Here is a 57,671-nt window from a genome sequence, read left to right as displayed (position 1 = left end):
GACCAGTATTTGGTGTGAAAGGGGGGGCTGCTGGTGGCGGCCAGGCCGAAGTATTACCAATGGAAACCTTAAATCTTCACTTAACTGGTGATATTCATGCCATCACAGCTGCTCACGATTTAGCCTCTGCTGCAATCGATTCACGGTTGTATCATGAAGAGCGTTTAGGTGATGAATTTACAGCCAAAACAGGCTTAGCCCGACTTAATTTTGATAAAGAACGTATTATTTGGAAACGTGTGATTGATCATAATGATCGTGCTTTGCGTCATGTTACCGTTGGTGTTGGTGGCGGCGTTAATGGCATTGAACGCCGCGATGGTTTTGAAATTACCGCTGCATCCGAACTTATGGCAATTTTAGCATTAGCCAACGATTTACAAGATATGCGTAAACGTATTGGTAATATTATTCTTGCTTATAACACGGATGGTAATGTCATCACCGCTGAAGATTTAGAAGTTGCAGGAGCGATGACGGTTTTATTAAAAGAAGCGATTAACCCAAATCTAATGCAAACCATTGAAAATACACCAGTATTGATCCATGCGGGTCCATTTGCTAATATCGCTCATGGTAATTCTTCGGTGTTAGCCGATCGAATTGCATTACCATTAGCCGATTATGTGATTACTGAAGCCGGTTTTGGTTCTGATATGGGGATGGAGAAATTTTTTAACATCAAATATCGCCAATCGGGTATAGCGCCATCTTGTGTAGTTTTAGTGGCGACAGTAAGAAGTTTAAAATCTAACAGTGGTAAATTCAATATAAAACCAGGACAACCGATTCCCAAAGAGATTACTGAATCAAATGTTGAGCTGTTAGAAATTGGTGCTGCAAATTTAGCATGGCATATTCAAAATGCAAAAAGTTATGGTATGCCGGTCATTGTGGCAATTAATCGCTTCCCACATGATAGTGAAGAAGAGTTAGCTTTTTTACAGCAGTATGCGCTGGCACATGGCGCATTTGCTTGTGAATTGAGTGAAGTTTTCATCAAAGGTGGGAAAGGTGCTGAAAAACTGGCACAACATGTGGTTAAAGCATGTGAAATGGAAAGTAAGGTAATATTACCTTATCAGGATGATGATAAGTTAATTGTAAAAATAGAAAAATTATCGCAAAAATATGGTGCTAGTAAAGTTAATTTGGCTGAGCAGGCATTAAAAGATATACAGAATATTGAAAATTTACACTTAGATCATTTACCATTGTGCGTGGCGAAAACGCCAATGTCGATCAGTGCTGATCCGGCATTAAAAAATGTACCGACTAATTTTGAAATTGATATTAGTCATTTGGCCATTTCTGCTGGAGCCGGTTTTATTCGGGTTTATGCTGGTAATATCATGACGATGCCTGGATTAGGAACCAATCCAGCTTACCGCCAAATTGATATTGATGAAAATGGTAATATAGTTGGTTTAAGTTAATGACAACCGTTTTAACCGCTTACATTGATGAACACAATTGTATTGGTTGTGGTAAATGCGTACGTGTTTGCCCAACTGACGCAATTGTTGGCGCTAGACACTTGCTACATACCGTTATTCCGCAATATTGTACGTCGTGTGAGGAATGTATTAATGCTTGCCCCACTAATTGCATAAACTTACAGACACCTCAGATAGCAATGTCGAAGTATGCTGAAAATCAGTTAAAAATGAAGAAACAACGCCGATTAATGACTAAATCGTCAATCTTAGCAAGTTCTGCAACTTCTTCGGTAAGTAGTATACCCGTCGCACGTAAGCAATTGGTTGCAGATGCCATTGCGCGTGTTAAAGCGCGGCGAAGTCAGTCCTAATTCAAGTAGTTTATAAAAAAAGACCTGCCTAATGGCAGGTCTTTTCGTATACAGAATTAAAATAACTTATTATTTAATCCTATTATTTAACTGCGTCTTTAAGACCTTTACCTGCTACGAATGCTGGAACAGTGGTAGCAGCAATTTTGATTTCTTTACCGGTTTTAGGGTTACGACCAGTGCGTGCTTTACGGCTGTTTACTTTAAAAGTACCGAAACCAACTAATTGAACCGAATCACCTTTTTCAAGGCTTTCTGTGATCGCAGTTAAAGTCGCTTCAAGCGCATTTTTAGCTGCAACTTTTGTAATGTTTGCTTTAGCTGCAATAGCGTCGACAAGTTCTGTTTTGTTCATGGACATATCCTTACACAATAATTTATAGTTGAAAAGAGAAGTTAAACACAACATAATGCATAACTTCAAGTAAAGCACATATTGATAATCCTATTCAATTTAGACTATATTTAAATAAGATTAAAGTAGAATTTATCAAAATCGTTGAAAATGATTGCATCTTTACAGTTAATCGCCTAAAAAAACACCGATATTACTTATTTGTTCTTCGCGTAAATCTTCTTTCAATCCTTTTATTAACGTTATATTTTTATTAATTTCGCTTTTTTTTATGATTCGAAAGATTTCCCATTGGATATCTAATTCATCTAGGATGGCCGGCAATGTTTTTATTTCATCCATAGATAATTGTTTATCGATTTTAATCATTTCTAATTCTGCAATCGTTTTAAGTGATAATTGGCTAACTGATACCGCACATTCTGCAAAATCACTACTTAAATAAGCATGAATTAATTCGCTTAATGCTTGGCATGCATCAATAGCTGGATAAATACTATAAATATTTTCATCTTCAATCGTTGGAATAATATGTTCTAATTTTTCTAATTGATTATCGAAATTAATTTTAGCATTTTTAACTATTAGTGATTCCCAAACTAAATCGAGTATATTTTTGTAGATTTTATGATCGCCACTGCCCGTTTGTTGACAATAAAAAGCAAAATTAGGATACATTCTTTCGCACAGACATACCATAAATAAGGAAAGTTGTGGTTGTGATAATTTTTCTAAACGTAAGTGAATAGGATTTTCAATCATGTTATAAACCTTTAAATCAATAGTTATTTGGCAGATTTTTGATGAACGGCATTAATGAGTATTTCAACGCTTTCCGTTGGGGTATCTTGATTAATGCCATGACCAAGATTGAAGATATGACCGTTATACGGCCCATATTCTTTAAGTACCAAATCGACATTTTTCTCAATGGTATGACGATTACCATATAACACGGTTGGATCCAGATTACCTTGTATTGCAATTTTTTCTTTTGGTAGGGTACTTAAATCTACCGTCCAATCCACACCTATCGCATCACAACCGGATTGGCTTATAAGGTCAAACCATAGCCCTCCTCCTTTTGTAAATAAGGTGACAGGGACATAATCAGTCGAGAAGGTATGCTGACGTTGACCACGTTGCAATTGAGAAATGATTTTACTCATATAATGCAGTGAAAATTCACGATAGCTGGAATGACTTAATACTCCACCCCAAGAATCAAAAATCATAATGGACTGGGCTCCGGCCTTAATCTGAGCATTTAGATAAAGGGCTATACTGTCACTGAGTTTATCAAGCAACTGATGTAATGACGATGGATCGCTATATAACATTTTTTTGATTTTGGTAAACGTCTTACTACTCCCTCCTTCAACCATGTAAGTTGCTAAAGTCCAAGGGCTACCAGCAAAGCCAATCAACGGAATTTTACGTTTTAATTCATACTTAGCTTGCCGAATCGCTGCCATAACATAACCTAATTCTATCTCAGGATCTGGAATGGCTAACTGTTTGATGTCATTAGATGTATTAATCGTTGTTTTGAATTTAGGTCCTTCGCCATGTTGAAAATATAATCCCAATCCCATAGCATCAGGAATGGTTAAAATATCAGAAAAGATAATCGCAGCGTCAAGATCATAACGACGTATTGGTTGTAAGGTTGCTTCGCAAGCTAGTTCTGGTGTTTTACATAGGGTCATAAAATCGCCGGCTTGGGCTCGTAATTGTCGATATTCTGGTAGATAACGTCCAGCCTGACGCATCATCCAAAGCGGTGTGTAATCGACAGGTTGACACTGCAAAGCACGAAGGTAGCGATCATTTTGTAATGGCATGATATTTCCTAAAATACCGATAATTAACAATTGAGATTTATTATAGCATTAATCATCGCGGTTGTAGTTGGGATCGTAATTTATCACGATTTATCTTTTAAACGCATAATCAAATGCAAAGGTAAACTTATTTCACAATAAAAATTAAATTTTAACATGCCGATTAAGATTGTTAACGACAATATCTTTTATTATAGTAATCACAATTTTTTTAGCTTGGTTATCATTATGTCTCATTTAAGTTCTGTTATTTTAGCAGCGGGTAAAGGAACCCGTATGTATTCTAACCTACCTAAAGTTTTACATAGAATTGGTCATAAAACCATGTTACAGCATGTTATTGATACGGTGCTCCAGTTAGGTTCAGATCGTCTCTATGTGGTTTATGGTCATGGTAAAACACAATTAGAGCAAGCCCTACAGCATCAACCAGTACAATTAGTTTTACAAGAACAGCAATTAGGCACCGGCCATGCTGTACAGCAAACGATACCTTATATTAACGATGATGAAGACATTCTAATCTTATATGCTGATACACCGCTAATATCGAAACAAACTTTAGAAGCTTTAATTGCTAATAAACCTCAAGATGGTATTTCGTTATTGACCGTTGTATTAGATGACCCAACTGGTTATGGTCGAATCGTTCGCGAAAAGGGTGAGGTTGTTGCCATTGTTGAGCAAAAAGATGCAACAAAACAGCAGCAGTCCATTAATGAAGTGAATACCGGTATTATGTTAGTGCCTGGAAAGCTATTAAAACACTGGCTAGCTAAAATCAATAATCATAATGCACAACAAGAATTTTATCTTACCGATATTATTGGGATGGCTCATCAAGAAGGGCGACCAATTGTTGCAACGCATCCACAATACACATATGAAGTAGCGGGTGTAAATAACCGATTACAACTAGCGGAATTAGAACGAACTTATCAACAGCATAGGGCTAATCAACTGCTGTTAGCCGGTGTAACATTGCTTGATCCTAGTCGTTTTGATTTACGCGGCGAGCTCATTCATGGAAAGGATGTAACGATTGATTGCAATGTAATCATTGAAGGGAAAGTAGAACTGGGTAATCAAGTCTATATTGGCGCTGGATGTATATTAAAAGATTGTGTGATTGGCGATAACAGCATTATTAGTCCGTATACAGTGATTGAGGGCAGTTCACTAGCCAGCCATTGTACTGTTGGTCCTTTTGCAAGATTGCGACCAGGTAGCCAATTAGACAATCAAGCCCACGTCGGTAATTTTGTTGAATTAAAAAAAGCACATTTGGGACAAAATAGTAAGGTCGGTCATTTATCATATTTAGGAGATAGTGAAATAGGTTCAACAGTAAATATTGGTGCCGGAACCATTACCTGTAATTATGATGGTGCTAATAAATTCCAAACCATTATTGGTAATGATGTGTTTGTTGGCTCTGATACTCAACTTATTGCACCCGTTACGGTAGGCAATGGAGCAACGATTGCTGCTGGTACAACGGTGACCAGTAATGTTGGTGAAAATGAATTGGTCGTCAGTCGAGTTAAACAAAAACATATTACTAATTGGAAACGACCAACAAAAAATGCCAAATAGATAAATTTTGAGGAACGGTTATGTGTGGTATTGTCGGTGCGATTGCACAACAAGATGTAGTTAATATTCTATTAGCAGGATTAAAACGGCTAGAGTATCGTGGCTATGATTCAGCAGGTTTAGCGATTATCACCTCTCATGGGTCACAACCATTGTCACTACAAAGATTAAGGCGCGTTGGTAAAGTCAAGGCTTTAGAAGATGCGATAGCACATAATCCGATTGAGGGAAGTATTGGTATTGCCCACACACGTTGGGCTACTCATGGTCAACCAAGTGAATATAACGCCCATCCACATGTTTCAGGTTTTATTAGCATTGTTCATAATGGTATAATTGAAAACTATCAATCTTTGCGAACGCAATTGATTGAAAAGGGATATCAATTTTGTTCAGAAACCGATTCTGAAGTTATCGCTCATCTTATTCATGATATTATTCTGCAAACAAATTGTTCGTTATTTGAGGCAGTAAAAAAAGCATTACCGCAATTGCGTGGTGCCTATGGCATTGTGATTATGGATAGTCGTGCTCCTAATCGGTTAGTGGCAGCACGTTGCGGCAGTCCATTAGTCATTGGTTTAGGTCATGGTGAAAATTTTATCGCGTCTGATCAATTAGCATTATTACCACTTACTCAACAATTTATCTTTCTTGAAGACGGTGATATTGCTGAAATTGGTTGTGATACGATTGATATTGTCGATAAAGCAGGCCAACGGGTGCAGCGTACGGTATTAGAATCGAATATGCAGTATGATGCGGGTGATAAAGGCGGTTATCAACATTATATGGAAAAAGAGATTTTTGAACAGCCAATCGCCATTAAAAATACCTTAACAGGCCGTATTCAAAATGGCTCAATTCATTTTGATGAACTTGGTGAATATGCTGATACGATTTTTAATCAGTTAGAACATATTCAAATTGTTGCTTGTGGTACGGCTTATCATGCAGGACTTGTAGCACGTTACTGGTTTGAATCGTTGGCAAAGATACCTTGTGATGTTGAAATTGCATCGGAATATCGTTATCGAAATCCAGCAAAACGATCTAATAGCCTCTTCATTACGTTATCACAATCGGGTGAAACTGCGGATACTTTAGCGGCACTGCGCTTAGCAAAGCAGATTGGTTATATTAATACATTGGCTATCTGTAACGTTGCAGCATCGACATTAGTAAGAGAGGCTGATTTAGTCTTATTAACTAAAGCCGGAACAGAAATTGGTGTAGCGTCTACAAAAGCATTTACCACCCAATTGACTGTATTATTAATGCTAGTTGCCAAAGTTTGCCAAGTAAAAAAGAGATTAGCGACAATTGAACAATCAATTGTGCAAGCATTACAAATCCTCCCAAATCGAATTGAACAAGTTTTAATGTTCGCTCATCAGATAAAGAAATTAGCTGAACAATTTGCTGATAAACATCATGCGTTATTTTTAGGGCGTGGAGATGAATATCCGATTGCGTTAGAAGGAGCCTTAAAGTTAAAAGAAACCTCCTATATTCATGCTGAAGCGTATGCAGCAGGTGAATTAAAACATGGTCCTCTGGCATTGATTGATAACCAAATGCCAATTATTGTTGTGGCTCCATTTAACGACTTATTAGCGAAACTCAAGTCCAATATCGAAGAAGTTAAAGCCAGAAACGGACAGTTATATATATTTACGACCGATGCTGCTGATTTTGTTAGCGAAGCAAACTTTGAGGTTATGGTATTACCACCGGTTGAAACACTGACAGCGGCAATTTATTATACTGTTCCGATGCAGTTACTGGCTTATAACGTAGCTGTAATTAAAGGTACTGATGTTGATCGACCACGTAATTTGGCTAAATCTGTCACTGTTGAGTAACTTTATTTGCTTAATTTAGGATTTTAAAATCAATAAACTACCTACGAATAAAATGCGAGATGTTGTCGTTTTATATATTATTAGATTAATCGACTAAAGTACTTGCGAATTTTATCAAAATAAATAAAAATACAAAATTATTGCATAATTATTCATATTGGTGGCTGAAATGAAAGAACGAACAACTGAACTTGTCCAGGGGTTGCGGCACTCTGTTCCTTATATTAATGCGCATCAGGGCAAAACGTTCGTGATTTTGCTAACTGGCGCAACATTAAAAAGTCATACTTATGCTAGTATCATTAATGATATTGGATTATTGCACAGTTTGGGCATTAAATTAGTGATTGTTAATGGTGCACGTAATCAAATTGATGAAGCCTTAAAAATTCAAAATATTGTCCCTAGGTATCACAAATATACACGTATTACTGATGCTAAAACCCTTGATATTATTAAACAAGTTACTGGTTTATTGCAGCTGAACATAATTGGTAGTTTATCAATGTGTTTGAATAATACCCCTTTACAAGGGGCGCATATTAACGTTATAAGTGGTAATTTTGTAATTGCTCAACCGTTAGGGGTTGATGATGGTATTGATTATTGTCATACCGGTCGTATTCGGCGAATTAACAGTGACGGTATCAATAACCAATTAAATGCTGGATCAATTGTTTTATTAGGGCCTGTTGGGGTTTCGGTCACTGGTGAGAGTTTTAATTTAGCGTCAGAAGATGTTGCTGCAGAAGTAGCTATTAAGCTTAAAGCCGATAAGCTGATCAGTTTTTGTAGTGAGCAAGGTGTGCTTAATGAATCCGGACAAGTGATTACGGATCTCTACCCTGCGGATGCTGAACGCTATGTAAATGATAAAGAGCAACAAGGAAAACATCTTTCCAGTGATGCTCGCTTCTTACAGGCAGCAGCAAGGGCATGTCGCAATGGTGTGCATCGTAGTCATTTAGTTAGCTATCTGGTTGATGGTTCCATTTTGCAAGAACTTTTTTCACGTGATGGCATTGGTACCCAAGTGGCAATGGAACGTTCTGAAAAGGCGCGCAATGCTAATATTAATGATATCGGTGGGATTTTAGAACTGATTCGTCCTTTAGAAGAGCAAGGGATTTTAGTTCGTCGTTCCCGCGAACAACTTGAAATTGAGATTGACAAGTTTACTATTATTGAACGCGACAATATGACAATCGGTTGTGCTGCACTGTATCCTTATTTTGATGAAGGTATGGCAGAAATGGCTTGTGTAGCGATTCATCCTGAGTATCGTAACTCTGCGCGTGGCGATATGTTATTAGCTATGTTGGTTGAAAAAGCCCAAAAAATGGGATTAAAAAAATTATTTGTATTAACTACGCGTAGTATTCACTGGTTTAGAGAGAAAGGCTTTGTTCCGGCAGAAGTTGATGATTTACCAATAAAAAAGAAACAGTTGTACAATTTTCAACGTAACTCAAAAATCCTTATTTTAGATTTGGATGGGGATGAGTAGCCATCCACCTTTAAGGTGATGGCTAACTAGAGTTATTTGGTTGGGCGCATCGCTGGGAATAAAATGACATCACGAATAGTATGACTATTCGTAAATAACATTACGGTTCGGTCAATACCAATACCTAATCCGGCAGTTGGTGGCAAGCCATGTTCTAATGCGGTCACGTAATCTTCATCGAAGAACATCGCTTCATCATCGCCAGCATCTTTTTGGCGAACTTGTTCAGCAAAACGTTCGGCTTGATCTTCGGCATCGTTGAGTTCTGAAAAACCGTTACCGATTTCACGACCACCGATAAAGAATTCAAATCGATCTGTGACTTCAGAATTTATGTCATTACGACGAGCAAGTGGCGAAACTTCGGCTGGATATTCAGTGATAAATGTTGGCTGAATTAAGTTAGCCTCTGCCACTTCTTCAAAAATTTCTGTTACAACTCGGCCTAATCCCCAACCTTTTTCGACTTCAATACCCACTGCTTTAGCAATCGCACATGCTTTATCAAAATCATCTAAATCAGCGTTATTGGTTTCTGGACGATAATGGCAAATTGCTTCACGCATCGTCATTTTGATAAATGGTTGCCCAAAGTCAAAGGTGTGTTCACCATATTGCACAACAGCAGAACCGGTTACAGCAATGGCTAAGCGACGGAATAGTGATTCAGTGATAGTAATTAAATCTTTATAATCGGCATAAGCCATATAAAGTTCCATCATAGTGAATTCCGGATTATGGCGTGGTGATACCCCTTCATTACGGAAATTACGGTTAATTTCATAAACCCGTTCAAATCCACCAACGACTAAACGCTTTAGATAAAGCTCTGGTGCGATCCGCAGATACATATCTAAATCCAGGGCATTGTGGTGAGTAATGAATGGTTTCGCTGACGCGCCACCAGGAATTACTTGCATCATCGGTGTTTCTACTTCCATAAACTGCATTTCATTCATAAATTGACGAATTTCAGCAACAATTTGTGACCGAGCCCTAAAGGTTTTACGTGATTCTTCATTGGTGATTAAATCTAAATAACGTTGACGATAACGGGTTTCTTGATCGGCTAGCCCGTGGAATTTATCGGGTAGTGGGCGCAATGCTTTAGTTAATAAACGGATTTCTTCACAGTGAATAGATAATTCACCTGTCTTGGTTTTAAACAGGTATCCTTTAGCTGCGATAATATCGCCTAAATCCCATTTTTTAAATTGTTCATTATAAAGCCCTTCTGGTAAATCATCGCGAGTTACATATAACTGGATTTGACCTCCAACATCTTGTAATGAGACAAATGATGCTTTACCCATGATTCGGCGCATCATCATACGCCCGGCAACGGCAACTTGAATTTTATTTTCAATTAGTGCTTCGTTAGTCTTTTCGTCATATTTTTGATGTAGTTCATTTGAAATCGCATCTCGACGAAAATCATTTGGGAATGCGATACCATTTTCACGAATTTGCACTAATTTTTCACGACGAGCGACTAATTCGTTATTGAGATCTTCCATACTAGTATTAACTTGATCTTGTTGCTGTGTTGACATGCTTGTTACCTTATAAACTGTTTATAGTCCCGCTTTTAAGCTTTTTTCAATAAATTGATCTAAATCGCCATCGAGAACGGCCTGAGTGTTACGTGTTTCAACGCCCGTACGCAAATCTTTAATTCGTGAATCATCAAGTACATACGAACGAATTTGGCTACCCCAGCCAATATCAGATTTGTTTTCTTCCATTTGCTGCCTTTCAGCATTTTTCTTTTGCATTTCCAGTTCATACAATTTTGCTTTTAACTGCTTCATTGCTTGATCTTTATTGCTGTGTTGCGAACGGTTATTTTGGCATTGCGTCACAATTCCTGTTGGAATATGCGTAATACGTACCGCAGATTCGGTACGGTTAATATGCTGACCACCTGCTCCCGATGCTCGGTAAACATCGATACGTAAATCGGCAGGATTGATTTCAATATCAATATTATCATCCACTTCTGGGTAAACAAATACCGATGCAAATGAAGTATGCCGACGATTGCCAGAATCAAATGGACTTTTACGTACTAAACGATGGACCCCTGTTTCGGTTCGTAACCAGCCAAATGCATAATCCCCGGCTACGCGGATCGTGGCAGATTTTATCCCGGCAACATCGCCATCTGAAACTTCCATTACTTCAGTAGTAAAGCCTTTTGCCTCAGCCCAACGTAAATACATTCGTAATAGCATTTCAGCCCAATCTTGCGCTTCGGTGCCACCTGAGCCCGATTGAATATCTAAATAACAATCGGCACTGTCATAATCACCAGAGAACATCCGATGAAATTCCAATTTATCTAGTTTGCTTTCTAGTTGTTGCAACTCAGATTGCGTTTCATTGAAGGTATCAAGATCATCGGCTTCAACGGCTAATTCTAATAACCCTTCAACATCATCTAGACCTTGCATTAAGGTATCGATGGTATTAATAATGGTTTCTAATGCGACCCGTTCTTTGCCAAGCGATTGAGCTTTTTCTGGATTAGTCCAAACGTCCGCCTGTTCGAGTTCGCCATTAACTTCTTCAAGACGCTCTTTCTTCGTTTCATAGTCAAAGATACCCCCGTATAGCGGCGGTTCTCTCAATAAGTTCTGCGATTTTATTCCTGACTGGGTTTATTTCAAACATGATTTTTAAGTTAAAATCTGATAATTAAATAATAGCGAAACATTTTAGCGGAATAATGCCTAAATTAGCAATAAAATTAAAACGGTTAAATGAAATTTAATGATATGGATTATAAAACGCTATCTAGAACCAACAAAAGATAAAGATAATAGTCTTCTTATAATGAAAATGGTGGCAAAATGCCACCATTTTTAACCGATTACAAAAAATTAATGGTTATTTCTTATAGGCATCATTATGTACACCTACAGCCGCACGACCCGATGGGTCGTTTAGATTTTTAAATGACTCATCCCATTCAATAGCTTTAGCGGTCGAACAAGCAACAGTTGGACCACCTGGTACACAGTGTGCGGCACTTTCAACTGGGAATAATTCATCGAAAATCTCCCGATACATATACGCTTCTTTGCTAGCTGGCGTATTATATGGGAAACGGAATTTAGCATTTTCTAATTGCTGATCAGTAATCTTAGTTTCGGCAATCTCTTTTAACGTATCAATCCAACTGTAACCAACACCATCTGAGAATTGCTCCTTCTGACGCCAAATAACAGAAGCCGGTAAGTAAGATTCAAATGCTTCACGTACGATATGCTTTTCCATTTTACCATTGCTACCGCACATTTTATCCTGTGGATTGATGCGCATTGCTACATCGAGGAATTTTTTATCTAAGAATGGTACACGTGCTTCCACGCCCCAAGCCGCCATAGCTTTATTTGCCCGAGCACAATCATACATATGTAGCGCAGCTAATTTACGTACGGTTTCTTCATGAAATTCTTTTGCATTTGGCGCTTTATGAAAATACAAATAACCGCCAAATACTTCGTCAGCACCTTCACCAGACAACACCATTTTGATGCCCATTGCTTTGATTTTTCTTGCCATTAAATACATCGGCGTAGAAGCTCGGATCGTTGTGACGTCATAGGTTTCAATGAAATAAATTACGTCGCGTATCGCATCAATACCTTCTTGAATAGTGAAGTTAATTTCATGATGAACCGTACCTAAATGATCAGCAACGGCTTGTGCCGCTTTAAGATCTGGCGCACCTTTCAAACCAACAGCAAAAGAATGTAGTTGCGGCCACCATGCTTCTGTTTTTTCATGATCTTCAACACGACGCGCAGAGAATTTTTTGGTAATCGCCGAAATTACCGAAGAATCTAATCCGCCTGATAATAACACACCATAAGGTACATCAGACATAAGGTGGCTTTTGACAGACTCTTCTAAAGCAATACGTAGTGCATTAATATCCGTTTTATTATCTTTTACATTTTCGTAATCCATCCAATCGCGCTGATAATACGTTTTGATTTCCCCTTCAGTACTTGATAGATAACATCCTGGTGGGAAGGCTTCGATTGTTTTACAAACAGGCACTAACGCTTTCATTTCTGAAGCAACATAAAAAGTACCATTTTCATCATAGCCCATATACATTGGGATAATACCGATATGATCACGACCAATAAAATAACTGTTGTTATTAATATCGTAAAGGATAAAGGCGAACATACCTTGTAATTCATCAAGACCATGGATCCCTTTTTCTTGGTAAAGGGCTAAAATTACTTCACAGTCAGAACCAGTTTGAAACTCGTAACGATCTTTGTACTGATTTCGGAGTTCTTGATGATTATAAATTTCGCCATTAACCGCTAATACTAAGGTTTTGTCTTTATTATAAAGTGGTTGCGCACCTGTATTCACATCGACAATTGATAGACGTTCATGAGCAAGGATAGCTTTATCTGAGGCAAAAATACCAGACCAATCTGGACCACGATGACGCATTAAGCTTGAAAGTTCGAGTGCTTTCGTTCGTAGTGCTTGTGGATCTGATTTTATATCAAGGATACCAAGAATCGAACACATTGAGTTTCTCCATTTAAAATCGCATAAGCGATACTATTTTTATATAAAAAACGATATGAAAAATTAATCTTATTTTAATTAGTCTTACCACTTATCATTTTAATGAGTAAATACCAAAATAAACAGCATACACATTATTTATAAACAATTAAAGTATAAAGTCATGATACTTTTACTTTTGTTACAAAAATTACATACTTACTTATTACAATATTACTTTTTTTCCCATTGACCTTGTTGTTTTATATATTGTCCTACTGGGGCTTTTTCTTGCGCTTTACTACCCGCTCTATTTTCAACTTCATTTAGGGGAACATTCGTTTCGGCAGAAACTTTTTGGTATTCTTGTTTACGAGCTTGATTGATTAACTGCACAATTTCACTGGCGTTAGCTTCATCTCTCACTACGCCTAAGTAGCCATCAGCTTGTTCACCAACTAATCCATTTACTTTAGCTTGACCAAGTGCGTTAATCGCTTGCTCTAAATTTAATGCAAACACCGGAAAAGATAAAGCAGCTGTTAAAAATACGATAGTAAATTTTTTATAGATAGTCATAATAACCTCTTTAATAAATACTTTATATTGAATTAACATTAAAGTGAGCTAAAAATTTTATTTAATTGTTAATGTTCATTACATCTAGGTTTATCAATTTATTTTTTAATCAGTCAATTGATGTTAGTTAGATTATTTTATTCATTAATATAAACCTGATTTATTAATTATATTATCCAATGCTTTATCTACTTTTATGTTAATTTCATGATCGATTTTGAAATTTAAATTAATATTAATCGGTTCACTCGGTGCCTGAACTTTTACTGTTGGTGAGCAGCCGATTAATATGCTACTCATTACTATGACAGCAATCACATTCCGTATCATAAAAGAGCCTCTGGTTATTTTAAACGTGACTCAATTCGTTTTCGAATTGGTTCACTAATTTGGTCTGATAATAATAAACTGGTCATTAGTTTAGCAATATTCTCTTCTAGCGTAATATTAAAATTGACTGCTTTACCATTTTCTACGTCAGAATTACTGCCTTGAATGTTAAGACCTAATTTGGCAATATCATTTGCATAATCCACTTTACTGGTTAACTTAGTATAATGAAAATTTTTAAGAATATCAGTGAGTATTTTCATCTTTGGATTATTTTTTACATAATCTTTTAAAGCTGGATTTTCGAACTGTAAATAACCTTGATTAGTGGAAGTTAATTGGCCATTTTTGATTAAAAGATGAAAAGTGGTTTTCCCTTTGTTTTTAACTTCACTTAATGTGATGGGTAATGTGCCATCTATTGCACCATTACCTACCAGACCTTCAACAGGATATTTAGCTAAAATATCTTTTAATTGTATCTGGGTTAGATTTAGATTAACTTGTTGAGGTAATTTAGCTAAATCCAATTTGCCTTTATCAAAAAATATCTTGCCAGAAAAAATGGTTGCTTGTGCGTTTTTCCATACAACTATGCCTTTTTCAGGCGCCGTTAAAATTGAAGAATAAGCGCCTGCAAATTTTATTTTTTCAAAAATAACTCCAACATTCATTTCTTGAATATTGATACTCGGGGTCGAAATAGATAATTGATTGTTCTTGACCGACAGATTCATGTTACCTGTAACTGATTTAATTTCACTGTTTTTATATATCGCATTTAGTTTATTTATTGCTAGTTGTGCCGTCGCTGACAGTTGATTATTTTTAAATGGAATTGATGATTCAATCTGAAAGCTTAACTTACTGATTAAATTACTAAGAATAACGTCGTCAGAAATATTGACTTTTGCTAGATTAATTGCTGCAGTATCTAAGTTGGTTAAGATGATTCGATTGCCCGTAATTGAACCGGTAAACGGTAAATTTAAATGACCATTTTGTATGCCAAATTGATTGATCGTGGTTGTTAAAATACCATTTTGAATCTCTAAGCGTGAATCCATCTCATTAAAAGCGATTATCGCTGATAGGTTAGCCGAATATTGCGTATTAGTTGATACATTGAGTAGTATTGATTCTAGTTGTTTTTCTAGAGCAACTTTTATATCCAATAATGGTTTATCTTGTTGATAAAATCGTAAAGAATGAATATTTATGGTGTTAGGTAACCAGTGAAGTATTGATGAAACAAGTTGGGTATCAAATGCAAATTGATTAGGATTTTTATCTTCACGTCTAAGTTCTTTTTCTGCCGTATTGGCTATTTTATGCGTTTCATCAGATAGCCAGTGGATATCAATATTTTCTGCTGATAAATTCGACCAAGAAATGTGTAACTCTTTGACGGTTAACGATAACATTGAAGACTGAGATACGGTCAGATCTGTAAAGGATAAACCGTTAAAACCTACACTGATGCCCTGCCAATTAATCGTTAGTTGATATTTTTGCTTAAAAGACAACCAGTACTGCCACCCAAATAAGCTCAACAATATGATGATAAGTAAAAGACTCAGTGAAATCCAATAACGTTTTTTTAAACGAGTCATATCAGCTTTCAAAATTGTAAAGTTTATTGCCGAAAATGACCCGGCAATAAAATTATATTACGCTTGTGCCTGCTCTCGCGCTGCAATATAAGCCAATGCTTTATCAATTCTTGCTAATGTGCGTTTTTTACCTATGGCAAAAACTGTGGCATCAACAGATGGCGATTGACCCAGTCCCGTTACGGCAACACGTAATGGCATGCCAACTTTCCCCATGCCGACACCCAGTTCATCAGCAGTTGTTTGAATAACTTGGTGAATTTTTTGAATTTCCCAATCGAAATCAGCAATTGCTGTGACTTTAGCTTTAATAACTTCTAACGGTTCTTTTGCCACTGGGCGAAGATGCTTTTTCGCTGCATCGGCATCAAAATCCCTAAAATCTTGATAACAATAGTGACATGATTCGGCCATCTCTTTCAGGGTTTTACAGCGTTCACCAAATAATTTAATAATCGTAATGAGATCAGGTCCTTGATTTAAATCATAGCCGTGTTTGTCCATATGCCATACTAAATGTTGTGCAACATAATCAGCATCTAAGTGGTTAATATAATGATGATTTAACCATAATAATTTTTCAGTATTAAAGGCACTTGCTGAACGGCTAACCGCATCAAGCGTGAAATATTCGATCATTTCAGGAATGTTAAAGATTTCTTGATCGCCATGTGACCACCCCAAGCGTACTAAATAATTAAGTAGTGCTTCGGGTAAGTAACCATCATCACGATATTGCATTACGCTCACTGCACCATGACGTTTAGATAATTTTTGCCCATCATCACCTAAAATCATTGAGACGTGCCCATATTGTGGTAATGGGGCACCAAGAGCTTTAAGAATGTTAATTTGACGTGGGGTATTGTTGATATGATCTTCACCCCGAATGACATGAGTGATTTCCATATCCCAATCATCTACGACAACACAAAAATTGTAGGTTGGTGAACCATCAGTGCGACGAATAATTAAATCATCTAATTCTTTATTGGCGATTTCGATTGGACCACGAATGAGATCGTTAAATATTACTACGCCATCAATTGGATTGGCAAAACGTACTACATGGGGTTCATCGCTGGAATGATTTTTCTGGACGCTATCACAACGGCAACGACCATCATAGCGAGCTTTTTCGCCATGAGCCATTTGTTCTTCGCGTAATTTTTCTAAGCGTTCTTTTGAACAATAGCAACGGTATGCACTGCCGTCGACTAACATTTGGTCAATGACTTGATTGTAGCGATCGAAACGTTTTGTTTGATAATAAGGACCTTCATCCCAAGACAGTTGTAACCAATTCATACCTTCCATAATGGCTTCAATAGCTTCAGGCGTAGAGCGTTCCAAATCTGTGTCTTCAATGCGTAATACGAAAGTACCGTTAGCATGACGGGAATAGAGCCAAGAATAAAGTGCCGTGCGCGCACCGCCAACATGTAAATAGCCAGTTGGGCTTGGGGCAAAGCGAGTTTTTACTTTCATGAAATAGTTCCTGCTACTTAATAAAGCGATAATGGGCTATTTTAGCATGCTCAAGTAATTGAGCAATAAAAGACGGTAAAGAAAAATTAGCCGTCTTAAGGAAATGATTTAAGACCTAAATTAGGCTTTGATTGTTTGGAGCTGCGCGTCGCGCTCAAACTTTTTCACTGCATAAGAACAAACGGGTACAACTTTACGTTTTTGTTTACGCATCTCTTCAATCACTAAGTCGAACAGTCGATCCGCAATACCTTGCCCACGATAGTTGACATTAACAAAAGTATGATCGATTGATGCTTTATCATGGCCGATTAATGTATATGTAATTTCGGCAATATCTTCACCACCATCAGGATTAGGGACATAGAAACGATTTTCGCCAGCTAAGAATTGCATAATGCTTTCTCCTTGTTTGATCATAATGGATAACATTATTTAAAAGTGGATTAAAAACCCACTTTTTAAAATAAGGTGAAGAGTCAAGTAGCCATTTATTTACAATGAATACTTAGAATAAACGTTTCGCTGTATTGAATAGATCCATATCAAATGGGCGTTTCATATTGTTAATGGCATCGATAATATCATGATGAACTAATTTACCATGTTGAATACCGATACAACGTCCACCGTGTCCTTGTTGTAATAATTCTACTGCATAAGCCCCCATTCTGGAGCCTAAAATACGGTCATAAGGTACTGGTGAACCGCCACGTTGAACGTGACCTAGTACAGTTGCTCGAGTTTCATGACCGACTGCTGCTTCAATATCTTTAGCTAATTGGTTAACATCCAGCATCAATTCAGTGACTGCTACGATAGCATGTTTTTTACCTTTAGCAAAACCAAGTTTAATCTCTTCAATTAAATCGTCTTTAGTACACGTTACTTCAGGGATAATCATGAACTCACAACCACCCGCAACAGCCGCATTTAAGGTCAAGTCACCACAATCGCGTCCCATAATTTCAATTACAGAAATACGATGATGCGATGAACACGTATCACGCAGGCGATCGATAGCTTCTACTGCAGTCTGTAGAGCAGTGAAATAACCGATAGTATAGTCAGTACCACGAATATCGTTGTCAATGGTGCCTGGTAGTCCGATACAAGGGAAGCCTTCTTCTGTCAAACGCATCGCTCCCATATATGAACCATCACCGCCGATTACAACTAAGGCGTCAATCCCATTTTTCTTAAGATTTTCGATGGCGACTTGACGAGTTTCTTTTTCTTTAAAAGCAGGGAATCGGGCTGATCCTAAGAATGTTCCACCACGATTAATGACATCTGATACGCTATAGCGTTCAAGCCGTTTAATTCTGTTTTCGTATAAACCTAGATAACCGTCCTCAATGCCATACACTTCTAATCCTTCGGATAATGCTGTTCGTACAACCCCACGAATCGCTGCATTCATACCTGGAGCATCACCACCACTTGTTAGTACACCTATTTTTTTTATCATACTTAAGTACCTTTAATGTTTCGATTAGTAAATATTATAGAAGTATAAACACTCACTCACAATAGAAAAAAATGTCAGTTAATTAAATTTTCGAATGTCGCTTTCTCTTTTGATATGACTGAAAGTGGATCTTGATGAACAATGACCTCAGCTGGTGCAAATTTATTTGCAATCATTTTTTCGAGTTTATCGGCAATTGCATGTGCTTTGACTAATGGCATTAAATCATCTAATTCAATATGTAATTGAACAAATGTTATTGGACCTGAGCGACGAGTTTTAATTTCATGTACGCCGTGAATCTCTTTTAAGGACAAGGCTAATTCAACAATGGCTTGATTATCGGCTTGCGGTAGTGCTTTATCAAGTAGATCTTGCAGTGCATGGATGGTAATTTTTATAGCGTGCAAGAAAATATAACAGCCAATGATTAATGCTAAAACGCCATCAGCATAATCAATACCCAACCAAGTTAAGCATAAAGCAAAAATGACAGCAATATTAATGAGTAAATCGGCAGAATAATGGAGCATATCGGCTTTAATCGCATTACTGTTAGTTAGTTTAATGACATAACGTTGATAAATTACCAGCATTAAGGTTAATATGGCAGAAACCGCTGAAATAATAATACCTACCATAGGGGAGTTAACAGTAGCGGGATGGATTAATAAATTAACACTATTTATCAAAAGAAAAATTACTGAGCCTATAATAAAAGCACTTTGTGCCAATGCAGCTAGTGATTCTGCTTTACCATGACCAAAGCAATGATCATGATCAGGTGGTTTCAAAGCGTAACGAATTAAGATAAAATTTAATCCAGATGCCAAAAAATCCATTGTAGAATCAAATAATGAAACTAATAAGCTAAATGAGCCCGTTATCCACCAAGTAGCAGATTTAATTGCAATTAAAAATAGCGCGAAGAATAATGAAAAGGTTGTGGATCGTTTAACAAGTTTATCATAGGTAGAATTCATTAATTTCTCTTTGAATTTTATTTGGCATTTTGAACGCTTTCATATTAGCATAAAACTATGGTTTATTTATAAAAAATCGATCATTTGATTTCTAATCAAGGATTAAATCTATATAATACCGCACATTGTTAATACACTATTAAATATAACTAGCATATTCAATATAAAGGATATTTTTGCAGGAGATAATAATGAATAAAAAATTACTGCTAGTCGATGATGATATTGAAATTGTAACTTTATTAAAGGAATTATTGGAATTAGAAGGATTTATAATTGAAATTGCCCATTCAGGAAAAGAAGCACTAGAAAAATTTAATAATTCGATCGAACTTATTTTACTGGATGTCATGATGCCTGATATCAATGGTTTTAGTGTGTTGACTGAATTAAGAAGAAAACATACTGTTCCCATTATCCTGCTAACGGCAAAAGATAATGAGTTGGATAAAATTATTGGTCTGGAATTAGGGGCTGATGATTACATTATTAAACCATTTAATGATCGGGAATTGATAGCGCGTATTCGTGCTACCTTAAGACGAAAATTATGGGATAGTTCGCTTGCCGAGCTGAGTGATTATAGTCAACTAAATTATGATATTGATGGGCTGGAAATCAATATTCGCCGGCAACTTGTATTTTATCGTAAAAAACAAATTGAATTAACCAGCACTGAATTTCAAATATTACTTAAATTGCTAGAGCAACAAGGTAATATTATTTCACGGGAAGTGCTTAGTAAATCAGTTTTAGGGAAAGAATTTTTACCTTTTGCTCGATCAATTGATGTTCATGTATCGAATTTAAGAAAAAAATTACCTGAACGCAAAGGCGGATTACCTTGGATTAAAACATTACGCTCTAGAGGATATCAGTTTGTGATTAATCCTGAACAAAATGCAAAATATTAATTATTCCCCCGTAGGGAAAAGTGGATTATGTTGATATTTGATAGGCTTACCATAAGAATCTTTGCGATTTTCTTGTTAACTATCGTTTTTTTTCTGGTCCTAATCATTACGATTCCTAGCCTAGATTCACGAAATTTGACTTATTTATCAAGTAAAGAAAAAGCTATGGGAACGGCTTTGGCTGATTCAATTAAAAATGAATTACCCAATGTTCCCAATAATAGTTTTCGCTGGTGGATGCGATTTATTATTATAATGGATAAGTTACATTATCCAGGACAATTTCTTTATATTGTAACGCCGAATGATCAAATTATTACCTCAAATACTAGCAATATTGATATTGTTCGAAATTTTAGTGGACATACTAAACAATTAGAGCGTCCAGCTAAAAAAATATATGATTTACAAGAGATAATCGGTCCTTTTCCATTAAAATATGGTGATAAAATTTATCAGCTATATATAATCCAAACTGCTGTTAATGTTCAGTCACCATGGGTAAATTTTATTTTTGATCATCCCTTTTTATTATTGACTTTAACGATGTTAATTAGTGCACCTTTCTTATTATGGTTATCATGGAGTTTGGCTCGGCCTGCTAGGCAATTAAAAATTGCGGCTGATCAAGTTGCTTGTGGCAATATTCATGAATGGCCAGAGCTTGAAACAATCGGTTCATCTGAATTTAAATCTACCGGTGCAAGTTTTAATCATATGCTGCGTGAGTTAAAGCGAATGCAGGATTTACAACAACGTTTACTATCCGATATATCGCATGAACTGAGAACACCTTTAACTCGTCTAAAACTCGCAGCTTCGTTATCGCGACGTAAATATGGTGAAACGACCGAGATGCAACGCATTGAATTAGAAGCCAATAAACTTGATTTCATGATTGGTGATTTACTTTCTTTGGCTAGACAGCAATATTCTGATAATCAGACCCAAGCTCCGTGCCAGATTAATAAATTATGGCAAACCGTTATAAATAATGCACGTTTTGAATCAGAGCAATTGCATAAGACATTGACGATTTCTCCGCTACCTGTTGATTGGATTTTATGTTATCCCAAATCGTTATGTAGTGCTCTGGAAAACGTCATCCGTAACGCATTTCGTTACTCAAACCAAAATATTGCCGTAAATTTTATTGTTGATAAGCATCAACTACAGATAACAATCGATGATGATGGTTCTGGTGTTGCTGAGCATGAGTTAAAACAGATATTTCGACCTTTTTATCGTACCAGTGAAGCTAGAGATCGTGAGTCGGGTGGTGCCGGTTTAGGGCTAGCGATTGTGGCTAATGCTATTACGCAAAATAAAGGAGAGGTATATGCTGAGAAAAGTCATCTTGGGGGATTACGAATTGTGATAAAATTACCGTTATATAAAAGAAATTGATAGAAGAGAATAATTTTGTTAAATATTGTACTTTTTGAACCAGAAATTCCAGCTAATACTGGGAATATTATTCGGCTTTGTGCTAATACCGGATATCATTTACATATCATTGAACCAATGGGTTTTTTCTGGGATAACAAAAAACTTCGTCGAGCTGGTCTCGATTATCACGAATTTGTTGAAGTAAAACGGTATAAAAATTTTGCGCAATTTCTTTACGACAATCAGTTAGTATTGACGGAAACGTGTCGAATTTTTGCAATGACTACCAAAGGATCCAAGCCTCATAGTGAAGTTAATTATCAGGTGGGAGATTTTTTACTCTTTGGTCCAGAAACGCGTGGTTTACCCGCAACGATTTTAGAACAGTTATCCAGTAATCAACGCATACGAATACCGATGTTAGCTGAAAGCCGCAGTATGAATTTATCGAATTCAGTGGCGGTTGCTATTTATGAATCTTGGCGACAACTTGGTTATCAGGGTGCAAATCTTTAATTGAATAATCATCTATAATGGTATGGTTTGGCCTTGCTGACAAAAACCGCAGTTACATGCGGTTTTTTGCGAAGTTATTAGACATAGCGAATTATTTTACTCGCGAAACGTACTCACCGCTACGGGTATCAACTTTTAATATTTCACCAATTTGTACGAATAATGGTACGCGCACCACAGCACCAGTTGATAATGTTGCAGGTTTACCTCCGGTACCGGCGGTATCGCCTTTTAGACCTGGATCAGTTTCTACCACTTCTAATTCAACAAAATTGGGTGGGGTAACCGCGATAGGTTGACCATTCCATAAAGTCAAAATACACTCAGCTTGTTCGACTAACCATTTTGCATTGTCACCAACGGCTTTTGCATCGGCAGAGAGCTGTTCAAAAGTTTCGTTGTTCATGAAGTGCCAAAATTCACCGTCAGTATAAAGATAAGTTAAATTCATATCCATTACATCAGCGGCTTCAACGGATTCACCAGATTTAAAAGTTTTATCTACGGTTTTGCCGGATAATAATTTTTTTATTTTAACACGATTAAGTGCTTGACCTTTACCGGGTTTATAAAACTCGTTTTCAACGATGACACAGGGTTCACCATCTTGCATTATTTTAAGACCCGCTTTAAACTCACTGGTACTATAAGATGCCATAAAAAGCTCCAAAAAATTCTGAATACTGAACAAAATGAGCCATATTATACAGCAAAATGCAAAGCAAACAATCAGAGATACTTGGATTTCCGATCTCAACAATGTAGTGACGGATTTACCTATTCTTTTTAAATTATTGGATCTGGATGATGCAAAGATCTCTGATGCCATGTTGCAGGCGAAAAAGCAATTTGCTTTACGCGTACCATTAAATTTTATTAGTCGTATCAAAAAAGGCGATCCAAATGATCCGTTATTGCGACAAATATTATGTCATGATAATGAGATGATTATTACTGATGGCTACAGTACTGATCCTTTGGCTGAACAGAATAATGCGATTCCTGGTTTATTGCATAAATATCATAATCGTGCTCTACTCATGTTAAAGACGAATTGTGCGATTAATTGTCGTTACTGTTTTCGACGACATTTTCCTTATCAGCAAAATCAAGGCAGTAAAACTAATCTCACCCATGCATTAACCTATATTGCCGCACATCCTGAGCTCAATGAGATTATTTTGTCGGGGGGGGATCCGCTTATGGCTAAAGATCACGAATTAGACTGGTTAATTGAGCAATTAGAAAGGATCCCTCATATTGAACGATTGCGCATTCATAGCCGTTTAGCGGTGGTGATCCCTAATCGAATAACTGCAAAGCTATGTCAACGATTAGCAAATAGTCGTTTAGGTATGATCTTGGTGACTCATATTAATCATCCGAATGAAATTGATCAATCGGTTGAAGATGCAATGAAGAAACTGAAGCTACACGGTGTAACACTCCTCAATCAAAGTGTATTGTTAAAGGATATTAATGATAATGATCAGGTATTAGTCGCTTTAAGTCATCGTCTATTTCAAGCTGGTATACTACCTTATTACCTTCATGTATTAGATAAGGTACAAGGCGCGGCCCATTTTTATGTTGATGATTCAACCGCTCAACAGTTAATGCGTCAACTTGCGGCACAAGTTTCGGGCTATTTAGTACCAAAGTTGGCGCGTGAGATAGGCGGCGAACGTAATAAACGTGTATTGCCTTATTAAAAACAGATCATTTTATTATGCTGTTCGATATAATCCTATTATAAGCTAAATCCTGATATGCACCATTAATCAATGGTTAAATCACGTGTATTAAGATCATATGGCGTTAATTGATAAACATAATAATTAAGCCAATTACTGAATAATAGATAAGCATGACTACGCCATTTAGCTTTAGGTTCAAATTCAGGATTATTCTCAGGGAAATAATTTTCTGGCAGGGTCGGATTGATACCAGCATGTATATCGCGGAAATATTCGTTTGCTAATGTATACGAGTCATATTCTGGATGACCGGTTACAAATGCCATACGTTTATCTTTGGTTGCCATTAAATAAGCACCGGTAATTTTAGATTCAGCTAAAATCATTAGATCGGTTTTCTCACGGATTACATCACTAGGAAAGTCAGCATAACGCGAATGGGGTGCTAAAAATGTATCGTCAAAGCCGCGAGTTAAGGGGGCCTGCGGATTAGTAATATTATGTGCATAGACTCCAGATAGCTTCTGTTGGCGAGTCATTTTGGGTAAACCATATAATACATTTAATGCTGCTTGTACTGCCCAGCAAACAAATAAGGTTGATGTGACATGCTCTTTGGCCCAAGAAATAATTTCGACTAGTTGTGGCCAATATACGACTTCGTCAAAAGCAACTTTGCCTAACGGTGCGCCAGTAATAATTAAACCATCAAAATTTTGAGCTTTAATATTTTCAAAATCACAATAAAAACTATTGAGATGTTCTGTAGGGGTATTTTTTGATGTCCGTTGATCGATACGTAAAAATTGAATATCAATTTGCAGAGCGGAATTCGATAATAAACGTAGAAATTGGTTTTCAGTCTCAATTTTCTTGGGCATTAGATTCAGAAATAAAACTTTTAAAGGACGAATTTCTTGGCTTTTAGCGCGGCTGGATGACATGATAAAAATATTTTCGTTACGTAATACGTCAACAGCGGGTAGTGTATCAGGAATACAAATAGGCATACTTAACTCCTCCATCCTTTAATATTATTTCTTTTAGACGTCTAGATTTCTAAATATAGCGGTTTTTGTTTATATTGTCGAGCAGTAAAACTCATTAATATGGCTTAATAGTAACTAAAATGTGTGTTAGTTATAGGTTATTGATATACCAAAATAATTTATCTTGTTAAGATCATAATTACTATTATAAGATGTTATTTTTTATATAAAAAATTAATAGAACAGTGATTAATTTTAAACTGGCGATAATTTTACAATCCAATATCTATAAACTAAAACATTACTTACCCTAGTTTTTGTTTATATCGTTTGGTAAAGAATATTCTTAGTGGATTTAAATCAACCAAGCATTGCACATTGGTCGTGATGTAATAAGAAGTATTAAATGATGGCAATTTTCATATCGTTTTAATTTTTATCCGAGAGTTTGTATTATATAATTAAATGATACATTTTCATGATTATTAGTCGTTATTTAGCTATTTTCCAATAGCAGATCTTTAATTTGGTTAGTAATGTTGATTTTTAGGCGTAAGTAATATTACTGGAAACGCTAATTAGAGTTTGGTATTTCATTAATGATTGAAATGAGTAACATAAAAGTTAGATAGCAATAACGATGGCACGAGATGACTAAATCAAGCAACGATTTAGTCATTCATTGGCTATTTATGGATAAGTTATTAATTAACAATCGTTTAACCGGAGCAAAACTTTTACGGTAAATCTCATTAACGCCATGTTGACTAATTGCATCTAAATGGGCTTTAGTTGGATAGCCTTTATGTTTGTGTAAACCATATTGGGGATAAAGTTTGTCAAGCTCAATCATTTCTCTGTCACGCGTCACTTTGGCAAGAATTGATGCTGCACCAATTTCTTGAACTAAACTATCTCCTTTTATGACCGGTTGGGCTTTAACACCAAAATCAGGGGCGCGGTTACCATCTACTAATATTAAATTAGGTTTAATTGAAAGACCAGTAACAGCACGTTGCATTGCTAACATTGTGGCATGGAGAATGTTAAGTTGATCAATTTCGGCAACTGAGGCTCGGGCAATATGCCATGCTAGCGCTTTTTCTTTGATAATTTCGAATAAATATTCACGTTTTTTTTCCGACAATTTTTTAGAGTCAGCTAATCCTTCAATAGGATTATTAGGATCTAATATAACCGCAGCGGTAACGACATCCCCACATAACGGACCTCTGCCAACTTCGTCGACACCAGCAATTAAAGTTATATCAGGATAGATAAACATTATTGATTCACTCCTATAACATCTAAAACAGCATTAGCAGCTTGTTCATCGGCATGGCAACGAATTTGTTGATGTAGAGCCAAAAAGGTTTGCTTTAATGTTGTATTATTATTGTTTAATAATGGTAAAATTTGTTGAGCAATATTTTCTGGCGTACATTCATCTTGTAATAGTTCAGGTACAATTGCTTTTCCTGCTAATATATTTGGTAATGAAACATATTGAGTTTTAACTAATTTTTTTGCCAACCAGAAAGTTAATGGTTTCATTTTATAACCTACAACCATTGGACATTTGGCTAGCATACATTCTAATGCTACAGTACCCGATGCTAAGATTGCCGCATCGCTGGCAATCATCGCTTCACGGGCATGACCATCGAGTAAATGTAACGTTAAATCAGGCGCAACTTTCGATTGAATTTGCTCAAATTCCTGACGACGTTTCGCATTAACTAAGGGGACAAGAATGTGTAAATCAGGTATAGACTGACGAACCAACTGTGCAGCTTTTAAAAATGGTTCAGATAATAAGGTTACCTCAGCATGACGACTTCCCGGTAATATCGACAACACTTTAACATCATGTGGAATATTAAGTTTAGTTTGCATCGCCAGTTTATCGGGCTCAAGCGCAATATCATCGGCCATTTTATGACCTATGAAGCGACATGGTACCGCAAATTTATCATAAAAGGTTTTTTCAAATGGTAAGAATGTTAAAATTAAATGGGTATTACGTTTAATTTTAAATACACGTTTTTGTTTCCAAGCCCAAACAGATGGACTCACGTAATGAATAGTTTTTATGCCATTTCGTTTAAGTTTACCTTCTAAACTCAGATTAAAATCTGGAGCATCAATACCAATAAATACATCGGGTTTTAGCGCTTTGATCCTTTTGGTAATATCTTGGCGAATGGTAAGAATTCTTTTTAGTTTGCCAAGCACTTCCACAATTCCCATCACAGATAATTCTTCCATTTGATACCATGCTTCACAACCTTCTGCTTGCATATTTGGACCGGCAATACCCACAAACTTTATATTAGGATAACGAGCTTTTAACGACCGAATTAATCCTGCTCCCAAAATATCACCAGAGGTTTCTCCGGCAACTATTGCAATGGTTAAGGGCGGTTTTGTGTGTTTAATTGTCATGATATTCTTAGAATAGGTTATTGATGTTTAGAAGCAAAGGCAAGTTGTGTCTTGCCTTTTAAGGCTTTATCGTATGATGCCTCGCGTTGAACGAGCAAAAAAATTAAGAAATTGATTTGCTTCAGGGTGCGATTGAGCAATTTCGCTAATGCTATTTTTAGCTTCTTCTAGCGACAATCCGTTACGATAGAGTAATTTATAACTATTATTAATGGCTTGTAATGCATCTTTACTAAAACCACGCCGTTTTAAACCAACCAAATTGACACCAAACGGTGTTGCGTGATTACCTTGTGCAATTAAATAAGGTGGCACATCTTGTGCGACACCGGAACAACCGCCTATCATTGCGTGTGAACCAATAACACAAAATTGATGTACAGCAGTCATACCACCAATAATAACATAATTATCTAATTGTACATGACCCCCTAAGGTTGCGTTATTTGCTAAAATGCAGTGGTCACCGACTTGGCAATCGTGTGCAATATGAGCATTAATCATTAATAAATTATCGCTTCCGATGCGGGTAACATTACTACCTTGGATAGTTCCACGGTGAATGGTGACACTTTCTCGAATTCGATTACGGTCACCAATTATCGTTTGCGTTGGCTCACCTTGATATTTTAGATCTTGGTTGTCCTCACCAATCGATGCAAATTGATAGATTTTATTATCTTGACCTAGTTTAGTATGGCCATTAATGACGATATGTGATTTTAATTCGGTACCAGAACCAATTTCAACATTAGCGCCAATATAGCAAAATGGACCAATTTTTACATTGGCATGAATAATTGCACCATCTTCGATGATAGAACTTGGATGGATTACAGCTGATTTGTCAATTGCCATAAACTTTCCTTAAATCGGTATTGTCAGCACTTTATTAAATTATTTACGCGCACACATCATTTCGGCTTCACACACAAGTTGTCCATCAACAGTAGCAACTCCATGAAATAATGCAATACCACGACGTTCTTTCACATATGTGACATCTAGAATCATTTGATCACCTGGTACAACAGGTCGTTTAAAACGCGCTTTATCAATTGAGGCAAAATAATAGAGCTGCCCTGGTGTAAGTTCCTGAATGCTTTTGAAAGCCAAAATACCGGTTGCTTGTGCCATAGCTTCTAAAATTAATACGCCAGGAAAAACGGGTTTATTCGGGAAATGACCTTGGAAAAAAGGTTCATTTACTGATACATTTTTAATTGCTCGCAGCGTTTTACCTTTTTCATAGCTTACAACGCGATCAACCATTAGAAATGGGAAACGATGCGGTAATAAACGAATAATTTCTTCAATATCAAGAGAATTTAGTTCGGTGCTCAAAATATTCATCCTTTTTAAATACTAACTTATATTGTGTGACATTATAACTGATGTTGTTGATTGGGGGAATCGTTTCAATTTTTTATTTAATATATTTACTTCAAATAAAGAAATATGAAATGAGGCCATGATTTATAATCAATAAGATGAAATCATTTAATTAGATACAATCAAGATTAATAGACAATAACCTTAACTATTTTGTAAAATAGATACTAACAATTAAATATTTCTATATAATGTTGCAAACTTAACTTTTTTGTTATGGAAAGAAAAAATAAATAGTTTAATATTTGGAGAGATTTAGATGAAATCATTATTAAAAATGACATTACTTGGTAGCGCAATTATTTTTGCATTAACAGGTTGTGATGAAAAAAAAGCAGAAACCAATCCAGTACAACCAACTAGTACGGAAGTTAGTACTACAGTAAATACAGATAAACAGTATGATCAAAAAGATGAAGCTTATGCTGTTGGTGTATCAATGGGAAGTTATCTAAAGGAAAATCTTGAGCGTAGTGATGTCGTACTCGATGCCGATTATATAGGTAATGGTTTCAGAGACGCTTTAAGTGACAAAGCGAAATATAATCGAGAAGAAATTGAAACGATTCTTAAAGGATTAGATCGTCGTCTTGAAAAAGAAGCTGAAGCGCGTATAAGTGCTAATCGTGAAGCGGGTGAAAAATATCGAGAAAAATTTGCTACACAGTCAGGTGTTAAAAAAACGGATTCAGGTTTACTATATCAAATTATTGATGAAGGTAAAGGAGAACATCCAACCGCCGATGATACGGTGATTGTTCATTATGTTGGAACATTAATTGACGGTAAAAAATTCGATAGTTCATATGATCGTGGTGAAACGGCTCAGTTTCCATTATCTAAAGTAATTAAAGGTTGGAAAGAAGGTATTCAATTAATTGGTGTGGGTGGAAAAATTAAATTAGTGGTGCCACCTGAATTGGCTTATGGTGATCAAGCAAATCCAAATATTCCTGCTGCTTCTACTTTAGTATTTGAAGTTGAATTATTGGGTATTAATGATCAAAACGATCAAGATAATACTACAAATGAAAACGAAACAGAGTAATAATTTACTTAAAATGGATGGTTTGAATTATACCATTCTGGTGATGGGTCCAGCCTATGGGACCCAGTCATCGTCTTGTGCTTATCAATTTTGTCATTCCTTAATCGATAACACATTGCATCATATCAAGTCAATTTTCTTTTATGCCGATGGTACACTTAATGCAAATGATTTTGTCAATCCAGCAAATGATGAATTTGCTATCGTTACTGCTTGGCAACAGTTTTCAGAAACTTATCACATTCCTTTGTTTGTCTGTATTGCCGCTGCGCAACGCCGTGGTGTAGTGAATCAATCGCCTCATAATAATGTTGGCTCATTATTTCAGTGTGTAGGGTTAGGTGAATTGAGTGATTCAATTGCCAATAGTGATAGAGTTATACAGTTTTAATTTATGACGAGCCGCCATTACCGTGAAACAAGTTGCTATTATCTTTAGTCATCCTCCATATGGAACTAGTAACGGGCGTGAGGCACTAGATTTAGCTCTATCCTTATCTGACATTAACACGATTTCGGTGTTTTTTATCCATTATGGAATTTTTCATTTATTAACTGACCAACAACCTGATAAGATCTTAATGCGCGATTATATATCTACACTAGCAATGTTGGAACTCTATGATGTCACCAATATTTATGCAAGTACTGATTCGATGACCGAATTAAATCTTACAATAACACAATCGGTGATCAATTTTCAGGCTATTACCAACACTGAGATAGCTAATCTACTCGCTAAGCATGATGTTATTATCAATATGTAAATATTGGTATGAAATAACATTACCACTTTCTAATTCATTAAAATTAGTTTTTGTACCTCGCTTTTTATTGTGATGATTTTATCGATTCACTAGGTAATCGAGGCTGCCAGTCAATAGGTGTTTTGCCTTGCTGTAGTAATATTTCATTGGTTTTCGAAAAATGTCGACAGCCAAAAAATCCACGATGAGCAGATAATGGTGAAGGATGTACAGAAGTTAAAACATGATGTTTTTGCCGATCAATAAATTGTCCCTTTTTCTGAGCGGGTGATCCCCATAATAAAAAGACTACACCGCTAAGATGTTCATTAATCGCATCAATAACATGGTCAGTAAAGGTTTCCCAACCAATTTTAGCATGTGAATGAGCATGACCCGCCTGAACGGTTAATACATTATTGAGTAACAACACACCTTGTTCAGCCCAGTATCCTAAATAACCATGATTAGGCATTTGAAAACCAATAATATCATTGGTCAGCTCTTTATACATATTTTGTAAGGATGGTGGTGGTTTAATACCCGGTAAAACTGAAAAAGATAACCCATGAGCTTGATTGGGACCATGATATGGATCTTGTCCTAAAATAACGGCTTTAATATCAGAAAAAGGGGTGAATCGAAATGCATTAAATACATCTTTTTGGGGGGGATAGATGATCTTGCTACTATTCCGTTCGTTTGTGACAAATTGCATAATCTGTTGAAAATATGTCTTTTCTTTTTCGTCACCAATAACGTCGTGCCAGGTAAGTTGTTTTGTCATATATAATCTTTATTCTCAGTAGTAATCATTGAAGTGGTACATAGTAATATTAATTATACCGAAAAATGGCAATACACCTAACATTAAACATGGTTTGTGTATCAGTTAGCCAAGTATTTTACAATATGTTTAATGGTATAAAAATAATAGTAAAGGAAATAATTATTAGATTAATAGTTTATTTTGATTTAAATCAAAAATTATAAGTGCTATAGTAGTGACGTTATAAAAATTTAGAGAAATAAATTAAGCTCGGAAGGAGGGTTTAAAATGATTACAGGTATCCAAATTACAAAAGCAGATAATGCGGCTCTTCAAAATTCTTTCTGGTTATTAGACGATACAACTAACGAAGCTCGTTGTGTAGCAGCTAAAGCGATTTATAAGGAAGATCAAGTTGTGCCAAAAGCAGAGCTCGGAAACTTCGAATATCGTGAAATTCCATTAGATATCGCGCCAACCATTAAGGTTGAGGGTGGTCAGCACTTAAATGTTAACGTTTTACGCCGTGAAACTTTAGAAGATGCAGTTAAACATCCAGAAAATTATCCTCAATTAACTATTCGTGTTTCAGGTTATGCTGTTCGGTTTAATTCATTAACTCCTGAACAACAACGTGATGTTATTTCCCGTACTTTTACGACTAACATGTAATAACGTTGTTTTATTTTAAATAACCCAGTGTAATAACTGGGTTATTTTTTATCGAATTGACAATTTGTCTTAAAATAGTCACTCTTAGTGACTTGAACCTTTCGCAGCACCAATGGGTAATATTGTACGACCGTATTGTTCATTTAGCACTTCTGCCATTGCCAAATAAATCGCACTTGCCCCACAAATAATGCCTTCAAAACCTGCAATATTAATAATAGTGTGATTACCACATATATTACCAATCGCTAATAAAGCAAATAAAATTGCTAAACTACCAAATACAAATTGTAAAACTTTATTCGCTTTCAAAGTGCCAATAAACATAAAGGCAGTGAAAATTCCCCATAACGCTAAGAAGATACCTAAGAATGTTTTATCGGTAGCTGCAGTAGCTGGCGATGTTGGTAAATACCAGATACCGACAAGCGCTATCCAGAAAAAGCCATAAGAAGTAAATGCGGTCGTACCAAACGTATTACCTTTGCGGAATTCTAAAATTCCGGCGATGACTTGCGCTAGGCCACCATAAAAAATACCCATAGCAACGATTGCAGTCGCAACCGGAAAGAATCCCGCATTATGAATATTTAATAATACAGTGGTCATACCAAAGCCCATAAGACCTAATGGTCCTGGATTAGCAAGTTTAATATTTTCCATAAAAATCCTATATATATGTGTAACTAAAGTTTAAAGCGTGGTAATAATACGGTGAGACAATCTTGCGATCAAGAGCGATGAAAAAATTTTTTTATTTTCACCCCTTGATATTGAAGCTAATGCTCCCATTTATATGGAAACAAATAATTCCTTGTGAATTTTAAGGTCTTGAAAAAATATATTTCGATCTTATATACAAGAAATAGTATAGGATTTTAGGAGAAGATTATTATGGGTAAAATTATTGGTATCGATTTAGGTACAACAAATTCATGTGTTGCTGTGATGGATAATGGGCAAGCTCGCGTATTAGAAAATGCGGAAGGCGATCGTACTACACCATCGATTATTGCTTACACACAAGATAACGAAATCTTAGTAGGTCAACCTGCTAAACGTCAAGCAGTTACTAATCCACAAAATACATTATTTGCTATTAAACGTTTAATCGGTCGTCGTTATGAAGACGCTGAAGTACAACGTGATGTTGGCATCATGCCATATAAAATTGTTAAAGCAGATAATGGCGATGCATGGGTTGATGTTAAAGGTCAAAAAATTGCTCCACCACAAATTTCTGCTGAAGTATTGAAGAAAATGAAAAAAACAGCAGAAGATTATCTTGGTGAGCCAGTAACTGAAGCAGTTATTACTGTTCCTGCTTATTTTAATGATGCACAACGTCAAGCAACTAAAGATGCTGGTCGTATTGCTGGTTTAGATGTTAAACGTATTATCAACGAACCAACAGCGGCAGCTCTTGCTTATGGTTTAGACAAAGATGTGGGTAACCGAACTATCGCTGTATATGACCTTGGTGGTGGTACATTTGATATTTCTATCATCGAGATTGATGAAGTAGACGGTGAAAAAACATTTGAAGTATTAGCGACTAATGGTGATACTCACCTAGGTGGAGAAGATTTTGACTCACGCTTAATCAACTATTTAGTTGAAGAATTTAAACGTGAGCAAGGTGTTGATTTGAAAAATGATCCACTTGCTATGCAACGTTTAAAAGAAGCAGCAGAAAAGGCGAAAATTGAATTATCATCAGCTCAACAAACAGATATTAACTTACCATATATCACAGCTGATGCATCGGGTCCTAAACATTTAAATATCAAAGTGACACGAGCTAAATTAGAATCTTTAGTTGAAGATTTAGTTAAACGTTCAATGGATCCTGTGAAGACTGCTTTAAAAGACGCTGGTTTATCTGTCTCAGATATTCAAGACGTGATCTTAGTTGGTGGTCAAACCCGTATGCCGATGGTACAAAAAGCAGTGGCAGACTTCTTTGGTAAAGAACCGCGTAAGGACGTTAATCCAGATGAAGCCGTGGCAGTGGGTGCCGCAGTACAAGGTGGTGTATTAGGTGGCGATGTTAAAGATGTGTTATTACTTGACGTCACCCCATTATCATTGGGTATTGAAACTATGGGTGGTGTGATGACTCCGTTAATTGAAAAGAATACCACTATCCCGACTAAACATAGTCAAGTATTCTCAACTGCGGAAGATAACCAATCAGCGGTAACAATTCATGTGTTACAAGGTGAACGTAAACGTGCTGGTGACAACAAATCATTAGGTCAATTCAATCTTGATGGTATTCAAGCCGCACCTCGTGGTATGCCACAAATCGAAGTAACCTTTGATATTGATGCTGATGGTATCCTACATGTATCAGCGAAAGATAAAAATACTGGTCGCGAACAAAATATTACCATTAAAGCGTCTTCAGGTTTAAGTGAAGAAGAAATCCAAAAAATGGTACATGACGCAGAAGTGAATGCGGAAGCAGACCGTAAATTTGCAGAATTAGCTCAGATTCGTAATCAGGCTGATCATCTGGTACATAGTACTCGTAAACAAGTGAGTGATGCGGGTGATCAATTAACTGCTGATGATAAGAAAGCGATTGAAGATGCGGTAAGTGCTTTAGAAGTGGCTGCACGTGGTGAAGATAAAGCAGAAATTGAAGCGAAGATTAAAGCACTAGAGGAAGCTTCGCAAAAATTGCTAGAAATTGCACAAAATCAAGCTCAGGCTCAGGCACAACAAGGTGCAGAACAAGCTACAAGTGGCAAGCCAGAAGATGATGTTGTTGATGCCGACTTCAAAGAAGTTGATGACAATAAGTAATAATGAATTATTTAAGGATTCAACAGTTACTTCAGATCGCTTGAAGTAGGGAAATCAAAACGGGCAAGAGGTAACTCAAGCCCGTTTAGTTGTTTTTAATGAATGTGTATATTTTGTTTAATAGATTATGGGTAGGTAAGTAATCTATTAGATAATGTTTGTTTATTATGAATAAAGTGCTTAGAGAACAGAAGTTTTGCTTGTTTTAACCAATTTTAGTTAGGCACTTAAATAAAATAATTTGAATTAAAGTAAGGGTTAATATGGCAAAAAAAGATTATTATGAAATTTTAGGGGTAAATAAAAGTGCTGATGAGCGTGAAATAAAAAAAGCTTATAAGCGTCTTGCCATGAAATATCATCCAGATAAGAATCAGGATAATAAGACTGAAGCCGAAGCAAAATTTAAAGAAGTTAAGGAAGCGTATGAAGTTTTGACGGATCCGCAAAAGAAAGCTGCTTATGATCAATATGGTCATGCTGCCTTTGAACAAGGTGGTGGTGCTGGTGGTTTCGGTGGGTTCCAAAGTGGTGCTGATTTTGGTGATGCTTTTGGTGATATTTTTAGTGAATTTTTCGGTGGCGGTCGTGGGCGTAGTCGTGCACAGGCGGAAGCGCGCGGTAATGATTTACAATACAATATTACATTAACACTAGAAGAAGCGGCTGCCGGTGTTTCAAAAGAGATAAAAGTACCAACTGCAGTAGTTTGTGATGTGTGTCACGGTAAAGGTGCAGAAAATGCATCAGATGTTAAAACTTGTGATACTTGTCATGGTAGTGGTGTTGTGCAAATGCGACAAGGCTTTTTTGCTGTGCAACAAGAGTGCCCAACTTGTCATGGTACGGGTAAAATTATTAAGAATCCGTGTAAAAAATGCCATGGTGATGGGCGTATTCAAAAAACTAAGACATTATCGGTTACCATTCCTGCAGGTGTTGATACTGGTAATCGTATTCGATTGTCTGGTGAAGGAGAAGCTGGTCGAAATGGAGCTTCTGCAGGTGATTTGTTTGTTCAAGTCCAGGTTAGAAAACATGATATTTTTGAACGTGATGGCATTAATCTGCATTGTGAAATTCCAATCAATATTGCATTGGCCTCATTAGGTGGAAATGTGGAAGTGCCAACCTTAAATGGTAAAGTAAGTTTAACTATTCCTGCTGAAACACAAACAGGTAAAGTTTTCCGACTTAAAGGGAAAGGAGTGATATCTCTACGTGGTGGTACAATGGGTGATTTATATTGTCATGTTATTGTTGAAACCCCGGTTAACCTGACTTCAAAACAGAAAGAATTGCTAAAAGAGTTTGGTGAAAGTCTCAAGGGTGACAAAGGTTCAAAACATAGTCCAAAAGAGAAAAGTTTTTTTGATAAAGTGAAAAAATTCTTTGGGTAACGAATGAGATATTATTTCAATAACGATTAATAGATAAAAAACCGACAAGTGATATGTCGGTTTTTTTATGGATGACAAAAATCAATAAATTTGATGCCAGCGAAAGAGTTAAAAAATACTGATTTAACATTGAATGTGAAATTATTTTTTTATTTAAAATTTTTTGTTGTCTTAATGACCTAAAAGAATAAATTATTAACCCTATAAAAAAATGTAATTATCATAGGGGGCACATAATATATATATTATGCTCTATTTGTTCAAAAAAGATTATGAATTTTTATATTTTATAGTTAGTCTCAAATTTTTATATAGATAGTTTATTTTTATTGAAATTGAGTGAAACACATATCAACTTGAATAAAAAACGCCTCAATAGTTCAATAAGCGAACAAATAAAAAAAACTAATAATATTGATAAAATTGACATTATATAAATTAGGTTACTATTAAAATATTGAGTAACCTTTAAAAGATCGTTCCAAATAAATGATCTAATAAGATAATTATCATGTATCAAATAAATACCAAATGTTGTTGATGCCAATAAATTTATAAATTCAGATTTTGTAATCTTCATTTGTTTAAACAAAATAAATGAGGAAATTGATATAATTATTATAAAGATCGATCTTTCTTTAATAAAATATAGCGGATGATTAAATGATATATTTTTTAAAGAAAGATAATCTAGTAACAGAATTGATATAAATACAGCAGAAACAGACAATATAATTATTAAATTTAGCAATAGGTTATTGAATTTAAAATCTGCTAAATATTTTCTTATGTAAGCTGATATAAAATAAAGATAAACAAAAAAACCAAAATTTCCTATTTCAATATTCAGGATAGGAATATTTAGAATAATTGTGGATATGGTTATTATAATTAAATGAGTTTTTTGTTGAATATTTTCAACTATGATATTTATAAAGGGACTAAAAATAACCATTAATAAAAATGCATTAACAAACCAATATCCAACAGGAATTAATGATTTAATTATTTCTTTTATTGAAATATCTTTGAAAAAGAAAAGTATACAAGCTATTGTTAATGAATAAAAGTATACTGGTGTGATAATCTTAATGACTGAATCTTTTATATTAAGATTATTTTGTTTACTAAGAAAAAAAGCGGATATCAATACAAAAAGATTAACCCCAACCTTACCCCCGATAGATAATGATTGAATATAAAGTTTATTAAATGAAACACCTGATTCAAAATACCAATCACCATGAATTGAATAATGATGGGTTACAATTAATAACATAGCAAGAATTCTGAGTAATTCAAAATTTGAGTATCTTATTTTTGACATTTTCACTCTTTAAATATTATTTTTTTTATTAAACCAAAGGTTTTTTCTTTTATTATGATTGCCATTGACCTTTAAATTAGGTAAAGATTAACCATTTTTTGTGAGAGAAGCCTATCTATATTAGATGTTAAAGTCAACATATATAAAGATTTACGTGAGAACATAAAGTAAAGGATAAAAAAATCAACAGGTTAAATTAACATATAAAATAAGAAAGGTTTAAAATTAAATTTATTGGAAAACAAACAGATGAAAATATACTAACTCAATGCTTTCAAAACAAAATCAAGCTGATAATATATTTGCCAGATAAATTTATCATTACAGATATTGATGTATTGTTGAAAGCTAACAATATAAATAAAAAAGTCATATAGTGAGCTTGCTTAGTGGCAATTTTGGATAATTTTTTGATTGTCATGAATTTGAAAATACGTGGTGCTTTTTCAATACTAAATATACTAAACATAGTGTATATTATCAAACTGATTGCTGGTTAATGTCATTCATGATTCACTGTATCAATATGATATGAAAAAAATAAAATTTAAAGACATTGCTCAGATGGCAGGGGTTTCGACAACGACTGTTAGTCATATTTTTAATGGCAATGTAACGCGACATAGAATTTCCGAATGCACCCGAACCAAGGTAATTAATATTGCTAAGCAATATCAACAACAACCGCATATTCAACGCGCAATTATTAAAGCCACCCGCACCAAGACCATTGGAGTGATTGTACCGGATATTTCAAATATCAGTTTTTCATTGTTTTTGCATAAGTTAGAGACCATAGCGAGTCAACAAGGTATTCAATTATTGATTGCCAGTAGCCATTATGATGCACATCAAGAAGTAGTATCAGTCCAAAATTTACTAGAACGTAAAGTGGATGGTATCATCACGATTACTTCTTTAACTGATGATGCTTTTTATCAACAGATTAAAGACAATACCCCAATCCTATTTTATGATCGTTATATTTCGGGTAGTTCTATTCCCTGTGTAACCAGTGAATCTATTCAATCAGTCGCAACGTTAATTGCACAGAAAGCCAAAGAATTAGGGGAGTTTTATTTTCTGGCCGGAGATAGTCAATTATCAACAATTAATGAACGCTTAATCGGGTTTAAACACGGTATTGAATTAGCCGGATTAACTGTTAAATCTAACTGGATTATATGTGAGCAATACCGAGAAAATTTAGGTTATTATCTTACACAAACTTTGGTAAATCAAATCGGTCGGATACCGAGAGCTATTTTCACCCCTTCCGGCAATCTTTTAGAAGGGGTGTTATTATATTTGAAAGCACAACATGTTCAGCGTCAGGATATCTATTTGTGTTCTTATGATTATAACTTGTATCACAATTTGCTATGCTATGACGTTGATATTATTGCACAAAACTATGATGCTATGGCAGAAAACTGTTTTAAGAACATCCAATTACTCATTGAGCGAAAGGTGCTCAAGCGATCGTTAACTTATATTCAACCAAGTACCATTTTTTATCATCAGTAATAATTTTAAATAGATTATATCGATTTAAAAGGTATTGCTTAGCATAGCAAATGTTAATGAGGTGTTAATGTTTTTGCTCTAAAGTTTTTTCTAATTCACTGAATACTCCATCTAGTTTATCTTGATCTGTCACGATATGATATTTACCTTCAGTTTCCGATATATTTGCTACAGATTCTAATTCTGCGATTTTATCTTTATGCACAAGTTTGCTATCTTTAATATCAATTCTCAAGCGCGTAGCGCAATGGGTAACAAAATTAATATTTTCGGCACCTCCGAGTAATGAAACAAGTTCCATTACCATTTTTAAATAACTTTTTGTCATTTTATCGTTTCTCTTATTTATCTAAATCGGATTAGCAGTAAGTGATATTTAGCTTACTAAAGTTAAAGTTTTACAACTTACAAGTCTGAATTGACGTTGCAGTTTTTCATTGTTGCTATTAAGCACAACCTAGGGCATTTTTAAATACGCTAGGTTGTGGAAAATTGTTATCCTAACGCGGCAAGCGTTGTTGTTGATTTGGGAAAACTGGATTATGATTTTGCGTTGGGTTTTGATACCAATATGCCACAGTAGCAATATCATCTTGCCGTTCATATAAACGAATATCATCATTACCAATTTGTTGGAAAGTTACTTTAAGATCTTCATGAAAAGCAATTGGATCAGGTAAGTGCCAGCGATATAGCCCATGCATTGGTAAAGCATCATCACCAAAACCATGCACTGGATTGGCATCACCAGTTTGAAAATAATCTCGTGTATGATCGCGATTCGTTTGCCATGGATAACCCACAAATAGAGTTTGGAAGCATTGCGCCGAAGCACGCCCTTTATCATCACGATGATGAAATGCCCAAGCACCACCAAAATAATCTTCGGATCCGGTAGAATTTTGTGTTGGATAGTCGGAGTCACCATCTAAATAAAATTTAAATTCGCCTTCACCCCACCAGTAACGTTCTAGAGCGGTAAGAGCAAGATAAGTTCCCACATAATAGCCGTGACCTTTAACATTATCGATAATGACATAATCAACCCCAGGATTAGTCACACGTTGACGGCGCCATTGTGCGTGAAAATATAGCGGTTCAACAAAGGGTTGTGGCATCAAGGCATAATTGACAGTAAAGAAGAAATGTTCAAGATCAGCTTCATGTTCATTAGTGATAACAATTTTAGCTGATTTATTAAATGGCATTCTAAAGTAGCTATTAAATCCACCAGTAGGGTTCACTACAATAGGTAACGAGTTGATATCACAACGGGCACCAAAACCGTTACAGAAAAAGTCCCCAATAGGCGATTCAACCGATGGCACTTGTTCATCATCCCAATAAATTCGAATAACAACATCACGTAAAACAAAGCTACCACGAACCGTTTTATCTGTCAGTGTGAACCAAATATGGCGGATTTCAGCAGGCCCTTTAATATCAGCAATGGTTACGCTTTCACCGCTTTTAATACGAATATAACCACTGCCTTTTCGACTTGGTCCGAGATGGCTGGCTGCCATGCATGATTTACCTTTTTCACCGGTCATATTTTCGGGCGATATTGTACGTGTTTGTTCGTGTTGAAATGTAGTTACAGAGCTAAGTAAATTCATTATGATACCTCGTAGTTAATTATGCGATAATTTATATTAAAATATTATGTAACTCGATTAGTTAACGTCATTAATCGAATTATGATTTTGCACCAAACTTTTCTTTTCACTATTTAAAAACGCAATGGCAAAAATCATAAATAAGACAACGATAAATCCCAGACCTTTAAAGGTAGCGGCAGGGCCATTGGCATCATAAAAATTACCGGCAATAGTCGAAAATAGAATGACACCGACGGAACCAGCGACTTGATAACCAACTAAAAAAACGGTGGCGGATAAACGTTTATCAAAATTAAGGGCAATATATTTAAACACTGCAACCAAAACAGTTGTAATTTCGAGACAGTGCATTAATTTGATAATTGAGATAAAGAAAATTGATTCGGCATAGCCAGTCATTAAGATTCTAGCTGCTGACACACATGCTGCAAAGATAAGTGCATTTTTAGCCCCAACTTTATTGACAATAAATGGCACAGTAAACATAACAGCTGCTTCAAGAAATACTTGTAACGAATTTAACATACCATATATTTCATATCCTGCGCCTTCATTACCAAATAGATTAGTAAAATAAACAGGGAAGAGTTGTTGATCATAGATATTGTATAAACTGTAAGTTCCTAATACGTATATGACGAAAACCCAGAAATCTTTTAATTTGAAAACAGCAATAATCTCATTTAATTTCAATGGTTCATTGACTTTGACCATTGATAAATTAGCTCTACTTAAATCAGGTTTAAATAAGATATTTAACGTAATAAATAAAAGACCAATTACGGAAGCTGCCCAAAAATTAAGATGTGGATTTTTTGAAATAAGTATTCCTGCAATGAAGGTACCGATAGCATAGGCAATGCATCCCCATGTACGAGCTTGTCCGAATTCAAAACCAAAAGCCCGGCTTATTTTTTCACAATAAGAATCAATTAATCCCATTCCAGCTATCCAGCCAAAACCTAAATAAATACTGCCGGAAATAACACCAATATAAAAATGGGAGCGTAGTAGTGGTTCATAAACATAAATTAAAAACGGCGCACCACCGGTGATGATCAAACTTTGAAACCAAACTAAATGTTTACGCAAAACCAATTTATCTTGAGTGATGCCATAAAAGAACATGATGATTAAGGCAATAAAATAATTGCAAGAGTAAAGAATGCCAGTTTGTTCAGCGGTTAAACCAATTTTCTTACTTAGCCAGATTGCGTAAAAGGAAAAGACTAAACTTCCTGCCGCATAATAGACCATACTGTAACAAGATGAAAACCAATAGTTGGTATTTTTATAGAATGCAGTACTCATTTTTTTATGCTCCATCTAAGGAAAGTAGATTTAGACTAATTAGCTAAATTTTTAGCCAGAAATCTAAACTTTCATAAATGAGAGCAAGATCACGTAATTTGTTTATTTTTAATAAAACAATAGTTTATTTTTCACCCTATAAAAACGAAAATTAACTCGTATAGCTCATTTGGTGTAAAACGTTGTAACTGTTGCATTTTATTTTTAGTAATATGAGTTATTAACTACAGGTATGGCTTATTTTAGATTAACTTTTTGTCAAGGTACAATTTGGGTGATCGATTTTGTGTGCCTATTTTTTTATATAAGCGTTTAAATCTTTTTTCACGCTAAATTAGTTTGAATAATAATTAATTCGATAATATCTGTTATCATAATTTCATTGCTGATTGAGTCTTGTATGTGAATGGCTAACTAATAAATGACGGAAGAATATTTAGCTAAAGTTGAATGATAACTCATTGAAATTAAGATAATAAAAAAGCCTACTCGAATAGGTAGGCTTTTTTATATTAAATTGGTCGGCGAGAGAGGATTCGAACCTCCGACCCACTGGTCCCAAACCAGTTGCGCTACCAAGCTGCGCTACTCGCCGTCAGAATAAGTGGGGTGGCTAATGGGACTCGAACCCACGACAACTGGAATCACAATCCAGGGCTCTACCAACTGAGCTATAGCCACCATACGAATCAGGACGCAATATTACGCATTTAGCGGAGATTTGTCCAGTAAATTTTTTATCAAGCAGTGTCTAATTGCTTATATTATAATCGGCTTGATAAAATGTTGTGTTTTATATTAAGAGAACTGTCAAGACATCGGATTAATTAAACAGAAAATTTGAATTTATTTAATAAATTATAGCGTTATAAAAAATTAAAATATTGATAAGCGGATATTTTATAAATTTTACTATTTTTAAGGAATGAATGCGATCTTATGTCAGATAAATCTTATAAATAACAATGGGTTAACATTTATACTTGTTTCAATCCAATTTCCTCGCCATAATAGCAGCCATAGTTAGTTCGTAATAGATGATAAATCAACTGGTATTTATCATGAATTTTATTTATATTGAACAAAATATATTATACTTAGGGGTACATAAACATGCATAGGCAAGATGTCACTATCACTGCACCAAATGGTCTGCATACTCGGCCGGCCGCTCAATTTGTCAAAGAAGCAAAAGCGTTTAATTCTGAGATAACGGTGACTTCAAATGGCAAAACTGCGAGTGCAAAAAGTTTATTTAAATTACAAACCTTAGGGTTAACTCAGGGAACAGTAATTACCATTTCCGCTGATGGTGAAGACGAAAAAGAAGCTGTCGACCATCTGGTCAAGCTAATACCAGAGCTTGAATAATTCCTCCTTCCGAATTTAAAAATGTTAAATTTCTATAATATCATCATATAAGGATAAAATATTATGGTTACAGGTATACTTGTGTCGCCAGGCATAGCCTTTGCTAAGGCTCTACTATTAAAAGAAGATGAAATTGTTATTAACACAAGACCCATTGCTGATAACAAGGTGAATGATGAAATTGAGCGCTTTAAAAGTGCCCGCGAAAAATCGAGCCAACAATTAAACTCTATTATGGAGCGCGCTAAAAAAACTTTAGGTGAAGATAAGGCCGCAATTTTTGAAGGTCACATCATGCTGTTGGAAGATGAAGATCTGGAATCTGAAGTAATTAATCGTATAAAAACAAAACATGTATCTGCGGATTCTGCAGTTAATGCTGTTTTTGAAGCGCAAGCGAAAGAACTTGAAGGTTTAGATGATGAATATTTAAAAGAACGTGCGGCTGATATTCGTGATATTGGTAAACGTTTACTTAAAAATATTCTTGGTTTGGAAATAGTTGATTTAAGTGCTATTAATGAACCATGTATTTTAGTTGCTAACGATTTAACGCCGTCTGAAACCGCACAGTTAAATTTAGAAATGGTACTTGGCTTTATCACCGATATTGGTGGACGTACTTCGCATACTTCGATTATGGCGCGTTCTCTTGAAATTCCTGCCATTGTTGGAACATCGAATGCAACAAAAGAAATTAAACATGGTGATTTTCTGGTTCTCGATGCCATCAATAATAAAATTTACATTAATCCGAATGATAAGACCATTGAGCAATTAAAATCCGTTCAAAAGCAATTTATCGCCGATAAAGAAGAGTTAGCTAAATTAAAAGATTTACCGGCTATTACCTTAGACGGTCATCAAGTGGAAGTATGTGCTAACATCGGTACAGTGCGTGATATTGCTGGTGCTGAACGTAATGGCTATGAAGGTGTTGGGCTTTATCGTACTGAATTTTTATTTATGGATCGTGACGCTTATCCGAACGAAGAAGAGCAATTTAAAGCTTATAAAGAAGTTGCGGAATCAACTAATGGTTTAGCGGTTATTGTTCGTACAATGGATATTGGTGGTGATAAAGATGTACCATATATGCATTTACCGAAGGAAGAAAATCCATTCTTAGGTTGGCGAGCTATTCGTATCTGTATGGATAAAAAAGAGATTCTTCACGCACAATTACGTGCCATTTTACGAGCTTCCGCTTTTGGTAAATTACGTATTATGTTCCCGATGATTATTTCGGTTGAAGAAGTACAGATTTTAAAATCAGAATTAAATACGCTTAAACAACAGCTAAAATCTGAAGGCAAAAAATTTGACGAAAATATTGAAGTTGGTGTAATGGTTGAAACACCATCTGCAGCAGTTATTGCGCGTCATTTAGCTAAAGAAGTGGATTTCTTAAGTATTGGCACTAATGATTTAACACAATATACTTTAGCAGTTGATCGTGGTAATGAATTAATTTCTCATCTTTATAATCCGCTTTCACCATCGGTATTGAATCTTATCAAAAATGTGATTGATGCATCACATCAAGAAGGTAAATGGACTGGGATGTGCGGTGAATTGGGTGGTGATGAGCGTGCTACGGTCTTATTGCTTGGTATGGGATTAGATGAGTTTAGTATGGGATCAATTTCGATTCCAAAAATTAAAAAAATTATTCGTAATACCCATTTTAGTGAAGCGAAAAAACTAGCTGATGAGGTATTACAAAAAGCGACAGCCAAAGAAATTAGTGATTTACTTGAAAAATTTGCTGCTGAAAAGCAAGTTTATTAGGAGAATGCCATGGGTTTTTTCGATAAGTTAAAACAGTTTGTTTCTGATGATGATCAGAATTTTATTGAGATTTTAGCACCACTTTCTGGTGAGATTGTTAAAATTGAAGATGTACCTGATGTCGTATTTGCAGAAAAGATTGTTGGTGATGGTGTAGCAATCAAACCTAATGGGAATAAAATTGTTGCACCAGTATCTGGTAAGATTGTTAAGATTTTCGAAACGAACCATGCTTTTGCAATCGAATCTAATGATGGTATTGCACTTTTTGTTCACTTTGGTATTGACACGGTCGAGTTAAAAGGTGAAGGTTTTACACGTATTGCTTATGAAGGACAACAAGTCAGAGTTGGTGATACAGTCATTGAGTTTGACTTGCCGTTTTTAGCCAATAAAGCTAAGTCTGTGTTAACACCGGTTGTTATTTCTAATATGGATAGTATCCATAATTTAGTGAAGTTAGTCGGAACCGTTGAAGAAGGTAAAACGCCGATCATGAAGGTAAAAAAATAAACGGTTATCATCTTAATAAAAAAACCGCCAAACGGCGGTTTTTCTTTTACTTATTAGAATAACATCCAATTAACGCCAAGATTTATAACGATTGATTAGGTTATTTGTAGAACTGTCATGAGTGGTAATTGGGTTATCATTCTCAAGTTCAGGTAAAATACGTCCAGCTAATTGTTTACCTAATTCTACCCCCCATTGGTCAAAACTAAAGATGTTCCAAATAACGCCCTGTGTGAAAATTTTATGTTCGTAAATGGCAATTAATGCACCTAAAGCATAAGGTGTAATTTCTTTTAGAAGAATAGAATTAGTTGGTCGATTACCTTCAAAGACTTTAAATGGGATAATGGTTTGAACATCATCCAAATTTTTGCCGGCAGCAGTAAACTCTTGTTCAACTACTGCCTCGTTTTTACCAAATGCTAATGCTTCAGTTTGGGCAAAAAAGTTGGATAATAATTTTTGATGATGATCGCCTAGTGGATTATGGCTAATTGCTGGGGCAATAAAATCACAAGGAATCAATTTAGTGCCTTGATGAATTAATTGATAAAACGCATGTTGGCCATTGGTACCTGGTTCACCCCAAATAATTGGCCCGGTAGTATAGCTAACTTTCTGACCGTTACGATCGACATATTTGCCATTTGATTCCATATTACCTTGTTGGAAATAAGCAGCAAAACGATGCATATATTGATCATAAGGTAAAATAGCTTCAGTTTCAGCACCGAAGAAGTTGTTATACCATAAATTGATTAAAGCCAACGTTACAGGAATATTTTTCTCAAATGATGTTTCACAGAAGTGTTTATCAATATCATGCGCGCCCGCTAATAATTGCTTAAAGTTATCAAAACCAATTGATAATACGATTGATAATCCAATTGCTGACCACAATGAATAACGACCACCGACCCAATCCCAGAATTCAAACATGTTAGCCGTATCAATACCAAATTTTTCCACTTCTTTGGTATTCGTTGATAACGCAACAAAATGTTTAGCAACGGCAGTTTCATCTTTAGCAATATCTAATAACCATTCACGGGCACTTTGTGCATTGGTCATAGTTTCTTGTGTCGTAAAGGTTTTTGAAGCGATTAAAAATAATGTCGTTTCTGGATTGACTTTTTTCAATGTTTCGACGATTTGGGTACCATCAATGTTTGATACAAAGTGCATATTTAGATGATTTTTATAAGGTCGTAGTGCTTCAGTCACCATAAATGGACCGAGATCAGAACCACCAATACCAATATTTACGATGTCAGTTATCGCTTTACCAGTAAAGCCTTTCCATTCGCCACTGATAATTCTATGACTAAAGGTTTCCATTTTCGCTAGTACAGCATTGACATCATCCATTACATTTTTGCCATCGACAGAGATCGGTGTATTAGATAAGTTACGTAAAGCGATATGTAAAACAGCGCGATCTTCAGTACGGTTAATTTTTTCTCCACTGAACATTGCTTGAATTGCTTCACGTAATCCGCTTTGTGTCGCTAGTGCCCGCAATTTTTCAAGCGTTGTTTCAGTGATTCGGTTTTTGGAATAATCAATAAAAATTTGATCATTAAATGTTAACGTAAATTTATTTGCGCGATCGCTATCTTTAGCAAACAAAGATTGTATAGTGCAATCTTGCATTTGCTCAAAATGTGACTGTAATTCTTGCCAAGCAGCCGTTTTGGTTGGATCTACATTTTTTAGCATAAGACATATACTCCATTATTATTAAGATTCATCCATGATATAACGCTTTACTAAAGAATCAACCAGCGCTTAACAATTTTTTACAGCCTCATTTTGCGTGTAAGATTTTTGAGCATGAAAATATACTGCCATGACAATTGCTGCGATGATGGTTAAATAGATAATGTATGCTCCGTAAGTAGCAAACATATCAACTAATGTACGTCCGCGCATCGCAAAATCGCGGAAAAATCGGAATAACCAAACTAACGGGAATGCATAACTTGTATAATATGCCCAAAGTGGTAAAAGGCCGACTGCCATGGTAGATCCCCCCATAATAAAACCAGGAGGAACTAAGAATATCATGCGACTAGCACCTTCACCGGGATTTTTGGTATTCCAGGACAACAAAAATCCTAACCATCCAAATGCTAAACCAGTCATAAATATGCTTGGTACATAAGCAAAGTAGTTGCCTTCAAAACGTAGTTGCCCAAATATCACTAATATTGCTCCGATCAAAGTTAAACCCGTGGTATAAAATAGCGCATAAGGTATCGTTCTGGCCATTAATGCTAACGGACCTCTTTCCATTACGCTATTCCATAAGCCAGTCACTTTTAGACGACCAACAATCATTAACGAAGTTAACCCGTACGTTAATGAAGAAAAGAAATACACAAAATAGATAATGGTAGAAATGGTTGATGCACTAGCTGGATTGAACATATAGCGTGATTTTAGTTGCATTGGTACCAGTGTTGCTTCGGTACTTTCTTTACCCAAGCCTAAAGCTGATACGCGATTTACGCTAATTTCAGCCCCTAACTCAGGAATATATTCATTTAAGCTAGGTAAGATTTTGGCATTTTGCGCATCATTTGTATCATCTACAAAGTAACCTAAATTGACTGATTGATCACCTCTTTTCAAACTTTTTTCTAATCCTTTCGGAATATATAAGACGCCAAGATTACGATCGTGCGAGACTAAAGTTATGGGATTAACAGGGGCGCGAATGACTTCACTTACTTGTATATAAGGTGAAGTATTAATTTTGCTGATCAATTCAGTCGAGTATTTAGAGCCATCAAGATCGATTACTGCAATCTTGCCTTCAAAAACTGATCCATGACTCAATACTAATGAAAATATTAATGCGATGATAGCAGCCAGACCTATTGCTACCTTATAGTAAGGTATGAAATGCCCAGACAGCATCGCATCAACTTCTTCTAATATAGATTTAATGATGTTTTGCATCATTGACCTCAATTGTCATTCCAGTTAAAAGATGAGGAATATTGTCCATATAGATTCTAACTTGAAAAGACGTTAAATCCGCTTGGCCTCTTTCCCGTGTCATACGTAAATCCGCAAAAGATGGTGCAACGGTTGCAAAACGGACTTTTCCTTTAATTTGTTTATCTAATGCGACAACATTTGCAGTAACTGTTGTTCCCGGTTGGTAATCATTTACCATGCTTTCGTTGACATAAATATCAACATATTTGCGATCCGTTTCAAGTAATACTGCTGGTGCGCCAGTCGGGACTAATTCACCATCTTCATACATTAGCTTTAATACTTTTCCATCTTCCGGTGCTACTAATGTAAGGCGTTGATAATTAATTTGTAATTGTTCTAATTCAGCTTGCGACTGACTTAACTGAGCATGCAACTGGGTCAATTGATTATGACGGTTTTGAATAGTCTGGCGAGCATTAATAATCGATTGTAATGTCATACCGGTTGCATTTTTAGTCTTAGCGAACTGGGCTAATTGTTCAGATGTTGCACCAACCATTAATGTTGATAATTGGCTTTGTAATTGCACGACACTCATCTTTGCTGAGATGTAGGTATTACGTGTGCTATCTAATTGCGATTGCGAGACACCGCCCGCTTTACGTAACTGAATGTGCCGTTCATATTCGGTCTGTGTAAAATCGCGAGCTGATATAGCGGCATCAAGATTGGCTTGTACCGCTTCAATATTGCGCCAAGTAGCCTCTTCAGCAAGATTAGTTTCATTTTCAGCGATTTTAATCGCTAATTCTTCCTGACGGATTGATGCTTCTTGTCCAGCAATGACAGCTTTTAAACGTTCAATGGCTAAACGCGTATCAGTATCTTCTAATACCATCAAAACATCACCTTTTTTAACATACTGAGATTCTTGAACAGCACGTGTTAATACCTTTCCACCTACATTTTGGAACGCTACATTGATTTCATCAGCTGTTAATACGCCTGATTTAATACTTTTGGCTACGGTGACGGCATCGTTTCTCGAACCAAAATAGATCAAGGTAGAACCAATGGTAAGTAATACTAAAAAAATAATTGGGATTTTAACGTTTTTGTTCATAATATATACTATTTTCCGTTTATTTAGTCGACTAACTATCTAATTAAAAAAGACTAACGATAGTGTTCTATCATTAGTTTATTTTCTTAACAATTTACGTAACATTAAGATTAACGACTCCTGTTCCTGTGGTTCGAGGACTTTAGCAAATGCTCGAATTGCTTTGAGATGATTTGGTAAGGCTTTTTGTATAAGCTTTACGCCGTCCGGGCTCAATGAGATGAGACGTGAACGACCATCATCCCCATTTTTAGCAATGCAAATTAAGGGCGATTTAGCCGCCAACATTCTTTTAACCATTACTGAAATTGTGGCCGGGGTTACCCCTACTCGCAGAGCCAGTTCACTGGTACAGGTCTCACCTTCAGAATATAATGACATTAGTAATGCAAATTTTCCTTCTGAAACATCGTAATCTTTGGCTAATTGAGCGTAAATGCTCGAACGGATCAAATCCGCAGTTGTAATTAAACTCAAGACTAAATCGACACCAGAAACGTCTACTGTATGTTCACTTAGATTTTGTGCTCGCGCTAGGGTTTCTCGAGAAGGTAAAGTCCGTGAATTGTAATACATAAATGATAACTCATATTATTTAGTCGGCTAATTATATCAGTGAAATAAAAAATTGCAACGGTTTGAATTATGAAAGGGATGGCTTATAAAATTAAATAAAACAACACCTTATGTTAATGCGTGGAATTTATTGATGTCTCAATGTTGTTTTAAATGGATTAATATTTAATCTGTGTCGGTCGAAATTATGCCGATATAAATGATATGTAGATAGTCTAATTAATCGTTACCGCCGCACAAATTATTTCGCTATACCTCTAAAGTAGTAATGCTTGTGGGTAATTATATTCTGTGTGAGGTTTCATACAATGTGCACCATAACTAATTTAAAGATATAAAACTAAAATAATTGGGGAGCTTTGTATGAATAAAACGAATCTCGTTATCATTGGTAATGGGATGGTTGGGCATCGTTTTGTTGAAGAACTAATCGATAAACAGGTGTCTAATCAGTTTAATATAACGATTTTTTGTGAAGAACCGCGAGTAGCTTATGATCGGGTTCATCTTTCTTCCTATTTTAATGATCATAATGCGCAAGCACTTTCTTTAGTTAGTGACGGATTATATCAAACGAATCAAATTAATCTGTTATTGAATGAGCGGGCTATTGGAATTAATCGTCAAGCTAAAGAGGTTTATGCGCAATCTGGTCAAGTAATACCTTACGATAAATTAGTTATCGCTACCGGATCTTACCCTTGGGTGCCGCCAATTAAAGGTGCGGATGGGAAAAACTGCTTTGTTTATCGCACTATTGAAGATCTTGACGCGATAAGCGCATGTGCTAAATATAGTCGACGTGGTGCAGTTGTGGGTGGTGGGTTATTAGGATTAGAAGCAGCTGGGGCAGTGAAAAATTTAGGTATGGAAACCCATGTTGTAGAATTTGCTCCAGTCCTCATGGCAGAACAGCTTGATGCATTAGGTGGCGAACAGTTACGTCGCAAAATTGAAGCCATGGGTGTAGGTGTTCATACCAATAAAAATACATTAGAAATTACCGATGCAGCTAATGGAAAGGTTATGCAATTTGCTGATGGTAGCTCACTGGAAATCGATTTCATTGTTTTTTCAACAGGTATAAGGCCACAAGATAAATTAGCACGCGAATGCCAACTTGAGATAGCACCACGTGGTGGTATAGTCATTAATGATTATTGCCAAACATCCGATGCTAATATTTATGCTATTGGTGAGTGTGCTGCTTGGCAAGGGCGGGTTTTTGGGTTAGTTGCACCAGGTTATAAAATGGCGCAAGTTGCTATTGCTCATTTACTTGGTGAAGCGTTAACCTTCGATGGTGCCGATATGAGTGCTAAATTAAAGTTGATGGGGGTGGATGTAGGTAGTATTGGCGATGCTAAGGGAAAGACGGCTAATTGTCGTAGTTATATTTATCTGGATGAAAATATTCCCGTGTATAAAAAATTAGTTGTCTCACCCGATCATCAACGACTGCTTGGCGCCGTATTAGTTGGTGATACAGCTGACTATAGCAATTTGTTACAGATGATGCTAAATCAGATGCCATTACCTGAACATCCTGACACATTGATTTTACCTGCTCATGCTGGGGTTAAGCCCGCACTCGGGGTAGATGCCTTACCTGATTCTGCGCAGATTTGTTCTTGTTTCGATGTGACCAAAGCACGCATTGTGCAAGCGATTCAGGCGGGTTGCCATACCGTAGCGGCTATTAAAGCTGAAACCAAAGCTGGTACTGGGTGTGGTGGCTGTCTGCCGTTAGTGACACAAATTCTTAATATGGAATTAACCAAGCAAGGCATCGAAGTGAGCCATGCGTTATGTGAACATTTTAAGTATTCCCGTCAGGAACTTTATCATCTTATTCGAGTGGAAGGGTTAACTTCATTTAATGAAATTATTCATAAACATGGACAAGGATATGGTTGTGAAATATGTAAACCGACAATTGGTTCATTACTTGCTTCTTGTTGGAATAATTACATTCTTGAGCCTGCGCTTACCCCTTTGCAAGACAGTAACGATATTTTCTTAGGTAATATTCAGAAAAATGGTACCTATTCAGTGATTCCGCGTAGTGCTGGAGGTGAAATTACTCCGGATGGATTAATTGCAATAGGTCAAATCGCCAAAAAGTATCAGCTCTATTCTAAAATTACCGGTTCACAGCGTATTGGTTTATTTGGTGCACAAAAGGATGATTTGCCAGCAATTTGGCAAGCATTAATCGATGCTGGTTTTGAAAGTGGTTATGCTTATGCTAAAGCGCTACGTATGGCAAAAACCTGTGTTGGTAGTACATGGTGTCGTTTTGGGGTTGGCGATAGTGTTGGCTTTGGGGTAGAGCTTGAACACCGCTATAAAGGTATTCGAGCGCCGCATAAATTTAAATTAGGCGTATCTGGTTGTACGCGTGAATGCGCCGAAGCTCAAGGTAAAGATATTGGTGTTATTGCTACTGAGAACGGTTGGAATCTTTATGTGTGTGGTAATGGTGGTATGAAGCCACGTCATGCGGACTTACTGGCTGCTGACTTGGATAAAGAGACCTTAATCCGCTACCTCGATCGTTTTATCATGTTTTATATTCGTACTGCTGATAAATTACAACGTACATCGGTTTGGCTTGAAAGCTTAGATGGTGGCATTAATTATTTACGTAGTGTTATTATTGACGATAAATTGGGTATTAATGATGAGCTGGAAAAGGAAATGGCTCGCATTCGTAAGTTAGTCGTTTGTGAATGGAAAGAGGCGGTCGAACACTCTGAAAATCAACAACGGTTTGCCCATTTTATTAATAGCCCACAGCGTGATGATAATGTTAAATTTGTGCCTGAACGCCAGCAACATCGTCCAGCAACCGCAAAAGAACGTAAAATTATATTAGGAGAATAGCTATGGAGCAATGGATTACCATTTGTCGACTTGATGATATTTTACCACAAACCGGCGTTTGTGCTTTAGTGAATCAAGATCATGTCGCGATATTTCGCCCATATAATAGCAATGAACTTTATGCAATCAGTAATATCGATCCATTTGCGCAAGCAAGCGTGTTATCGCGTGGGATTATTGCTGAACATGACAATGAGTTATGGGTTGCCAGCCCACTAAAAAAACAACGTTTCCGATTGCGAGATGGCTATTGTTTGGAAGATGCGCATTACTCGGTCGCACATTATGACGTGAAGGTTAATGAGGCGGGATTGGTTCAGGTAAAATTGCCTTAATTTTTATAAAATGGAAGGATAAAACGATGTATACGGAGACAATTACTAAATGTGCGACTAACGCAGCACGTATTGTACGTTTAGCCAAAACTAATCCGATTGGTTTTTGGTTAAGTTCGGCAATGGCTGGTGCTTATGTTGGATTAGGCATTATTCTTATTTTTACTTTAGGTAACTTGCTAGAACCTTCGTTTCGGCCATTGGTGATGGGGGCAACCTTTGGTATTGCCTTAACATTAGTAGTGATTGCTGGTTCAGAATTATTTACTGGTCATACTATGTTTTTAACGTTTGGTGTACAAACCAAAAAAATTACCCATAAACAAATGTGGCTAGTCTTACCACAAACTTGGTTGGGTAATTTATTGGGGTCAATCTTGGTTGCGTTACTATTTTTCTTAACGGCAAGTCCGTTGTTAAATAGTGATACCAGTTTAGTGCACACAGCTGCTTTAGCAAAAACTTCGGCACCAGCAAGCGCGCTATTTTTCCGTGGTGTATTGTGTAATTGGTTAGTTTGTTTAGCGATTTGGATGGCAAATCGTGTAGAGGGCTCGGCTAAGTTTATTGCCATATGGTGGTGCCTACTTGCCTTTATTGCTTGTGGTTATGAACATTCGGTTGCGAATATGACACTTTTTTCCTTGTCATGGTTTGGTCACCATAGTGAAGCTTATAACCTTATGGGAATTGGTCATAATTTATTATGGGTTTCTTTAGGTAATTTGTTATCTGGTGTCATATTTATGGGGTTAGGCTATTGGTATGCCACACCAAAAATAGAACGACCAAACTAATTTTACATTACCGCTTTATCAGATTATAAGTTATCTCACTTGAGATAGCTTATGAGTAATGTTGCCAATTAATGATTAAATCTTTACTAGTTAGTTTATTTTGAGATGTTATGGATTATTTTCCCTTATTTTGCAAATTAGAAAATCGTGATTGTCTTTTAGTGGGTGGAGGAGAGGTCGCTGAACGTAAAGCCCGTTTATTACTTGATGCCGGAGCACGTGTTACAGTTAATGCGAAAGCATTCAATCAACAGTTCATCTGCTGGCAAGAACAGCAACAATTAACCTTAGTTTCCGGTGATTTTTCGGTAGCGTTATTAGATAATAAATGGTTGGTGATTGCGGCCACTAATGATGCCTCAATCAATCAACGGGTGAGTACCGAAGCTGAAAAACGGCGTATTTTCTGCAATGTAGTCGATTCACCAAAAGAGGCCAGTTTTATTATGCCGTCAATTGTTGATCGTTCGCCGATTATGGTTGCGGTATCTTCAGAAGGTCATGCACCGGTATTAGCACGCTTATTACGTGAAAAACTGGAAGCAATTTTACCGCAACATTTAGGTAAATTAGCCGATTATGCAGGCTATTTACGCCAAAAAGTAAAGCAAAAGTACCAAACAATGATCGAACGTCGACGTTTCTGGGAAAAACTATTTACCCATGATCGGTTAGCTCAGGCTTTAGCCAATCATGATTCAGATCAAGTAGAAAGATTGACTCATGAGTTATTTGATACTGAATTGGAGCATCGTGGTGAAGTGGTTTTAGTGGGCGCAGGACCTGGCGATCCGGGTTTATTGACCTTAAAGGGACTACAACAAATTCAGCAGGCGGATATTATTGTATATGATCGGCTGGTTTCGGATGAAATTATGGCGTTGACCAGACGTGATGCGCAACGGGTATTTGTTGGTAAGCGAGCTGGATTTCATTGTGTTCCACAGGAACAAATTAATCAAATGTTGCTTGAACAAGCACAAAAAGGACGGCGTGTGGTACGTTTGAAAGGTGGTGACCCGTTTATTTTTGGACGTGGGGGGGAAGAGTTAGAAACCTTATTTCAAGCTAATATTCCCTTTTCTGTTGTTCCTGGGATTACTGCTGCTTCTGGTTGTTCAGCGTATAGCGGTATTCCATTAACGCATCGTGATTATGCGCATAGTGTTCGTTTAGTCACTGGTCATTTAAAAGATGGTAGTCATCTGGATTGGCAAAGCTTAGCGGCTGAGAAGCAAACACTCGTTTTTTATATGGGACTTTCCCAAGCGGAAGCGATTAGTCAACAATTAATTAAACACGGCATGGATATCAATATGCCAGTCGCAATTATTGAAGCAGGTACCACTATCAAGCAGAAAGTTTTAACCGGCTTGCTTAAAGATTTAACGCAATTAGCGCTACAGGTACATAGTCCTAGTTTAATAATTGTCGGAACAGTTGTGGCTTTAAGAAAGCAATTGAATTGGTTCTCTGAACATTGATATAAATGGTATTCAAAAGGCTAATTATAATGGGGAACTTAGTGTTTTTTATTGATAAAACGGCAACATACATATGTAACGGTATACTTTTCTTGTCGACATTCTCAGCGGTATGATAAACCATCAACTAAGGCGATTATTCTGCCACAAGACAACTAAGTAGTGAATTTAAGCGAGAATATGCGGAGTTGGTGCTGAATTATGGTTATGCACACAAAGATGCCACTAAATAATTAATGTCAGTATTTTATCAATCCAAAATTGGTTAACTCAATATATAACAGAGCGACAAGGTATTCACCCTAAAAGTAGTGTCTTGACACTTGAACAAAAACGAATACAAGCATTAGAGAAACAAGTTAAGCAATTACAAAGCGATAATCAGTTATTAAAAAAGCTCCAACCTTCTTCGCAATAAAAATGACAAGAGGCAACAATTAGCGTTAATGTTGAAGAAGGCCGAAAATGAAACAACTCAAATCTGTCGATGTTTATTATTATCACCGAGTACTTTTTATTATTGAATCAAGCATCGAACTATTATATTAATGAACGCTAGGCTTGAAATTGCCATGAAATCAATTCATAACCAAATGGATGGTATATACGGAAAGAGAAAAGTGTTAGTTGAACTGATAAAAAGAGACTTTAAGGTCGTTAATATTGCTTGATATTCATCAGAACTGTACAGACCATTTCTATCATTGTGAACGATTACTACAAGTGTCTAACCACGATGTAACATCGCCATTATTAAAGCTTGGCAGACTATGTAATGCTTGATAATCTGGTTTTATATTCATTTTTATGGCTTATTTTCATTTGATATAGCCAATTACAAATGGTTTTGTAATTTATAGCTAAATCATCAGCCACTTGTCGATAAGTTTGTTCACTCTTTAAGGCTAAATTAATCGCTTCTTGTTTAAAATAGGGATGATATTTTTGACTCATCATAGACTCCTTTTTAATATTAAAAAGTCGCCGCTAAAACGCGGGCAGATCAGGTAAAAACGCCCCTAAAAGTGCATAATTGGTTATTTAATAATCCAACGCGAATCATTGCTGATATTGTTTAGCCAAATCGCTTTTTAAAGCTTATTAGCAATATTAACTACAGACTACTATCACAAATAGTACAAAAAATAATTGATCTAAATTAAAAAATAACCTATCTTTAGGAATGAATCTGCTTATCGTTATTGTGCATAAAAAAACTTAATAAGTGAACAATAATAAACATTGATTGCAAATAATAAGGAATTCCTATGGCGATCTCACAGCGAGA

Annotated in this window: 53 protein-coding genes and 2 tRNA genes (1 of these 55 running past the window's edge); 23 read left to right on the top strand and 32 right to left on the bottom strand. The window is 36.0% G+C overall.

The window, feature by feature from the left end; genetic code table 11:
* On the top strand, positions 1–1,436 hold the 3' portion of the coding sequence (locus tag FcAc13_RS11080; RefSeq protein ID WP_187756283.1) for a formate--tetrahydrofolate ligase. Its footprint begins 277 nt before the window's first position; the window shows 1,436 of its 1,713 coding nt (coding positions 278–1,713); the start codon falls outside the window, past its left edge; the stop codon is at positions 1,434–1,436.
* The gene (locus FcAc13_RS11075; protein ID WP_187756282.1) at positions 1,436–1,810 is read left to right on the top strand and encodes an RnfABCDGE type electron transport complex subunit B; all 375 of its coding nucleotides are present in this window, start codon (positions 1,436–1,438) and stop codon (positions 1,808–1,810) included. The genes FcAc13_RS11080 and FcAc13_RS11075 overlap by 1 nt, the downstream gene beginning before the upstream one ends.
* Before the next feature lie 82 nt (positions 1,811–1,892).
* Here the strand turns inward: FcAc13_RS11075 and FcAc13_RS11070 are convergent, their stop codons facing one another.
* The 3 genes from FcAc13_RS11070 to hemE form a co-directional block, all read right to left on the bottom strand.
* A complete protein-coding gene (locus FcAc13_RS11070) occupies positions 1,893–2,165 on the bottom strand; it encodes an HU family DNA-binding protein (RefSeq protein WP_187756281.1) in 273 nt (90 codons plus the stop codon).
* Positions 2,166–2,333: 168 nt separating this feature from the next.
* The gene (locus FcAc13_RS11065) at positions 2,334–2,927 is read right to left on the bottom strand and encodes a YjaG family protein (RefSeq protein ID WP_187756280.1); all 594 of its coding nucleotides are present in this window, start codon (positions 2,925–2,927) and stop codon (positions 2,334–2,336) included.
* A gap of 23 nt (positions 2,928–2,950) precedes the next feature.
* On the bottom strand, positions 2,951–4,012 hold the full coding sequence (gene hemE, locus FcAc13_RS11060) for a uroporphyrinogen decarboxylase (protein ID WP_187756424.1): 1,062 nt from the start codon (positions 4,010–4,012) through the stop codon (positions 2,951–2,953).
* A gap of 225 nt (positions 4,013–4,237) precedes the next feature.
* On the opposite strand from hemE, the gene glmU reads away from it, so the two are divergent.
* The 3 genes from glmU (at position 4,238) to argA (ending at position 8,977) form a co-directional block, all read left to right on the top strand.
* On the top strand, positions 4,238–5,605 hold the full coding sequence (gene glmU, locus FcAc13_RS11055; RefSeq protein ID WP_187756279.1) for a bifunctional UDP-N-acetylglucosamine diphosphorylase/glucosamine-1-phosphate N-acetyltransferase GlmU: 1,368 nt from the start codon (positions 4,238–4,240) through the stop codon (positions 5,603–5,605).
* Positions 5,606–5,625: 20 nt separating this feature from the next.
* The gene (gene glmS, locus FcAc13_RS11050; RefSeq protein WP_187756278.1) at positions 5,626–7,470 is read left to right on the top strand and encodes a glutamine--fructose-6-phosphate transaminase (isomerizing); all 1,845 of its coding nucleotides are present in this window, start codon (positions 5,626–5,628) and stop codon (positions 7,468–7,470) included.
* Between the two features lie 169 nt (positions 7,471–7,639).
* Positions 7,640–8,977, top strand: coding sequence for an amino-acid N-acetyltransferase (gene argA, locus FcAc13_RS11045; protein WP_187756277.1), 1,338 nt, complete (start codon positions 7,640–7,642; stop codon positions 8,975–8,977).
* Between the two features lie 32 nt (positions 8,978–9,009).
* Here the strand turns inward: argA and lysS are convergent, their stop codons facing one another.
* The 10 genes from lysS to FcAc13_RS10995 form a co-directional block, all read right to left on the bottom strand.
* On the bottom strand, positions 9,010–10,530 hold the full coding sequence (gene lysS, locus FcAc13_RS11040; RefSeq protein ID WP_187756276.1) for a lysine--tRNA ligase: 1,521 nt from the start codon (positions 10,528–10,530) through the stop codon (positions 9,010–9,012).
* A gap of 21 nt (positions 10,531–10,551) precedes the next feature.
* A protein-coding gene (gene prfB, locus FcAc13_RS11035; protein ID WP_187756275.1) for a peptide chain release factor 2 occupies positions 10,552–11,650 on the bottom strand; the annotation gives its coding sequence in 2 pieces (ribosomal slippage) (positions 10,552–11,574 and positions 11,576–11,650; 1,098 coding nt in all).
* A gap of 216 nt (positions 11,651–11,866) precedes the next feature.
* Positions 11,867–13,540 (bottom strand): asparagine synthase B, encoded by a 1,674-nt coding sequence (gene asnB / locus FcAc13_RS11030; RefSeq protein ID WP_187756274.1) that lies wholly within the window; start codon positions 13,538–13,540, stop codon positions 11,867–11,869.
* Positions 13,541–13,753: 213 nt separating this feature from the next.
* Positions 13,754–14,098 carry a YdbL family probable chaperone protein gene (locus FcAc13_RS11025; RefSeq protein WP_187756273.1) on the bottom strand — a complete coding sequence of 115 codons (345 nt, stop codon included), beginning with the start codon at positions 14,096–14,098 and terminating at the stop codon, positions 13,754–13,756.
* Positions 14,099–14,242: 144 nt separating this feature from the next.
* Positions 14,243–14,398 (bottom strand): YnbE family lipoprotein, encoded by a 156-nt coding sequence (locus FcAc13_RS11020; RefSeq protein ID WP_246415137.1) that lies wholly within the window; start codon positions 14,396–14,398, stop codon positions 14,243–14,245.
* 44 nt (positions 14,399–14,442) lie between these two features.
* The gene (locus tag FcAc13_RS11015; protein ID WP_187756271.1) at positions 14,443–16,041 is read right to left on the bottom strand and encodes an intermembrane phospholipid transport protein YdbH family protein; all 1,599 of its coding nucleotides are present in this window, start codon (positions 16,039–16,041) and stop codon (positions 14,443–14,445) included.
* Positions 16,042–16,098: 57 nt separating this feature from the next.
* Entirely contained in the window at positions 16,099–17,529 is a 1,431-nt protein-coding gene (gene gltX / locus FcAc13_RS11010; RefSeq protein WP_187756270.1) for a glutamate--tRNA ligase, read from the bottom strand.
* 120 nt (positions 17,530–17,649) lie between these two features.
* Positions 17,650–17,925 (bottom strand): GNAT family N-acetyltransferase, encoded by a 276-nt coding sequence (locus tag FcAc13_RS11005; RefSeq protein ID WP_187756269.1) that lies wholly within the window; start codon positions 17,923–17,925, stop codon positions 17,650–17,652.
* 112 nt (positions 17,926–18,037) lie between these two features.
* A complete protein-coding gene (pfkA, locus tag FcAc13_RS11000) occupies positions 18,038–19,000 on the bottom strand; it encodes a 6-phosphofructokinase (RefSeq protein ID WP_187756268.1) in 963 nt (320 codons plus the stop codon).
* Positions 19,001–19,074: 74 nt separating this feature from the next.
* Complete coding sequence (locus FcAc13_RS10995; protein ID WP_187756267.1) at positions 19,075–19,983, bottom strand: cation diffusion facilitator family transporter; 909 nt, start codon at positions 19,981–19,983, stop codon at positions 19,075–19,077.
* 191 nt (positions 19,984–20,174) lie between these two features.
* Here FcAc13_RS10995 and FcAc13_RS10990 point away from each other — a divergent pair, with 191 nt between their 5' ends.
* The 3 genes from FcAc13_RS10990 to trmL are packed head-to-tail and all read left to right on the top strand — an operon-like array spanning position 20,175 to position 22,802.
* A complete protein-coding gene (locus FcAc13_RS10990; protein ID WP_187756266.1) occupies positions 20,175–20,897 on the top strand; it encodes a response regulator in 723 nt (240 codons plus the stop codon).
* 33 nt (positions 20,898–20,930) lie between these two features.
* The gene (gene cpxA / locus FcAc13_RS10985; RefSeq protein WP_187756423.1) at positions 20,931–22,304 is read left to right on the top strand and encodes an envelope stress sensor histidine kinase CpxA; all 1,374 of its coding nucleotides are present in this window, start codon (positions 20,931–20,933) and stop codon (positions 22,302–22,304) included.
* Between the two features lie 15 nt (positions 22,305–22,319).
* A complete protein-coding gene (gene trmL, locus FcAc13_RS10980; RefSeq protein ID WP_187756265.1) occupies positions 22,320–22,802 on the top strand; it encodes a tRNA (uridine(34)/cytosine(34)/5-carboxymethylaminomethyluridine(34)-2'-O)-methyltransferase TrmL in 483 nt (160 codons plus the stop codon).
* Positions 22,803–22,893: 91 nt separating this feature from the next.
* Here the strand turns inward: trmL and efp are convergent, their stop codons facing one another.
* Positions 22,894–23,460, bottom strand: coding sequence for an elongation factor P (gene efp / locus FcAc13_RS10975; RefSeq protein WP_187756264.1), 567 nt, complete (start codon positions 23,458–23,460; stop codon positions 22,894–22,896).
* Between the two features lie 34 nt (positions 23,461–23,494).
* Here efp and epmB point away from each other — a divergent pair, with 34 nt between their 5' ends.
* Positions 23,495–24,514, top strand: coding sequence for an EF-P beta-lysylation protein EpmB (gene epmB / locus FcAc13_RS10970; RefSeq protein WP_187756263.1), 1,020 nt, complete (start codon positions 23,495–23,497; stop codon positions 24,512–24,514).
* A gap of 65 nt (positions 24,515–24,579) precedes the next feature.
* Here epmB and metA read toward each other — a convergent pair whose 3' ends face one another.
* The 5 genes from metA to fabZ all read right to left on the bottom strand — a co-directional run bounded on the left by metA (position 24,580) and on the right by fabZ (position 29,286).
* Positions 24,580–25,509, bottom strand: coding sequence for a homoserine O-acetyltransferase MetA (gene metA, locus FcAc13_RS10965; RefSeq protein ID WP_187756262.1), 930 nt, complete (start codon positions 25,507–25,509; stop codon positions 24,580–24,582).
* 658 nt (positions 25,510–26,167) lie between these two features.
* On the bottom strand, positions 26,168–26,773 hold the full coding sequence (rnhB, locus tag FcAc13_RS10960; RefSeq protein ID WP_187756261.1) for a ribonuclease HII: 606 nt from the start codon (positions 26,771–26,773) through the stop codon (positions 26,168–26,170).
* Positions 26,773–27,933, bottom strand: coding sequence for a lipid-A-disaccharide synthase (lpxB, locus tag FcAc13_RS10955; protein WP_187756260.1), 1,161 nt, complete (start codon positions 27,931–27,933; stop codon positions 26,773–26,775). Before lpxB ends, rnhB begins: the two co-directional genes overlap by 1 nt.
* A gap of 66 nt (positions 27,934–27,999) precedes the next feature.
* Complete coding sequence (gene lpxA / locus FcAc13_RS10950; RefSeq protein WP_187756259.1) at positions 28,000–28,791, bottom strand: acyl-ACP--UDP-N-acetylglucosamine O-acyltransferase; 792 nt, start codon at positions 28,789–28,791, stop codon at positions 28,000–28,002.
* Between the two features lie 39 nt (positions 28,792–28,830).
* Positions 28,831–29,286, bottom strand: coding sequence for a 3-hydroxyacyl-ACP dehydratase FabZ (gene fabZ, locus FcAc13_RS10945; protein ID WP_220679330.1), 456 nt, complete (start codon positions 29,284–29,286; stop codon positions 28,831–28,833).
* 298 nt (positions 29,287–29,584) lie between these two features.
* Here fabZ and fkpA point away from each other — a divergent pair, with 298 nt between their 5' ends.
* Genes fkpA through tusC form a run of 3 tightly spaced genes read left to right on the top strand, consistent with a single transcriptional unit; the run spans position 29,585 to position 31,140 of the window.
* Positions 29,585–30,373, top strand: coding sequence for an FKBP-type peptidyl-prolyl cis-trans isomerase (fkpA, locus tag FcAc13_RS10940; protein WP_187756257.1), 789 nt, complete (start codon positions 29,585–29,587; stop codon positions 30,371–30,373).
* Between the two features lie 13 nt (positions 30,374–30,386).
* Complete coding sequence (tusD, locus tag FcAc13_RS10935; RefSeq protein ID WP_370633708.1) at positions 30,387–30,764, top strand: sulfurtransferase complex subunit TusD; 378 nt, start codon at positions 30,387–30,389, stop codon at positions 30,762–30,764.
* 22 nt (positions 30,765–30,786) lie between these two features.
* Positions 30,787–31,140: a sulfurtransferase complex subunit TusC gene (gene tusC, locus FcAc13_RS10930; protein ID WP_187756256.1), complete on the top strand. Its 354-nt coding sequence runs from the start codon at positions 30,787–30,789 to the stop codon at positions 31,138–31,140.
* Between the two features lie 64 nt (positions 31,141–31,204).
* On the opposite strand, the gene ung is transcribed toward tusC, so the two are convergent.
* A complete protein-coding gene (gene ung / locus FcAc13_RS10925) occupies positions 31,205–31,906 on the bottom strand; it encodes a uracil-DNA glycosylase (RefSeq protein ID WP_187756255.1) in 702 nt (233 codons plus the stop codon).
* A gap of 270 nt (positions 31,907–32,176) precedes the next feature.
* Between ung and grcA the strand changes: the two genes are divergently transcribed.
* Complete coding sequence (grcA, locus tag FcAc13_RS10920; RefSeq protein ID WP_187756254.1) at positions 32,177–32,560, top strand: autonomous glycyl radical cofactor GrcA; 384 nt, start codon at positions 32,177–32,179, stop codon at positions 32,558–32,560.
* Between the two features lie 84 nt (positions 32,561–32,644).
* Here grcA and satP read toward each other — a convergent pair whose 3' ends face one another.
* A complete protein-coding gene (gene satP / locus FcAc13_RS10915) occupies positions 32,645–33,223 on the bottom strand; it encodes an acetate uptake transporter (RefSeq protein WP_187756253.1) in 579 nt (192 codons plus the stop codon).
* 231 nt (positions 33,224–33,454) lie between these two features.
* Between satP and dnaK the strand changes: the two genes are divergently transcribed.
* Together dnaK and dnaJ are read left to right on the top strand one after the other, a co-directional pair.
* Complete coding sequence (gene dnaK / locus FcAc13_RS10910) at positions 33,455–35,371, top strand: molecular chaperone DnaK (RefSeq protein ID WP_187756252.1); 1,917 nt, start codon at positions 33,455–33,457, stop codon at positions 35,369–35,371.
* 263 nt (positions 35,372–35,634) lie between these two features.
* Complete coding sequence (gene dnaJ, locus FcAc13_RS10905; protein ID WP_187756251.1) at positions 35,635–36,771, top strand: molecular chaperone DnaJ; 1,137 nt, start codon at positions 35,635–35,637, stop codon at positions 36,769–36,771.
* Between the two features lie 307 nt (positions 36,772–37,078).
* On the opposite strand, the gene FcAc13_RS10900 is transcribed toward dnaJ, so the two are convergent.
* Positions 37,079–38,098 (bottom strand): acyltransferase family protein, encoded by a 1,020-nt coding sequence (locus tag FcAc13_RS10900; RefSeq protein ID WP_187756250.1) that lies wholly within the window; start codon positions 38,096–38,098, stop codon positions 37,079–37,081.
* 531 nt (positions 38,099–38,629) lie between these two features.
* Here FcAc13_RS10900 and FcAc13_RS10895 point away from each other — a divergent pair.
* Complete coding sequence (locus FcAc13_RS10895) at positions 38,630–39,625, top strand: substrate-binding domain-containing protein (protein ID WP_187756249.1); 996 nt, start codon at positions 38,630–38,632, stop codon at positions 39,623–39,625.
* Between the two features lie 64 nt (positions 39,626–39,689).
* Here FcAc13_RS10895 and FcAc13_RS10890 read toward each other — a convergent pair whose 3' ends face one another.
* The 5 genes from FcAc13_RS10890 to FcAc13_RS10870 all read right to left on the bottom strand — a co-directional run bounded on the left by FcAc13_RS10890 (position 39,690) and on the right by FcAc13_RS10870 (position 43,239).
* Positions 39,690–39,953 carry a PTS sugar transporter subunit IIB gene (locus FcAc13_RS10890; protein ID WP_187756248.1) on the bottom strand — a complete coding sequence of 88 codons (264 nt, stop codon included), beginning with the start codon at positions 39,951–39,953 and terminating at the stop codon, positions 39,690–39,692.
* A 172-nt stretch (positions 39,954–40,125) separates the two neighbouring features.
* Positions 40,126–41,244: a glycoside hydrolase family 172 protein gene (locus FcAc13_RS10885; protein ID WP_187756247.1), complete on the bottom strand. Its 1,119-nt coding sequence runs from the start codon at positions 41,242–41,244 to the stop codon at positions 40,126–40,128.
* Between the two features lie 57 nt (positions 41,245–41,301).
* Positions 41,302–42,558 (bottom strand): oligosaccharide MFS transporter, encoded by a 1,257-nt coding sequence (locus tag FcAc13_RS10880; RefSeq protein ID WP_187756246.1) that lies wholly within the window; start codon positions 42,556–42,558, stop codon positions 41,302–41,304.
* A gap of 518 nt (positions 42,559–43,076) precedes the next feature.
* Positions 43,077–43,153: transfer RNA gene (locus FcAc13_RS10875), tRNA-Pro, on the bottom strand.
* 10 nt (positions 43,154–43,163) lie between these two features.
* Positions 43,164–43,239: transfer RNA gene (locus FcAc13_RS10870), tRNA-His, on the bottom strand.
* Between the two features lie 432 nt (positions 43,240–43,671).
* Here FcAc13_RS10870 and ptsH point away from each other — a divergent pair.
* The 3 genes from ptsH (at position 43,672) to crr (ending at position 46,233) form a co-directional block, all read left to right on the top strand.
* Positions 43,672–43,929, top strand: a complete 258-nt coding sequence (gene ptsH / locus FcAc13_RS10865; RefSeq protein ID WP_187756245.1) for a phosphocarrier protein Hpr — start codon at positions 43,672–43,674, stop codon at positions 43,927–43,929.
* Between the two features lie 63 nt (positions 43,930–43,992).
* A complete protein-coding gene (gene ptsI, locus FcAc13_RS10860; protein WP_187756244.1) occupies positions 43,993–45,720 on the top strand; it encodes a phosphoenolpyruvate-protein phosphotransferase PtsI in 1,728 nt (575 codons plus the stop codon).
* Between the two features lie 9 nt (positions 45,721–45,729).
* The gene (gene crr / locus FcAc13_RS10855) at positions 45,730–46,233 is read left to right on the top strand and encodes a PTS glucose transporter subunit IIA (protein ID WP_187756243.1); all 504 of its coding nucleotides are present in this window, start codon (positions 45,730–45,732) and stop codon (positions 46,231–46,233) included.
* 69 nt (positions 46,234–46,302) lie between these two features.
* Here the strand turns inward: crr and pgi are convergent, their stop codons facing one another.
* From pgi to FcAc13_RS10835, 4 genes are all read right to left on the bottom strand, one after another.
* Positions 46,303–47,952, bottom strand: coding sequence for a glucose-6-phosphate isomerase (gene pgi / locus FcAc13_RS10850; protein ID WP_187756242.1), 1,650 nt, complete (start codon positions 47,950–47,952; stop codon positions 46,303–46,305).
* A 69-nt stretch (positions 47,953–48,021) separates the two neighbouring features.
* The gene (locus FcAc13_RS10845; protein WP_223064593.1) at positions 48,022–49,200 is read right to left on the bottom strand and encodes an ABC transporter permease; all 1,179 of its coding nucleotides are present in this window, start codon (positions 49,198–49,200) and stop codon (positions 48,022–48,024) included.
* Positions 49,181–50,305: an HlyD family secretion protein gene (locus FcAc13_RS10840; protein ID WP_187756241.1), complete on the bottom strand. Its 1,125-nt coding sequence runs from the start codon at positions 50,303–50,305 to the stop codon at positions 49,181–49,183. The genes FcAc13_RS10845 and FcAc13_RS10840 overlap by 20 nt, the downstream gene beginning before the upstream one ends.
* 78 nt (positions 50,306–50,383) lie before the next feature.
* Positions 50,384–50,881: a MarR family winged helix-turn-helix transcriptional regulator gene (locus tag FcAc13_RS10835; RefSeq protein ID WP_187756240.1), complete on the bottom strand. Its 498-nt coding sequence runs from the start codon at positions 50,879–50,881 to the stop codon at positions 50,384–50,386.
* A 363-nt stretch (positions 50,882–51,244) separates the two neighbouring features.
* Between FcAc13_RS10835 and nirB the strand changes: the two genes are divergently transcribed.
* The 4 genes from nirB to cysG all read left to right on the top strand — a co-directional run bounded on the left by nirB (position 51,245) and on the right by cysG (position 56,383).
* Positions 51,245–53,767 carry a nitrite reductase large subunit NirB gene (gene nirB, locus FcAc13_RS10830; protein WP_187756239.1) on the top strand — a complete coding sequence of 841 codons (2,523 nt, stop codon included), beginning with the start codon at positions 51,245–51,247 and terminating at the stop codon, positions 53,765–53,767.
* Positions 53,768–53,769: 2 nt separating this feature from the next.
* Entirely contained in the window at positions 53,770–54,102 is a 333-nt protein-coding gene (nirD, locus tag FcAc13_RS10825) for a nitrite reductase small subunit NirD (protein ID WP_187756238.1), read from the top strand.
* Between the two features lie 26 nt (positions 54,103–54,128).
* Positions 54,129–54,899 (top strand): nitrite transporter NirC, encoded by a 771-nt coding sequence (gene nirC / locus FcAc13_RS10820; protein WP_187756237.1) that lies wholly within the window; start codon positions 54,129–54,131, stop codon positions 54,897–54,899.
* A 110-nt stretch (positions 54,900–55,009) separates the two neighbouring features.
* A complete protein-coding gene (cysG, locus tag FcAc13_RS10815) occupies positions 55,010–56,383 on the top strand; it encodes a siroheme synthase CysG (RefSeq protein ID WP_187756236.1) in 1,374 nt (457 codons plus the stop codon).
* A gap of 768 nt (positions 56,384–57,151) precedes the next feature.
* Here cysG and FcAc13_RS10810 read toward each other — a convergent pair.
* Positions 57,152–57,337, bottom strand: a complete 186-nt coding sequence (locus tag FcAc13_RS10810) for a transposase (RefSeq protein ID WP_187756235.1) — start codon at positions 57,335–57,337, stop codon at positions 57,152–57,154.
* Positions 57,338–57,671 lie beyond the last annotated feature (334 nt).

The organism is Frischella japonica, from assembly GCF_014489845.1.
GTDB classification, from domain to species: Bacteria; Pseudomonadota; Gammaproteobacteria; order Enterobacterales; family Orbaceae; genus Frischella; species Frischella japonica.
The sequence above is the reverse complement of the archived record's forward strand: the minus strand, read 5'-3'. Positions and strand labels throughout refer to the sequence as shown.

Coding starts and splice junctions, on each gene's coding strand:
- FcAc13_RS10845 (WP_223064593.1), bottom strand. CDS start 49,200: ATGATGCAAAACATCATTAAATCTATATTAGAAGAAGTTGATGCGATG.
- FcAc13_RS11070 (WP_187756281.1), bottom strand. CDS start 2,165: ATGAACAAAACAGAACTTGTCGACGCTATTGCAGCTAAAGCAAACATT.
- tusD (WP_370633708.1), top strand. CDS start 30,387: ATGGATGGTTTGAATTATACCATTCTGGTGATGGGTCCAGCCTATGGG.
- FcAc13_RS11025 (WP_187756273.1), bottom strand. CDS start 14,098: ATGACTATCTATAAAAAATTTACTATCGTATTTTTAACAGCTGCTTTA.
- fabZ (WP_220679330.1), bottom strand. CDS start 29,286: ATGAATATTTTGAGCACCGAACTAAATTCTCTTGATATTGAAGAAATT.
- glmS (WP_187756278.1), top strand. CDS start 5,626: ATGTGTGGTATTGTCGGTGCGATTGCACAACAAGATGTAGTTAATATT.
- crr (WP_187756243.1), top strand. CDS start 45,730: ATGGGTTTTTTCGATAAGTTAAAACAGTTTGTTTCTGATGATGATCAG.
- epmB (WP_187756263.1), top strand. CDS start 23,495: ATGAGCCATATTATACAGCAAAATGCAAAGCAAACAATCAGAGATACT.
- ptsI (WP_187756244.1), top strand. CDS start 43,993: ATGGTTACAGGTATACTTGTGTCGCCAGGCATAGCCTTTGCTAAGGCT.
- FcAc13_RS11065 (WP_187756280.1), bottom strand. CDS start 2,927: ATGATTGAAAATCCTATTCACTTACGTTTAGAAAAATTATCACAACCA.
- nirB (WP_187756239.1), top strand. CDS start 51,245: ATGAATAAAACGAATCTCGTTATCATTGGTAATGGGATGGTTGGGCAT.
- satP (WP_187756253.1), bottom strand. CDS start 33,223: ATGGAAAATATTAAACTTGCTAATCCAGGACCATTAGGTCTTATGGGC.
- FcAc13_RS10810 (WP_187756235.1), bottom strand. CDS start 57,337: ATGAGTCAAAAATATCATCCCTATTTTAAACAAGAAGCGATTAATTTA.
- pgi (WP_187756242.1), bottom strand. CDS start 47,952: ATGCTAAAAAATGTAGATCCAACCAAAACGGCTGCTTGGCAAGAATTA.
- FcAc13_RS11075 (WP_187756282.1), top strand. CDS start 1,436: ATGACAACCGTTTTAACCGCTTACATTGATGAACACAATTGTATTGGT.
- FcAc13_RS10895 (WP_187756249.1), top strand. CDS start 38,630: ATGAAAAAAATAAAATTTAAAGACATTGCTCAGATGGCAGGGGTTTCG.
- rnhB (WP_187756261.1), bottom strand. CDS start 26,773: ATGTTTATCTATCCTGATATAACTTTAATTGCTGGTGTCGACGAAGTT.
- cysG (WP_187756236.1), top strand. CDS start 55,010: ATGGATTATTTTCCCTTATTTTGCAAATTAGAAAATCGTGATTGTCTT.
- nirC (WP_187756237.1), top strand. CDS start 54,129: ATGTATACGGAGACAATTACTAAATGTGCGACTAACGCAGCACGTATT.
- FcAc13_RS10995 (WP_187756267.1), bottom strand. CDS start 19,983: ATGAATTCTACCTATGATAAACTTGTTAAACGATCCACAACCTTTTCA.
- ptsH (WP_187756245.1), top strand. CDS start 43,672: ATGCATAGGCAAGATGTCACTATCACTGCACCAAATGGTCTGCATACT.
- FcAc13_RS10880 (WP_187756246.1), bottom strand. CDS start 42,558: ATGAGTACTGCATTCTATAAAAATACCAACTATTGGTTTTCATCTTGT.
- nirD (WP_187756238.1), top strand. CDS start 53,770: ATGGAGCAATGGATTACCATTTGTCGACTTGATGATATTTTACCACAA.
- efp (WP_187756264.1), bottom strand. CDS start 23,460: ATGGCATCTTATAGTACCAGTGAGTTTAAAGCGGGTCTTAAAATAATG.
- FcAc13_RS11005 (WP_187756269.1), bottom strand. CDS start 17,925: ATGCAATTCTTAGCTGGCGAAAATCGTTTCTATGTCCCTAATCCTGAT.
- FcAc13_RS10890 (WP_187756248.1), bottom strand. CDS start 39,953: ATGACAAAAAGTTATTTAAAAATGGTAATGGAACTTGTTTCATTACTC.
- lysS (WP_187756276.1), bottom strand. CDS start 10,530: ATGTCAACACAGCAACAAGATCAAGTTAATACTAGTATGGAAGATCTC.
- pfkA (WP_187756268.1), bottom strand. CDS start 19,000: ATGATAAAAAAAATAGGTGTACTAACAAGTGGTGGTGATGCTCCAGGT.
- FcAc13_RS10840 (WP_187756241.1), bottom strand. CDS start 50,305: ATGAACAAAAACGTTAAAATCCCAATTATTTTTTTAGTATTACTTACC.
- fkpA (WP_187756257.1), top strand. CDS start 29,585: ATGAAATCATTATTAAAAATGACATTACTTGGTAGCGCAATTATTTTT.
- grcA (WP_187756254.1), top strand. CDS start 32,177: ATGATTACAGGTATCCAAATTACAAAAGCAGATAATGCGGCTCTTCAA.
- FcAc13_RS10990 (WP_187756266.1), top strand. CDS start 20,175: ATGAATAAAAAATTACTGCTAGTCGATGATGATATTGAAATTGTAACT.
- asnB (WP_187756274.1), bottom strand. CDS start 13,540: ATGTGTTCGATTCTTGGTATCCTTGATATAAAATCAGATCCACAAGCA.
- FcAc13_RS10835 (WP_187756240.1), bottom strand. CDS start 50,881: ATGTATTACAATTCACGGACTTTACCTTCTCGAGAAACCCTAGCGCGA.
- glmU (WP_187756279.1), top strand. CDS start 4,238: ATGTCTCATTTAAGTTCTGTTATTTTAGCAGCGGGTAAAGGAACCCGT.
- dnaJ (WP_187756251.1), top strand. CDS start 35,635: ATGGCAAAAAAAGATTATTATGAAATTTTAGGGGTAAATAAAAGTGCT.
- lpxA (WP_187756259.1), bottom strand. CDS start 28,791: ATGGCAATTGACAAATCAGCTGTAATCCATCCAAGTTCTATCATCGAA.
- metA (WP_187756262.1), bottom strand. CDS start 25,509: ATGCCTATTTGTATTCCTGATACACTACCCGCTGTTGACGTATTACGT.
- gltX (WP_187756270.1), bottom strand. CDS start 17,529: ATGAAAGTAAAAACTCGCTTTGCCCCAAGCCCAACTGGCTATTTACAT.
- FcAc13_RS10885 (WP_187756247.1), bottom strand. CDS start 41,244: ATGAATTTACTTAGCTCTGTAACTACATTTCAACACGAACAAACACGT.
- dnaK (WP_187756252.1), top strand. CDS start 33,455: ATGGGTAAAATTATTGGTATCGATTTAGGTACAACAAATTCATGTGTT.
- lpxB (WP_187756260.1), bottom strand. CDS start 27,933: ATGACAATTAAACACACAAAACCGCCCTTAACCATTGCAATAGTTGCC.
- FcAc13_RS11015 (WP_187756271.1), bottom strand. CDS start 16,041: ATGACTCGTTTAAAAAAACGTTATTGGATTTCACTGAGTCTTTTACTT.
- argA (WP_187756277.1), top strand. CDS start 7,640: ATGAAAGAACGAACAACTGAACTTGTCCAGGGGTTGCGGCACTCTGTT.
- FcAc13_RS10900 (WP_187756250.1), bottom strand. CDS start 38,098: ATGTCAAAAATAAGATACTCAAATTTTGAATTACTCAGAATTCTTGCT.
- ung (WP_187756255.1), bottom strand. CDS start 31,906: ATGACAAAACAACTTACCTGGCACGACGTTATTGGTGACGAAAAAGAA.
- FcAc13_RS11020 (WP_246415137.1), bottom strand. CDS start 14,398: ATGAGTAGCATATTAATCGGCTGCTCACCAACAGTAAAAGTTCAGGCA.